This is a genomic window from uncultured Roseobacter sp. (genome assembly GCF_947501835.1).
GTDB lineage: Bacteria > Pseudomonadota > Alphaproteobacteria > Rhodobacterales > Rhodobacteraceae > Roseobacter.
On sequence record NZ_CANMXR010000008.1, the window covers coordinates 168,801 to 225,007 of the forward strand.

51 protein-coding genes and 1 tRNA gene (1 of these 52 only partly in view) are annotated in these 56,207 nt (G+C 57.8%); 28 read left to right on the forward strand and 24 right to left on the reverse strand.

All coding sequences use genetic code 11. The features are described from left to right. Positions 1-6, forward strand: the 3' end of a protein-coding gene (ptsP, locus tag Q1A20_RS17255; protein ID WP_299406147.1) for a phosphoenolpyruvate--protein phosphotransferase. 2,238 nt of this gene lie to the left of the window's left edge; only the last 6 of its 2,244 coding nucleotides appear in the window; the start codon falls outside the window, past its left edge; its stop codon occupies positions 4-6. Positions 7-254: 248 nt separating this feature from the next. On the opposite strand, the gene Q1A20_RS17260 is transcribed toward ptsP, so the two are convergent. Continuing rightward, complete coding sequence (locus Q1A20_RS17260) at positions 255-827, reverse strand: TetR/AcrR family transcriptional regulator (protein ID WP_299406145.1); 573 nt, start codon at positions 825-827, stop codon at positions 255-257. A gap of 76 nt (positions 828-903) precedes the next feature. On the opposite strand from Q1A20_RS17260, the gene Q1A20_RS17265 reads away from it, so the two are divergent. Continuing rightward, a complete protein-coding gene (locus tag Q1A20_RS17265) occupies positions 904-1,695 on the forward strand; it encodes a crotonase/enoyl-CoA hydratase family protein (RefSeq protein ID WP_299917820.1) in 792 nt (263 codons plus the stop codon). A 409-nt stretch (positions 1,696-2,104) separates the two neighbouring features. Next, positions 2,105-3,733 carry a glucan biosynthesis protein gene (locus Q1A20_RS17270; RefSeq protein ID WP_299917822.1) on the forward strand — a complete coding sequence of 543 codons (1,629 nt, stop codon included), beginning with the start codon at positions 2,105-2,107 and terminating at the stop codon, positions 3,731-3,733. A 39-nt stretch (positions 3,734-3,772) separates the two neighbouring features. Here Q1A20_RS17270 and Q1A20_RS17275 read toward each other — a convergent pair whose 3' ends face one another. Together Q1A20_RS17275 and Q1A20_RS17280 are read right to left on the reverse strand one after the other, a co-directional pair. Next, entirely contained in the window at positions 3,773-5,362 is a 1,590-nt protein-coding gene (locus Q1A20_RS17275) for a hypothetical protein (protein WP_299917823.1), read from the reverse strand. Between the two features lie 5 nt (positions 5,363-5,367). Further along, positions 5,368-5,823 carry a hypothetical protein gene (locus Q1A20_RS17280; protein ID WP_299917824.1) on the reverse strand — a complete coding sequence of 152 codons (456 nt, stop codon included), beginning with the start codon at positions 5,821-5,823 and terminating at the stop codon, positions 5,368-5,370. A 180-nt stretch (positions 5,824-6,003) separates the two neighbouring features. Between Q1A20_RS17280 and Q1A20_RS17285 the strand changes: the two genes are divergently transcribed. The 3 genes from Q1A20_RS17285 (at position 6,004) to Q1A20_RS17295 (ending at position 10,870) form a co-directional block, all read left to right on the forward strand. Continuing rightward, complete coding sequence (locus Q1A20_RS17285) at positions 6,004-7,851, forward strand: AsmA family protein (protein ID WP_299917827.1); 1,848 nt, start codon at positions 6,004-6,006, stop codon at positions 7,849-7,851. Between the two features lie 75 nt (positions 7,852-7,926). Further along, entirely contained in the window at positions 7,927-9,474 is a 1,548-nt protein-coding gene (locus Q1A20_RS17290; protein WP_299917829.1) for a DUF2723 domain-containing protein, read from the forward strand. A gap of 205 nt (positions 9,475-9,679) precedes the next feature. Continuing rightward, a complete protein-coding gene (locus Q1A20_RS17295) occupies positions 9,680-10,870 on the forward strand; it encodes a DUF4185 domain-containing protein (protein WP_299917831.1) in 1,191 nt (396 codons plus the stop codon). 761 nt (positions 10,871-11,631) lie between these two features. Here Q1A20_RS17295 and Q1A20_RS17300 read toward each other — a convergent pair. Next, positions 11,632-14,460, reverse strand: a complete 2,829-nt coding sequence (locus Q1A20_RS17300; RefSeq protein WP_299406122.1) for an SIR2 family protein — start codon at positions 14,458-14,460, stop codon at positions 11,632-11,634. 267 nt (positions 14,461-14,727) lie between these two features. On the opposite strand from Q1A20_RS17300, the gene Q1A20_RS17305 reads away from it, so the two are divergent. Further along, positions 14,728-15,291, forward strand: coding sequence for a recombinase family protein (locus Q1A20_RS17305; protein ID WP_299406120.1), 564 nt, complete (start codon positions 14,728-14,730; stop codon positions 15,289-15,291). 46 nt (positions 15,292-15,337) lie between these two features. Here Q1A20_RS17305 and Q1A20_RS17310 read toward each other — a convergent pair whose 3' ends face one another. Then, entirely contained in the window at positions 15,338-15,634 is a 297-nt protein-coding gene (locus tag Q1A20_RS17310) for a hypothetical protein (RefSeq protein WP_299406117.1), read from the reverse strand. Beyond that, positions 15,615-17,648 (reverse strand): hypothetical protein, encoded by a 2,034-nt coding sequence (locus Q1A20_RS17315; RefSeq protein ID WP_299406115.1) that lies wholly within the window; start codon positions 17,646-17,648, stop codon positions 15,615-15,617. The genes Q1A20_RS17310 and Q1A20_RS17315 overlap by 20 nt, the downstream gene beginning before the upstream one ends. 490 nt (positions 17,649-18,138) lie before the next feature. Between Q1A20_RS17315 and Q1A20_RS17320 the strand changes: the two genes are divergently transcribed. The 4 genes from Q1A20_RS17320 to Q1A20_RS17335 all read left to right on the forward strand — a co-directional run bounded on the left by Q1A20_RS17320 (position 18,139) and on the right by Q1A20_RS17335 (position 23,543). Next, a complete protein-coding gene (locus Q1A20_RS17320) occupies positions 18,139-18,981 on the forward strand; it encodes a hypothetical protein (protein ID WP_299917834.1) in 843 nt (280 codons plus the stop codon). Between the two features lie 131 nt (positions 18,982-19,112). Then, the gene (locus Q1A20_RS17325; RefSeq protein ID WP_299406110.1) at positions 19,113-20,606 is read left to right on the forward strand and encodes a hypothetical protein; all 1,494 of its coding nucleotides are present in this window, start codon (positions 19,113-19,115) and stop codon (positions 20,604-20,606) included. A 16-nt stretch (positions 20,607-20,622) separates the two neighbouring features. After that, the gene (locus tag Q1A20_RS17330; protein WP_299406107.1) at positions 20,623-22,173 is read left to right on the forward strand and encodes a primase-helicase family protein; all 1,551 of its coding nucleotides are present in this window, start codon (positions 20,623-20,625) and stop codon (positions 22,171-22,173) included. A gap of 299 nt (positions 22,174-22,472) precedes the next feature. Beyond that, on the forward strand, positions 22,473-23,543 hold the full coding sequence (locus Q1A20_RS17335) for a tyrosine-type recombinase/integrase (protein ID WP_299917837.1): 1,071 nt from the start codon (positions 22,473-22,475) through the stop codon (positions 23,541-23,543). An 86-nt stretch (positions 23,544-23,629) separates the two neighbouring features. On the opposite strand, the gene Q1A20_RS17340 is transcribed toward Q1A20_RS17335, so the two are convergent. Further along, positions 23,630-23,703: transfer RNA gene (locus Q1A20_RS17340), tRNA-Cys, on the reverse strand. 146 nt (positions 23,704-23,849) lie between these two features. On the opposite strand from Q1A20_RS17340, the gene Q1A20_RS17345 reads away from it, so the two are divergent. From Q1A20_RS17345 to Q1A20_RS17355, 3 genes are all read left to right on the forward strand, one after another. Further along, complete coding sequence (locus Q1A20_RS17345) at positions 23,850-24,503, forward strand: rRNA adenine N-6-methyltransferase family protein (protein ID WP_299406100.1); 654 nt, start codon at positions 23,850-23,852, stop codon at positions 24,501-24,503. A 49-nt stretch (positions 24,504-24,552) separates the two neighbouring features. Further along, positions 24,553-25,995, forward strand: a complete 1,443-nt coding sequence (locus Q1A20_RS17350) for a TolC family outer membrane protein (RefSeq protein ID WP_299406098.1) — start codon at positions 24,553-24,555, stop codon at positions 25,993-25,995. A gap of 70 nt (positions 25,996-26,065) precedes the next feature. Further along, positions 26,066-26,848, forward strand: a complete 783-nt coding sequence (locus Q1A20_RS17355) for a hypothetical protein (protein ID WP_299917841.1) — start codon at positions 26,066-26,068, stop codon at positions 26,846-26,848. A gap of 25 nt (positions 26,849-26,873) precedes the next feature. On the opposite strand, the gene Q1A20_RS17360 is transcribed toward Q1A20_RS17355, so the two are convergent. Beyond that, entirely contained in the window at positions 26,874-28,337 is a 1,464-nt protein-coding gene (locus tag Q1A20_RS17360) for a cobyric acid synthase (RefSeq protein ID WP_299406094.1), read from the reverse strand. Between the two features lie 64 nt (positions 28,338-28,401). Here Q1A20_RS17360 and Q1A20_RS17365 point away from each other — a divergent pair, with 64 nt between their 5' ends. Further along, entirely contained in the window at positions 28,402-28,980 is a 579-nt protein-coding gene (locus Q1A20_RS17365) for a cobalamin biosynthesis protein CobQ (protein ID WP_299917844.1), read from the forward strand. A 57-nt stretch (positions 28,981-29,037) separates the two neighbouring features. Here the strand turns inward: Q1A20_RS17365 and Q1A20_RS17370 are convergent, their stop codons facing one another. Further along, on the reverse strand, positions 29,038-29,358 hold the full coding sequence (locus Q1A20_RS17370) for a DUF6280 family protein (RefSeq protein ID WP_114885126.1): 321 nt from the start codon (positions 29,356-29,358) through the stop codon (positions 29,038-29,040). Positions 29,359-29,579: 221 nt separating this feature from the next. On the opposite strand from Q1A20_RS17370, the gene efp reads away from it, so the two are divergent. Then, positions 29,580-30,143: an elongation factor P gene (gene efp / locus Q1A20_RS17375; protein WP_299406089.1), complete on the forward strand. Its 564-nt coding sequence runs from the start codon at positions 29,580-29,582 to the stop codon at positions 30,141-30,143. A 53-nt stretch (positions 30,144-30,196) separates the two neighbouring features. Here the strand turns inward: efp and Q1A20_RS17380 are convergent, their stop codons facing one another. Further along, the gene (locus Q1A20_RS17380; protein ID WP_299406087.1) at positions 30,197-30,937 is read right to left on the reverse strand and encodes a folate-binding protein; all 741 of its coding nucleotides are present in this window, start codon (positions 30,935-30,937) and stop codon (positions 30,197-30,199) included. Positions 30,938-31,005: 68 nt separating this feature from the next. Between Q1A20_RS17380 and Q1A20_RS17385 the strand changes: the two genes are divergently transcribed. After that, positions 31,006-31,680: a TIGR04283 family arsenosugar biosynthesis glycosyltransferase gene (locus Q1A20_RS17385; RefSeq protein ID WP_299406085.1), complete on the forward strand. Its 675-nt coding sequence runs from the start codon at positions 31,006-31,008 to the stop codon at positions 31,678-31,680. A 131-nt stretch (positions 31,681-31,811) separates the two neighbouring features. Then, positions 31,812-33,020 (forward strand): aminotransferase class V-fold PLP-dependent enzyme, encoded by a 1,209-nt coding sequence (locus Q1A20_RS17390; protein WP_299917847.1) that lies wholly within the window; start codon positions 31,812-31,814, stop codon positions 33,018-33,020. Here Q1A20_RS17390 and Q1A20_RS17395 read toward each other — a convergent pair. Both Q1A20_RS17395 and Q1A20_RS17400 read right to left on the reverse strand, forming a co-directional pair. Continuing rightward, complete coding sequence (locus tag Q1A20_RS17395; protein ID WP_299406080.1) at positions 33,017-33,232, reverse strand: hypothetical protein; 216 nt, start codon at positions 33,230-33,232, stop codon at positions 33,017-33,019. The two genes, Q1A20_RS17390 and Q1A20_RS17395, sit on opposite strands and share 4 nt — an antisense overlap. 56 nt (positions 33,233-33,288) lie before the next feature. After that, positions 33,289-34,392: a pyridoxal phosphate-dependent aminotransferase gene (locus Q1A20_RS17400; RefSeq protein ID WP_299917849.1), complete on the reverse strand. Its 1,104-nt coding sequence runs from the start codon at positions 34,390-34,392 to the stop codon at positions 33,289-33,291. A 111-nt stretch (positions 34,393-34,503) separates the two neighbouring features. Here Q1A20_RS17400 and Q1A20_RS17405 point away from each other — a divergent pair, with 111 nt between their 5' ends. Beyond that, positions 34,504-35,292 (forward strand): crotonase/enoyl-CoA hydratase family protein, encoded by a 789-nt coding sequence (locus Q1A20_RS17405; RefSeq protein WP_299917851.1) that lies wholly within the window; start codon positions 34,504-34,506, stop codon positions 35,290-35,292. A gap of 16 nt (positions 35,293-35,308) precedes the next feature. Here the strand turns inward: Q1A20_RS17405 and Q1A20_RS17410 are convergent, their stop codons facing one another. Further along, entirely contained in the window at positions 35,309-35,638 is a 330-nt protein-coding gene (locus tag Q1A20_RS17410; RefSeq protein ID WP_299917853.1) for a DUF1992 domain-containing protein, read from the reverse strand. A gap of 9 nt (positions 35,639-35,647) precedes the next feature. After that, positions 35,648-38,731, reverse strand: a complete 3,084-nt coding sequence (locus tag Q1A20_RS17415) for a valine--tRNA ligase (RefSeq protein WP_299917855.1) — start codon at positions 38,729-38,731, stop codon at positions 35,648-35,650. Between the two features lie 212 nt (positions 38,732-38,943). Here Q1A20_RS17415 and Q1A20_RS17420 point away from each other — a divergent pair, with 212 nt between their 5' ends. Next, positions 38,944-39,561, forward strand: coding sequence for a VPLPA-CTERM sorting domain-containing protein (locus Q1A20_RS17420; protein ID WP_299406069.1), 618 nt, complete (start codon positions 38,944-38,946; stop codon positions 39,559-39,561). 9 nt (positions 39,562-39,570) lie between these two features. Here the strand turns inward: Q1A20_RS17420 and Q1A20_RS17425 are convergent, their stop codons facing one another. Together Q1A20_RS17425 and Q1A20_RS17430 are read right to left on the reverse strand one after the other, a co-directional pair. Next, complete coding sequence (locus Q1A20_RS17425) at positions 39,571-40,224, reverse strand: HD domain-containing protein (RefSeq protein WP_299406067.1); 654 nt, start codon at positions 40,222-40,224, stop codon at positions 39,571-39,573. Next, a complete protein-coding gene (locus tag Q1A20_RS17430) occupies positions 40,221-41,099 on the reverse strand; it encodes a phytanoyl-CoA dioxygenase family protein (protein WP_299406064.1) in 879 nt (292 codons plus the stop codon). Before Q1A20_RS17430 ends, Q1A20_RS17425 begins: the two co-directional genes overlap by 4 nt. Before the next feature lie 126 nt (positions 41,100-41,225). On the opposite strand from Q1A20_RS17430, the gene Q1A20_RS17435 reads away from it, so the two are divergent. From Q1A20_RS17435 to Q1A20_RS17455, 5 genes are all read left to right on the forward strand, one after another. Next, a complete protein-coding gene (locus tag Q1A20_RS17435; protein WP_298972379.1) occupies positions 41,226-41,543 on the forward strand; it encodes a helix-turn-helix transcriptional regulator in 318 nt (105 codons plus the stop codon). Then, positions 41,536-42,102 carry a flavodoxin family protein gene (locus Q1A20_RS17440; RefSeq protein WP_299406061.1) on the forward strand — a complete coding sequence of 189 codons (567 nt, stop codon included), beginning with the start codon at positions 41,536-41,538 and terminating at the stop codon, positions 42,100-42,102. Before Q1A20_RS17435 ends, Q1A20_RS17440 begins: the two co-directional genes overlap by 8 nt. A 137-nt stretch (positions 42,103-42,239) precedes the next feature. Beyond that, positions 42,240-44,537, forward strand: a complete 2,298-nt coding sequence (locus Q1A20_RS17445; protein ID WP_299917858.1) for a xanthine dehydrogenase family protein molybdopterin-binding subunit — start codon at positions 42,240-42,242, stop codon at positions 44,535-44,537. A 16-nt stretch (positions 44,538-44,553) separates the two neighbouring features. Next, the gene (locus Q1A20_RS17450) at positions 44,554-45,594 is read left to right on the forward strand and encodes a DUF2235 domain-containing protein (protein ID WP_299740406.1); all 1,041 of its coding nucleotides are present in this window, start codon (positions 44,554-44,556) and stop codon (positions 45,592-45,594) included. A gap of 83 nt (positions 45,595-45,677) precedes the next feature. Beyond that, positions 45,678-46,718 carry an alpha/beta fold hydrolase gene (locus Q1A20_RS17455; RefSeq protein ID WP_299917861.1) on the forward strand — a complete coding sequence of 347 codons (1,041 nt, stop codon included), beginning with the start codon at positions 45,678-45,680 and terminating at the stop codon, positions 46,716-46,718. 596 nt (positions 46,719-47,314) lie between these two features. Here Q1A20_RS17455 and Q1A20_RS17460 read toward each other — a convergent pair. Further along, the gene (locus Q1A20_RS17460) at positions 47,315-47,794 is read right to left on the reverse strand and encodes a PaaI family thioesterase (RefSeq protein WP_298972387.1); all 480 of its coding nucleotides are present in this window, start codon (positions 47,792-47,794) and stop codon (positions 47,315-47,317) included. Positions 47,795-47,855: 61 nt separating this feature from the next. Then, the gene (metF, locus tag Q1A20_RS17465; RefSeq protein WP_299917863.1) at positions 47,856-48,725 is read right to left on the reverse strand and encodes a methylenetetrahydrofolate reductase [NAD(P)H]; all 870 of its coding nucleotides are present in this window, start codon (positions 48,723-48,725) and stop codon (positions 47,856-47,858) included. Positions 48,726-48,814: 89 nt separating this feature from the next. On the opposite strand from metF, the gene Q1A20_RS17470 reads away from it, so the two are divergent. Both Q1A20_RS17470 and Q1A20_RS17475 read left to right on the forward strand, forming a co-directional pair. After that, on the forward strand, positions 48,815-49,720 hold the full coding sequence (locus Q1A20_RS17470; protein ID WP_299917865.1) for a LysR family transcriptional regulator: 906 nt from the start codon (positions 48,815-48,817) through the stop codon (positions 49,718-49,720). A 147-nt stretch (positions 49,721-49,867) separates the two neighbouring features. Continuing rightward, positions 49,868-51,034: a DUF3095 domain-containing protein gene (locus Q1A20_RS17475; RefSeq protein WP_299917867.1), complete on the forward strand. Its 1,167-nt coding sequence runs from the start codon at positions 49,868-49,870 to the stop codon at positions 51,032-51,034. A 31-nt stretch (positions 51,035-51,065) separates the two neighbouring features. Here the strand turns inward: Q1A20_RS17475 and Q1A20_RS17480 are convergent, their stop codons facing one another. The 4 genes from Q1A20_RS17480 to ccmI all read right to left on the reverse strand — a co-directional run bounded on the left by Q1A20_RS17480 (position 51,066) and on the right by ccmI (position 54,258). Then, positions 51,066-52,148: a hypothetical protein gene (locus tag Q1A20_RS17480; protein WP_299917869.1), complete on the reverse strand. Its 1,083-nt coding sequence runs from the start codon at positions 52,146-52,148 to the stop codon at positions 51,066-51,068. Between the two features lie 158 nt (positions 52,149-52,306). After that, a complete protein-coding gene (locus Q1A20_RS17485; protein WP_298972402.1) occupies positions 52,307-52,537 on the reverse strand; it encodes a DUF1289 domain-containing protein in 231 nt (76 codons plus the stop codon). A gap of 3 nt (positions 52,538-52,540) precedes the next feature. Beyond that, complete coding sequence (gene ruvX / locus Q1A20_RS17490; RefSeq protein ID WP_299406040.1) at positions 52,541-53,029, reverse strand: Holliday junction resolvase RuvX; 489 nt, start codon at positions 53,027-53,029, stop codon at positions 52,541-52,543. Continuing rightward, positions 53,026-54,258, reverse strand: a complete 1,233-nt coding sequence (gene ccmI / locus Q1A20_RS17495; RefSeq protein WP_299917872.1) for a c-type cytochrome biogenesis protein CcmI — start codon at positions 54,256-54,258, stop codon at positions 53,026-53,028. Before ccmI ends, ruvX begins: the two co-directional genes overlap by 4 nt. Before the next feature lie 221 nt (positions 54,259-54,479). Between ccmI and Q1A20_RS17500 the strand changes: the two genes are divergently transcribed. Beyond that, positions 54,480-55,724, forward strand: coding sequence for a sarcosine oxidase subunit beta family protein (locus tag Q1A20_RS17500; RefSeq protein ID WP_299917874.1), 1,245 nt, complete (start codon positions 54,480-54,482; stop codon positions 55,722-55,724). 2 nt (positions 55,725-55,726) lie between these two features. Here the strand turns inward: Q1A20_RS17500 and Q1A20_RS17505 are convergent, their stop codons facing one another. Continuing rightward, on the reverse strand, positions 55,727-55,867 hold the full coding sequence (locus tag Q1A20_RS17505) for a hypothetical protein (RefSeq protein ID WP_299917876.1): 141 nt from the start codon (positions 55,865-55,867) through the stop codon (positions 55,727-55,729). A 3-nt stretch (positions 55,868-55,870) separates the two neighbouring features. Further along, the gene (locus Q1A20_RS17510) at positions 55,871-56,071 is read right to left on the reverse strand and encodes a hypothetical protein (protein ID WP_299917877.1); all 201 of its coding nucleotides are present in this window, start codon (positions 56,069-56,071) and stop codon (positions 55,871-55,873) included. Positions 56,072-56,207 lie beyond the last annotated feature (136 nt).

Sequence of the window (56,207 nt, forward strand, 5' to 3'; positions counted from 1 at the left end):
GGGTAGGGCCTGCGACATTCGGGTAGCGATTATCCGGCTTTAGACTTGACCGGATCGGAGGAGACGCTTGGCTTCGCTCGTGGTTTTCAATCTGCGCCGCAACAACTGCCATGCGTAGGGAGCCCCGGCGTCCGACGCAGAGTCCTCAAAGCTGTCTCTCACCACGATCCGAGTGATTGATGAAAACCCGGGTTTGCTCTGCGAGAACTCGGATGATCGCTTCACGGTATTTTTGTTTTCGGGCCACGAGGCCATCATGAGGCATTCGCAACCATGGTTCTGGCCGCGCGCCCGGCAGAAACGATGTAATCGGGGTCGTGATGAACGAGTACAGTGGAAAACGCCCCGTCCATGAGCAGAACGACATGCCTGGACAGTTCGTGCGGGTTATCCGAGTTTCGAGCCCGCAATTCTTCGTAAAGCCAAGCTTCGAAGTTCTTTTTGTGCGCAGCCCCGACTTTCATGGCTGGGTGGCCCGGCATGTTTGCCAACTCGGCCGCCGTTCGCAAAAAGCCGCAGCCTTTCCATTTAGGATGATGGGCAGATTGCGCCAGGTTCAGGAAAATCGCCTCAACCTTGTCCGCAAGCTCCCCCTCTGCCTCGTCAAACCATTTTCTGAAGAGTGCCAGATTAGGCTGGTCGCGCGACGCCAGATAGGCCGCAATCAGATCGTCCTTGCTCTTGAAGTGATAGTAAAGCGTCTTCTTTGTGATGCCAGCTCTTGCGGCAATGGCATCCACGCTCACAGCACGAATGCCCTCGCTATAAAATAGCCGGTTCGCTGCATCCAGGATACGGTCTTTTGCGGAGGGGTTTTCTGAGGCCATACATATGTATACTACTCAGTGAGTATACGTCAAATTCAAATCTCGGTAGGATTCTCGAAATCGAACGGAGATCCTCATGCCTGACCTAATAACATATGACAAAAAAGGGGCGATTGCCCTTCTCACCCTGAACCGACCCGAGAAACTGAACGCGCTCAATTACGCGACAAACGACCAATTACTCGCGTTGCTTGAAACAATAGAAACCGACCCGTCCATACGCGCGGTCGTTCTTACCGGTGCAGGCGAGCGTGCGTTTTCGGCGGGTGGGGACATTTACGAGTTTACCGAGAGTGTCAAAGCGGGGGTCGACGTCGCCGTCAGGGATTTCTGCAAAAGGGGGCAGACCATGACGGCCCGACTGGAAACCTTTCCCAAACCCATTGTCGCCGCCGTCAACGGAATTGCTTTCGGAGGTGGATGCGAGATTACGGAGGCCGTTCATCTGGCCGTTGCAAGCGAAGAAGCCCTTTTTGCGAAGCCGGAGATAAACATCGGGATACCGCCAACATTTGGCGGAACGCAGCGGTTGCCGCGTTTGGCGGGGCGAAAGCGCGCGCTGGAGTTGCTTCTGACCGGAGACACCTTCTCCCCCCAAAGGGCATATGAGATGGGGCTGGTGAACAAAGTTGTCCAGCATGACAAGCTGCTGCCAACCGCGTTTGATCTGGCAGAACGCATTATCCATCACTCACCCCTCGCGGCATCGCGGATCATCACCGCCGTGACCAGAGGGATCAATACGACAATCGATGAAGGGTTGCTCATCGAGCGCGAACAGTTCGCCAGGATGGCTGCGACCGATGATGTTCATGAAGGTTTGAGTGCGTGGATCAACCGGCGGACACCGCAATACACGGGAGCCTAGCGGATACTCGCGCGACGTGAGGTCTGATGAAGAAAGGCAGCGACGCCAAGAAGCAAACAGTCCGAACCTTCGCGGACGGTGTCAGACAAACGTTTGCGGCGAAGGCGGCAGGAAGGCAGGCTCTCGCGACCGATCTTGGCGAGTTCATTGATCTGCTGGGCGCCGCAAACTGGTCAGTCGAAGAACGGACGACCCCATCACCCGCAACGATGGCATATGCAGGATGCACTTGCGGCAGCCTATGCTGATGGCCCGTGTCTCATCGTGGATGCCTTACGACTTTGCATCGGCGTCATATTGCAATTTCGGCAAAGTTGCGCCGGTCCCGGCAGGGGCAAATTGATCAAACCCCACAGCGGCCTATACATCCAATCAACAGCATTTCACCCCAGCCCGGTGAGGCCCTTACATGAAAATGACCGACCATACATCATCCAACGCCTTGGAAAACCATAACACAGGACGACAGACCGTGTTCCCGAAACCATCACGCCGCGCCGTCCTTGTCGGATCGGCGGCATTTCTGGCTTTGGGTCTTTGGGATTGCGCCAGGTCCCGCACGACACCTGCCGCGCCCATGACCTTTGAGGGGCTCATCGAAAAGGCTCGCAACGCGGCCACTCAACCATTTCAGCCAGCCACCATCCCCGCGCCCGACCTTATCGAGAAGCTGGACTACAGCGCGCACTGGCAGATCCAGTTTCGTGAAGATGCAACGCTCTATGTCGGGAGAAACAGAGCGCCTGTGCAGTTTTTCCACCCGGGCCGATTTTTCCCTGAACCTGTTAAGATCCTCATTCGTGACCAGGCAGGCACCGCGCATGAGGTGCCGTTTGGCCCCGAGTTTTTCTCGATGCCGGAGGACAACCCCGCGCGTGATCTGCCCGAAGGGTTCGGCTTTGCCGGTTTCAGGATCATGCGTCCGGGACTTGAGCCAGATTGGATATCGTTTCTGGGCGCCTCCTACTTCCGCACGGATGGGCCCGAGGCGCAGTACGGGCTGTCAACGCGCGGCATCGCCGTCAATACCGGGCTGGACATGCCGGAGGAGTTTCCCCGTTTCACCGCGTTCTGGCTCGGCCCGCCCGAAGCCGAGAACGAAGAGCTCTCGGTCTGGGCGGAACTGGATGGCCCCTCGATCACCGGCGCCTACCGGTTCGGTCTTGTCCGCAATGCGGCGTTTGGCGGGCATCTGACACGCATATCCGCCCATCTCTTCCTGCGGGAGGGGATCGAACGCCTGGGCGTGGCGCCGCTCACCAGCATGTATTGGTATTCGGAGCGCGATCGCGCCGGAGGCGACGATTGGCGCCCCGAGATCCACGACAGCGATGGCCTCGCCATGGCGACCGGAAACGGCGAGCGGATTTGGCGCCCGCTGAGCAATCCTGCAAGCGTGACGACCTCGAGTTTCATGGACGAAAACCCCGCCGGTTTCGGGCTGATCCAGCGCGACCGTACTTTCGAAAATTATCAGGACGACGGCGTCTTCTACAATCGCCGCCCCTCCGCCTGGATCAGACCGATCGGCGATTGGGGACCCGGGCAAGTACAGCTCGTTCTGATCCCGACAGGTGACGAAACCTTTGACAACGTCGTCGCATATTGGGTGCCGGACGGCACAACGGAAAAGGGCGCGGCTTTCCATTTCGACTACGAGATCGAGTGGCGCGAAACGGATCCACTGCCTGATGGGGTGGCCCGTGTCATCGCCACGCGTCAGGGCGAGGGCGGCGTGCCGGGTGATCCACTGCCAGAAGGCGTTGCGAAGATGGTCGTCGATTTTGAGGGGCCATCCCTGAACGGACTCAACCGCGACAGCGGCGTGGTTCCGGTCATCGATGCCGTGAATGGTCGTATCCTCGAACCGATTGACGCCTATCCTGTCGTTGGAACGGATCACTGGCGGCTGATGTTCGATTTCGAACAAACGGGGCCCGAGCCCGTCAGTCTGCGCGCCTACCTGCAACACAAGGAACGCGCATTGACCGAAACCTGGCTGACGGATGCCTGGGTGGAGCGGGGTGGAGAGGGCTAAGCCGCCTGTCCACCTTGTTGCTGCGGCACCGTACCTGAACTAGCTGCTGTTGAGACGGGTCAGACCCATATCTGCCCCTGGCGCCGCACGGCGCTGGTAGAGGGACCAGAATTTGCTGACCCTTGTAAGTCTGAAGTGGCGCTCAAGGTAGGGTCCGTAGATCTGCTCCATCTTTTTGGTCGTCCCATCCGCAATAGGTTGCGTTGGGATCATGACCACATCGACACCGCCCAGCATCTCTTCGGCGGGCAGATGGAACTCCAGATCAAAGTTGCGGTTGGAATGCATCCACGCGGGGCCGCCCTCCGGCGGTGGCAATCCTGCAAGCGACGTGAAGGGGCTGACGAAATCCATGACGAGAACCCGCGACGCCGATGAATTGAGCGAGGCAAGCAGCGCCGATCCGCTGGCAAGGGTCTCTACGTAGTCGCTGTAAAAGTCGAAGTGATACTCGTCGAGAAGGTTGACGATCCGCAAATCCTTGCCATTCGGTGTTTCAAGCGCGACGCCCGCTTTTGTTGTGGCAATTGCAGTATGAACGCCAATCGCGGCAGCCGAGGAAAGCGCGATGGGCAAAAGCAGAACCATAACGGCAAAGGGCACGCCCTGGATGACCGTCTGCATCTTCCGAGATGGCGCGGGGTGCTGATCGCGGAGAAGTATCTCTGCTGCGACAGCGGCGCCGACCAGCATACTGACGATCCCGATGATCTGGAAATTCTGGTTGAGCAGCGCAAAACCCGCCGCCCCGCAAAAGCCGTAGAACAGAAAGTCCGTAAAGCGTGGTCGACGCCAGAGTGCCAGACCCGCGATCAGCACAAAAACCGCATATTCACCGGAGGTGTCCAGAAAGGAGCGCAGGTAAATGCCAGGCTCGATGACACCGCTGACCTGTGTGGCGACCAGCAGATCGGTAATATACGCCCGCGTACCGCCCCAGAAAGCCTCAACCACCAACCCGATCAGGACGCATAAGCCGATTGCGCCAAAAGCCCAGTGGCGCTGCGCCGGTTGCAGCAGCACCAAGATCAGAAAGCTAAAGGCAACCACACCGTAGGTCATCTTGGTATAGGTCAGCATCATCGTCAGTATCGCCGCCGCTGCGGCATCGAGCCAACCTTGCCCCCGCACCGCGCGCTCAGGCCGCAGGTGCATGACAAGCAGAATGCCCAAGAGGACCCAGCCGATACGATTGTAGAACATCGCGAAAGAGATCTTCGAAGGGATCTCGCCGGTATTCATCGGTGTGGCGAGCAAGAGCACAAGGAAGATGGCAAGCGGGACACCAATCAGCGGGTGCATCCTTGATCGCAAGACATGGATCATGATCGGCGCTGTCGCCAGCATCAGCGCGGCCATACCGACCGGCATCGCCATACCGAGCCGTCCGGTCAGCCAGTAGCCAAGTCCAGGCATGTAGTAGTTGATTGGCCCCAAAGCGGTGTGAAAATCCTGGTTCGGCACCTGACCGTGAACCACCCGATATGCACCGTCGAGGAAAATCAGAATGTCGTTGAAATACATTGATGTTGCGGTCGTTCCCGGCAGAACCAACAGAACGCTGCACATCACCGTGGTCACCAGCGTGGCCAGCGCAATGGGTGAGAAAAGACCGCTTATTCTGGACACCTGTGTCACCTCAAACCTTCAGCTTCTTGAAAACCAGCTCCGATGCGGTTTTCAGAATACCGACAAAATCCATGCCCGCCCTGCGGCTGTTGTTGCTCAAAGCTGGGCATCCTATCGACTGTTGCTGGCTCGAAAATACGTGCATCTTTCTGATAGTTCCTGTCGCATGACGTAATCTCGGCGACCGACGCGCCGGTCGCACACTCAAGTTCCGGTTCCACATCTGCGGTGTTCCTGACCGCCCAACCCATCCAAAAGCCTTGCGCGGCGTTGCCACGACACGCGGTTGATGACACGGTTGCAAAACCATCCTCGCAAAACCAAAAAGGTTGCAAACCGGTTCCACGAGCAGGTTTCGCATCGGCAGGGATGTGCCCAATTGAGAGGGCGATCGGCGGCAGAAGGCCGGAAAACGGGCCCCAACGACACTCACCCGGCAGAACGGATTGCCTGTGGGGCATCCCAAACCCTATCTAAACCTCAGTGTATCTCGGGATTCATTTCTCAGGGTGGCGACGAGGTTTAGCTCGCCAAATCGATTGCGCGTCAGGACATGCTCCAGCGCTGGCTGCGCACCCATCTGCAGACGTGATCCAAATACATCAAGCACCGTGGCATCGCTAACGGCTGGGAGGATTGTGATGAAAATACGAAATCGGCAAAGGCCCGTTAGCCTAAGGCGCTGGGGCATCACAGCACTTGCCGTGCTGTCGATCTGTGCTGGTGCGATGCTCCTGATGATAAAGCTGGACTTCGAAAATGTCGCACGCAGCGGCATCAATCACGAGATCGGGCGTCTGGTCGGCGAGGATTTGAAATTGCGCGGTGATGCCAGGGTGTCGATACGTCCGGATTTTCGTGTTGTGGTGACAGACCCGATGTTTGCAAGCGTCGACGGTGGCGGATCTAAAGAGTTTCTGAATGCGTCGCGGATCGAGGCGGGGCTCAGGATAGCGCCGCTGTTACTGGGGCGGGAGGAAATCGCGAGCCTACACCTGCACGGGCCTCACATCTCAATGGATCACATTGATGCGCCGGTTTTCCTGGGGTCGGGAATGCCTGGAACAGACAAGACCGACACGGAGGGCCGGAAGACACCAGTGACCATCGGCATCACGGAGGGCACCCTTGAATTCGCCGGTGACGCCGTCATCTCCGATCTGAACCTTTCCATCCGCCCCCGGACAGCGTCGGCGGGGATCTCTGTGAAAGGTGATTTCGTCACAGGGGCGCGGCGAACCTTTGTGGAACTGCAGTTGGACGATCCGCAAACCCTTTTTTCAGAAGGCGGGAGCAAGGGCACATTGTCTTTCGGCTTTGACACAATGGCGGCATCCGTTGAAGCTGATCCATCGGGCGCCGCATCCGAAAGCCGCGTTTTCACCGAACTGCGGCGTGTCCTTGACTACCTGAACCTATTCGGATCGGGACCCTTTTTGGTCGACGGGCAATTTGCCGTAACGCCCGGGGCGATCAGCGTTTCGAATGCAACCTTCTCGAAAGGCGGCATCGCACTGCAGGGCGATCTGGCCCTGCGCACCACCGCAGACACACCGATCTTTCCGCAAGTGCAGATGCTTCAAGTTTCGGCCGACACGGTGCTTTCCGAGGCGGTGCACAAGATAAGTTCGGGCAACTGGTCAGCGACACCGATCACAATAAGCTGGCTCAACGGATTGGAAATCGATCTTGATTTGGCGGGCCAGAATATTGCAGTCGGCGGGGCCGCATTCGATGCCGTAGCTATTTCGCTCCATACGCGTGACCACAACCTGTCGCTCGATGTGGCAGCGCAAAGCGAAACACTTGGTCGGCTTGAGGCAAGAACCGCGATCAACCCCGCAGCAGAGGTCACGCTGTCGGCTAGCCTATCCGATGCATCGGTCAGCGAGATCATGCAACCGATATCCCGCAGGATGCAGGCCCGGTTGATTGGCACGCTGCCGATGCCCGAGGGCGCGCTCAACGCCGAACTCAAACTGGCGGGGCAGGGTGACACGGCCGGTGAGATCTTCGAAAGCCTTGCCGGTTGGGTAACCGCCTCGATGGTGAACGGCAGCCTGACGGGGGCCGATGTGACGGCGACACTTGAGACACTGGCGCAGGGCCGTCAGTTCATGACCAAGGAAAAGGGCCCGCTTATTCCCGCCGCTGGCCGGACCCAATTCGACCTTATCGAGGGTCAGGTTGGTATCGAGGCCGGAACCGTGCAGATTTCGCGGCTGAATATCGTGGGCGAACGGCTCGAGATCGACATGCTGGGCGAAGTCGGCCTGAAAAGCGGCGCGATGTATGTCATGGGCAACGCGCAGCTCTCTGCCACGCCAGAGCCCGAAACAGAGCAGGTCGCCAGAAACGTCGATCTGCCTTTCGGGATCGGAGGGACGGTCTTTTCTCCCATGCTCGCGGCGGGCGTGCCGCAGTTTGAAATCGCGAGGCGCAGCACCGTCGCGCCCTTAACACGACCAGGAAGCACCATCCGAAATTAGGCCCAGTGTTCCGATGCCGGATGGCAGTTGCCCAAGGGTGTGATTGCCGAACAGGTCATGTGAAGCGAGAACGAGATGTCCACCAGCGCCCCGACCTCCCATCGATCCGCCTACCAGAGCCCCTGGTTGGTCATCGCAATTTTTCTCTTCTGGCTGACCTACTATGCAAGCCTTCTCTTTCCCGGGCTCGGGGGAATGCTGAATGCGGGGGATTCCGCCAAGTTCCAGACCCTGGGTCATACCTCCATTCTCGTCCATGGGCCGGGATACCCGTTTGTCCTGATGATCGGGACGGTTGTGCGGGCGCTGGATCTACCGTTTGAGCCCTGGCGCGTCATGACCATTGCTCTGGCTTCGCTGCCCGGCGCGCTGGCGAATGCAATGGCGTTCCTAATCGTTGGACGGCTGACCCGTAGCGCTCTCTTTGGCGTTTCGGCCGCATTTCTGCTGGGCAGTGCCGGTCTGATGGCCGTGCAATCGACCGAGGCAGAGGTCTACCCCCTTGCACTCGCCTTCATCCTTTCCACCGTGTTTGCGCTGATCCTCTTCATCGAGACAAAGCGGCCCTCCTATTTCATCATTGCCTGCGCGATCTACGCGCTGTCTTTCGGCAATCACCTCATGATGGTCATGCTGGCCCCGATCGGCCTGCTGGTGATGGCCACCCACCACCGCATTCTGTTGCGCCCGCGTGTTCTGCTTGCGGTTCTGGCGTTGCTCCTCGCCGGGGCGAGCCAGTATCTCTATCTGGCCTGGGTCACGCAGGCCCCATCGACCGCATATTCTGAATACCTGCCGCTGCCGCCGACGACATCGGAGCTGATCGACTACATCGCGGGGACCTACTTCGGCGATCTCTACGGCTCTGGCTTGCAATCCTTGCAGACCGCCTCGGTCCTGATGGGCACGCTCAGCCAGGCCCATCCGATGATCTCGCTGCCCCTCATCGGCTTTGGCCTGTTGGCTTTCGTGGCTGGTTGGCGTGGCCGCAATGCGGGCTGGATGGGCATCGCGCTTGTTCTGGGCACCGCATTGGCCTTCCTGCCGTTCATGATCTGGTATGGCGCCTACGATATTCAGGCCTTCCATCTGCCGGTTCTCGGCCCGCTTCTCATCGGTGCAATCGCAGCAATGGGCTGGTGGCTCGCGCGCTGGCCGAGGCTGCGACCTTGGCTCGGCGCGCTGCTTCTGGCCTTTGGCGTTCTGCGCACAGGTGAAATGGCAGGCTATCTGAGCGCCCGCGAACCCGACTACGCGGAACTGGTGAAAACACTGGACGTGGTGATGGCTCAGTCACCTGTCGATAACCCTGTCGTCTCCATGTCCTACGGGCTTCGAATGGCCACGCTCTATCACGAGTTGCTGGGGGACATACCTGCGCCCGCGATCTACCGCGTCACCTGGCGCACCGAAGATGCGATATCGGACCGCGACCCGTTGGAGCCGGTGGGGGGCATCGTCATTCCGACCGATGGGGAACAGATGTTGCGATGGATCGAACACCGCAATCCGCATCTGTCCTGCTCGACGCTCCCGATTGAGCAACCGGATCCGGTAATATGGCCCGCCTACGGTTTTGTCTGCGACCCGGCGGATACGTCGGCCAAATTGCCAGGCAACTGAACGCCCCGGTATTAGGGCGAGGCATCGCTCATAGGCATATTTTAGCCGTCAATCAAGATTTCTTACACTGCGTCATATGAGCAAAAATCCGCTTGATTTGCCGGCGCGTTCGCATCAAACATGGTTAACGGCTGTCGTACCGATTGGGAAAGCACCCGAGAAGTCCCGAATTCACAAGTGTCCCTGTTAACGAAGGTGCGTTACATTGCGTGTATCCTCTGCCCTGGCTGGCGTTTTTCTCTCCGTTTTCCTCTTCTCCTGTACCGCGCCCTTGCCGATGGCAATCGCTGAAATTGAGAATATGGATAGTGTCGATGTCATGGCGTTGTCGGAGGTTCAACAGCCGGACGAACTGTTGCAAACATCTGTCCCGCTAGGGTTGCGCATCGTGGATACCGAGGTTGTAAATCAACTGACGGGATCAAATTCCGCGAATGCCACCGACACGCGCTGGAACGTGCACGGTACCGACCTGGGCCATATGTTCACCCACAAGGACCAACTGTACATGGTTTTCGGTGACACCTACGGACCAGACGGTGGCGATTGGCGCAGCAATACCATTGCCCGGATCGCGGACCCCGATCCCGCGAAGGGTTTTTCCATCGCCGCCATGGTCGAAGGCGCGACGGGCGCCGCAAAAGAAATCATCCGTTCGGCGAAGGTGCCGGGCTTTGAATGGACCGTCATCCCGACAAATGGCATCTCGCTTGGGGACCGGATGGTTCTTCACTACATGTCCGTGCGCATGTGGGGCGCTGACGACAAGTGGTATGTACGCCGCTCGGGCCTCGCCTATTCCGATGACGACGGTCAGAACTGGACGCGGTCCGAAACAGCAATCTGGCCTGCAGGCACGGGCTTTGAGCAGGTGGCCTATGTCGAGAACGACGCGATGATCTATGTGTTCGGCATTCCGCAAGGGCGTTTCGGTGGCGTGCGGCTTGGCCGCGTGACGCCTGAGGACGTTCTCGATCCTACCGCATACAGCTATTGGGACGGGCACGCTTGGTCGACCAATGTGCACGCGGCCAAAGCAGTGGTTCCAGCCCCCGCGGGCGAGCTATCGGTGGCGTGGAGCGATGCGCACCAGTCTTGGCTGATGATGTATCTGGATCCCGTTGAAAGAGCGGTTATTCTGCGAACTGCGCCAACCATGACCGGCCCCTGGAGCGCCCCTCAGATCGTTGCGCATGCCGATGACTATCCTGGCCTCTATGCGCCCTACATCGTCCCGGGTCTGGATATCGACGACGCTGTCTATTTCACGATGTCGCGTTGGAAGCCTATCTACAACGTCTTCTTAATGAAGGCTGAACTCGAAACTCAGGCCGTGGACCTCGCAGCCGTCGAGACGGCTGGGCCGGACTTTACGTTGAACCAGACTGAAGAGTAACAATTCCGCTAGGGTGACCCCTCCTCTTGCAGGGGAGCTGTTTAATTGACTTGGTAAAGACCACACATTTTGTGGCGGGTAGCTCTGCTGTGGGTAGGGCGAGGGCCAAGAGGAGGGCAGGGACCCAGGAAATCCGGAACCGGAACAAGAGCAGAACGAAGCATGAATGGGTAGGCAGGCGGGTAGAAACCATCTCTACCCAACCCCAGATGTGCGCTAAGTAATTGAAACTAAATGGAGGCGAGTACCGGAATCGAACCGGTGTACACGGATTTGCAATCCTATGTAGCGTGCTGTTTTTACGGTACTTCTATGTAAAATGAGCCATAAGGTACCCGATAAGCATCAATGGGTTGGTTGTATTCTGTACAACGGGTCTCCGGACAGGAGCACTGCCTCCGCGAAGGCGAAAAGGTAGTAATTGTGAGATCAGATTCCCCAGTTTTGCGGGGTTTGAGACCAATTGAGATCGCTACAAATCGATTGAATTGTTGCGGTATCGTTGCGACAGATCCGCCGCGGCCTCCTCGAGGATTGTAAGGTCAAGCCACCGTGATCGCCCGCTCACGCGGGGCGATCCTTACCGGGCCTCGCCACCGCCGCCCGCTGCCGGGAAACGCTTCCGGTGCGCCAATAAGAGGAAGAGACCTGCGCCTCCAAGCGTCAATCGACGCCGCATATGCGTGGTGCCTTCCCGGTCGCACCCAACATGTCGCGCGTCGTTCGCTTGGCGTCGATAATTGTTCGCCTCCAGCGAACAATCAGGAGCGGGGGTCTGACGGCAAAGAATCCCGGAGCAAATTGAAAGTCAGCGGCCCAGCTTGCGCGAACCTTTTTATTGTTGGGTCACCGATTTCATCGGACAATGCCGACGAAACTCGTGCCAACCAAGAAAGCGCCTCATCCGGACCAGCGGGTTCAGGCACGCCTAGTCGATCAAGCTCCTTCGCGAAGTACTCGAAATCTGACTTGCCCCCCGGATCGTTAACCGGGTCATATCCAAGTGTGGCAGCAGCCCTTCGACCCTTGGCAAAATCACCACCGGGTCCGCCTATGGCCAACGCGGCCAAGGCATCACACATGCCCGCAAGTGCTTTGTGACGATTATCTGCTGTAACAGTTGTCTTCGGGGTGTCGCAGAGCGAAAACGCGGCAAGCCATGCATTTTCGGCAAAGCCTTGTCGGGTTCGTAGATTGCCAGCACAGGCCGCCCATTCGAAGAAGAACCCTCGAATGTTTCGAGCACTGTCTACCTTTTTAGGGATTTCCGGTACCATGTCCTTCAAGAGATTAAAGGCTTCCTCTCTGTATCCAGCTTGCCTCAAAGCGGCTGCAAGATCACAGACAACATCCATACGCTCAGGCTGCGCTGCAACAGCCGCCTCGGCGGCCGAAAGGCTAATCTCGTCTCTGCGAGTTTTCGGAATCTCGCTTGGCAGCGTTCGTGTAAGTTTGGCCGAGCCGTTCATGACCCCTGTGTGGAATGCGGGTTCGAACCGATGGCTGTGTCCGACTTCAACGGTAGCTCTTATCAACCTAGCCCAATACTCGCCTATATCGGTCCCTAAGCGATTCTCCGCTGCGGTCAATACAGATTGAGCTACTCGCTTATGCCGCGACAGAATGTGTCCACGGCTTTGCCCGGCACCCATTTCTTGCCCCAGCATCGCAGTAACACCAGAACTCAATTGGCCAACATGCAAATCGCAAATCGCAGCCAAGACGTGTTTGTCTATGCCCGGCATACCGACGGCATGACAGTTCGCGATGTATAGCAACGCGTCGTAGAGGGTGCCCGATCCGCCATCTATTTCCCGATGGCGCAAGGGTTCAATCAGCGCAACGACATGGTCAACCAGCGCTGGTCCGGAGAACCGCGTTTCGAGCAAACCACCGAAGAAACTGCCGTCTCCGCCTTTGACATCTTGCGCCTTCGTCGCCGCAATGAGCTTCTTGATGCGCTCATCCCGAGAGTTCGCGGCCATCAGGCTCCGTAGTCCGGCATCCCCCTGTTCGCTCCAAGCATCGACGACAAGTTCTGCGTCGCCTTGCTCGATACCGCCAAGCACAAGGTCGCCGAGTCGGTTCAGCCGCCCACTCCATCCTTTTTGGTCGCCATTTTCTTTAAGCCAGTCGGTGTCACGCGCAGCCAGCAAGAAGGTAACATTGTGCCGTCCTGCTTCGTGCAGGCGCACAGCACATTGCCAGAGATCATCGATAAATCCCTCAGCCTCATCGGCGACAAGCAACCAATGATGAGCGGGATCAAGGGAAGCTACCACATCCGGGTTCAGTCCCGCATCGGGTGAAGGCCGATGCAGCACCACGCAGTCGCGTTCTCGTGCCGCCGCAACCGCTGCCTGCAACAACACGGTTGACTTGCCTTCGCCACCCGCCGAGCGAACCAGTTGCATGGTGCAGCCGGCTGTGTTGGAAAGCCCTTGGTCGACCCTGTCAACAAGTGTCGCAGAATGGCTTAGCCTTGGGATCAGGGGGCTGATTGCATGCCGCAACGTTGGGACGGCCCCGTCAAAAAACCGAACCGCTTCCTCGCCTGTCAGAGGATCAAAGGCATCAAGTCGTTCCTTCGACACTACTTCCCACCCAGCAAGTGGTGAAGTCTCAATTGCCGACCGCGTTGCGGAATCGAAACCGAGATCAGCGATCAGTTCATCAAAGAAAGTGTGGCAGTTGATGCCGTGGAAGAACGTGATCCGCTCTTGCTGAACTCCGCCTTTGAATTTCGCGAATAGCGCCGCGTTCTGTTCCCTGATTTCTGCCGGGCTGCCGTTGTAGAAGCACCACGTGACGGTTCCACTAAACGTGTCCGAACTGAGGCAGTTGGCGAGCGCGGACGTGAAGATATCGTCCCATCCGCTATATGCCATAACCACAAGGTTGGTTTGGTGCAGATGCTTTTCTAAGGACGCTTGGAGTTGTGCCCGCTTGGCTTCAAGCTGTTGGGGACTGTGCAGCGTTGGCGAGTCCCGCCAATAACCGTGAAGATGGAATATATTGACGTCATCTTGAGCCACGCTGATCGGTGCGTTTAACGAACCTTCTTGCGGTATGGTGTATGGCTGGTAGCGAATGCCTTGAGATTTAAGCGCAAGCCCCATCATTGGATCGAAATTTGTAGTGAAGACTGGTCCTGAGAACCTGTTCGAATCGAGCTTGATCAGATGAGCTAGCCCACGCTGCCCTTGTGTGATGCTCCATTCAGCAGGATCGCCGTCAGAACCGCTACGCGGATCGAGGTTAGGAGCGCCTGCCTTGCGTGCGGACAGAACGGCATTTTGTACGATCTCTGTGACGACGTCGGCATCAAGGACGCTGAAAACAAAGCTCATCGCCGCTTGGTATTGCTCCGCAGCATCCTCACCCGAAAGACGCGCTTCGAGTTCTTCTGAAAACTTCGGCCCTTCAATCGCAACGCGTTCGCGGATCAGCTCAATGAATCCATTCACGGGAGGTACGCCGAGACCGGCGTTCCAAGAAAACGGAGCACCGACTAAAAAACTCGCTGGCTTCCCATTGGTGCGGCCTAGCTTCAACTTCAAAGCTGAGATATCGTGGATATTTGGGCTCATAGCGGGACTTTGCCATGCGTCCTTGTATTGTTCGAGCCCTAAATGTGCGCGAGCTTCGGTATCGGCAGTGTTTTTTGACGAAACCCTGCCTTTCAAATCTGTAAGCCGCTGATGTCCATTTCAGCCACGCAGAAATGATCGTTTTTGAGAGTTGGTTGATCGCTGCTTCCTGACTGGCTAAGAAGGTGGCATATTTCTCTCAAAACGCTCTCTTGTAATATAGTCTCTCAATGCACATTTATGCGATGAGTTATGAGAGGAATTTGTATGTTGATTGGATACGCTCGGGTTTCGACCCAAGACCAAGACCCAGAACTTCAGGTTGATGCACTCAAACGGGCTGGTTGCGACAAGATATTTACAGAAAAGGCGAGCGGGGCGCAGCGTGACCGCCCAAAGCTGGCTGCAGCGCTTGAATATGCCCGCGATGGTGACACGATCGTTGTTTGGAAACTCGACCGTTTGGCCCGCTCCTTGAAACAGTTGATCGAGACAGTCGAGAACCTCGAAGAGCGTGGGGTCGGTTTCAAGTCAATCACCGAAACCATCGATACGACCTCATCCGGTGGGAAATTGGTGTTCACGATCTTCGCAGGGCTTGCAGAGTTCGAACGCTCAATCATTCAAGAACGAACGCGTGCCGGTTTGGCGGCGGCCCGCTCACGCGGGCGCATTGGTGGGCGACCAAGATCCGTAACTGACGAAGACATTGCCGCCGCCAAAGCACTCCTGAAAGACCCCGACATTACAGTGCGTAAAGTCGCTGAGCGGATTGGCTGTTCAGAAGCAACACTCTACCGCTACCTACCGAGCGCAAGAGCGAATGCCTGACAGCCCGCGTCAGCGGGCAAGCTATGAGTGCTTTTCCGAAACCTGTTTACGACGGCGCGTACTTTTTCAGTTCGTCAATATACAGGCGCTCGCTTTCATCTTTGAACGTGGGCTTGTTTTCTGCCAGCGCTGCCAGTTTCTCGAAGATGTTGGAATAAACTATCTTGTGCACCTCGTTTGAAAGCTCGTTCTCAGAAGGGTCGTCCATCTGAGCATCATTTTCGAGGTACATGTTCAGCAAGCTGAGCAGGGCGTGTTTGTCGATGCTGTCAATTTCAAACCAATCGCCGTCAGCAACCTTGCGGAAATAACCGCATCCGTTGTCAATTTTTAAGATTTTCATAGGTTATGCCCCGTTGCTCGTACGCTTCAACACCCGCATCTAAGCTGCCCAGCAGAACGTCGCGCGTCAGGAGTTCGTGGCCATCGGTGGAAGTCAATTTCTTACTTGTAGGATGCCCTGAGTACAGCCGAAATTTGATTTCGCCGTCTGAGAGTTCTTTTCTTGTGCAGATCAGATAGTCGGGCTGAATCGAAGCTCCCACAGTGTTGTTGTGTGTGACAATAACTACAGGCATTTTGTGAGACATTGCCTTTATGAGTTCGTTCACGTCCTCTTTGAGAAAGTTGTTGTCGAATGAAGACTCTGGTTCATCAATCAGAAGGACTTCTGCTCCTTCCGCACCTTCGATTTGATCCAACAAAAAGAATTCAGAACGTTCTCCGCCCGAGGCCTCAAGCCCATCTCGGTTAAGGATCTTGTAGTCAACTTTCACCAAGAACTTACTGAGTTCTGCCGCAGTTACCGGGTCTCCAATTTTCCTGAGCTCTTGGAGAAAGGCATAGGGTTCATCGTATTTTTGAAATGCCGCACTAAAGCTCCGATTAGATCTCGAGGCCTCTTTTAACTCACCAGCGCGTCTGAACGGACCAACTTGCGCTACAACCTCGAAACCCTGTTTTCTCTTCCTTAGTGGGGTTTTGGGTTGACGGGCCAATGTGACCACTTCTTCGAATTTTGACACCTTGCGCTTGTTTAACTCTACTTTGATTAGGTCAAGCTCCGCGATTTTTGGGGCCGAGGACTTCCTTTGCAGTTTTGACTTTACGTCTTGAACAAGAGCATTGACCCAGTTCTTCTTTGCGTTTGCTTCTTCCTGCGTGCAGTAGACACGCATCAGCTCAACATAGAGAGCTTCAAGCGCGTCGGTGTCGAGGTGTTTATCGATAACCTCTCGATACTCAACATTTCGCAACAGATGCTTAGTGGATGCAATGAGCTGGCGCAGCCCGTCCAAGTTCTTCTTTGTAAGCGCGTCTTCGTTGTATAGCTTTGCCTTGGAAAATGCGTCGTGCTTGCTGGTCTCCCGGGCATATTCCAGAAGGCTAGTCACGTAGTCTTCCACAGATGCTAGATCGGCAACAGTGTCGATATCTAGGACGTCCTCAACTACCTTCTGGAGGTCGGCTAGATAGTCTTTTGAAAATATGCTGGTTCTTTCGCTTAGGAAATCTTTGAATTTTTTTTCGTCTTCGGCTTCGTTTCGGGCAACCAAGTCGAATTGCCGCACGAATTTGCCGTTATCTTCGCCAAACCAGTCAGAAATCCTTTGAAGAGTGTGGGATTTTCCTGACGACCGATCCCCCAAGACAACATTGAGTCCTGTTGAAAGGCTCTGTCCATCTGGGAAAATTTGAAACAGCTTGTTGCCATCTGCTTCGGTCAAAGCGACTTTGTTCTTGTCTCGAAGTACCTCGCGTAGGGTTCCAAAAGACACTTCGCTGCAATCCAAGTATGTTTGACGTGTCGGCAGTGGGTTCAGATCAGCAGACATTCTGCAATCGCTGAAATAGACCGGGACAAGCTTGTCTGCATCCTTGATGCAAGAGACAAACTTTTTAGGGCTGCTGACTTCGCCCGCTGTTATGTAGCTCGCGAGCTTGGCGAGCAGGTCTTGACTGATTTTTGGATCTTTCAGGTAGTGCGGTATCAAGATGTACTGATTCAGATCTCCAAATATCCTCGTGAAATCATCATAGGGTAAGGTCGACTTCGTCGAATTCCATTTGAAGCTCACTTCAGCACATCGTTGGTCGAAATCATCTAAGTTGTGCCCGTCAGAAAGAACGAGGATTTGGCACTTTTCGACGTCTACTTCGATGCCGGGGAGGACAAGAACGTCTACACAACCTCTGATGTGTTCAAACTGGGGTTTGTCGAACAAATTGTGGTTGGTTACCGCTATACAGTCGAGACCGGCATTGGTGATGTACTCTTTCAGGCGATCTTCGCTGAACCCAAATGCTCGATCTTGATTGCTTGTCTTTGTGTGTATGTGAAGATCAACTTTTTGCATGCCAAAAAATTCTAAGAGTGAATATGCGTTTCCGATTTTGACGCGTTAGACGCGCAAGCATACCGTAGCGATCCGTTCCACTTCAACAACCGTGCTTTTCAACGGACACCATTGATGTCAAATTTAGTCCTGATTTCTGTTGAGGGATTTGCGTTAAATAACAGGAGGTTGCCATTGGGTGGCAAGAAATGTGAACTTTCTTCAAGTTAACATGGTGCCTGTCGGAGGCTACTGTGGCGACAAAACCAGCCCCCCTACCTCCCCCGATGGGACCCCGAGAAATTCAGATTTTATGCGATGATCCCCAGAATACTTCCGGATCCTGTTGATCCAAAGAATCCTAGGATGAACTTCAGAGCGCACGACGACACACACACCGGCTAACACACACCGTTCAAAGTTATGGGCCCACAGGATGGTGGATACATTGGACGTGATAGTCGATAGATAGGTTGAAACAATTCGTGGGAAGGGAGCCGAATAATAATCGATGGGACGAGAAACGTCATCCGGTCAACCTACCGACTACATCTCTCTCGCCTATGCGATGCACTGCATGTTGTCTGGAGAAAACTTCGATTCAGATGCAGCCAAGCCAACGATAAAGCATCAGTTTCCAGCTCAAGATCCAGCGTTTGAGAGACTGTTGCGGGATTTGATGGACGAAAAGCTCTGCGCCTTTGGTATATTGAGCGTAGTCGACGTCGATCTACCCGCTCTCGAGGGGCATATCGTTTCTGATGATGTTCGACTGGCCTGTCTGAACTGGCGGCAGAAGGGTGAAATCATCCTAGCTAGTGGAAACGAAGCCGAACCTACCAAAGTGCCGCCTGCGGCTTGGTGGAATGATGGGGTAATCTGGGAACAATCGATCTTGCGGGTGAACGACCCCGATCAGTTTGAAGACCGTGTCGGCAGCTTGGATGTTGAACGACATGTGCCGCAGTGGCCTAACCGCCCGTATGATTTTGAACGTGCAATCTGCTTCACAGAAATCAAGTTCAGATTGGCCGAAATCATTGCTTGGTCAAATTTGACTCACACGAGGACCGAGAAGGCGAAGAAAGCTAATTCCAGAGGTGCTGGAATGAAGCAGACGGAAGACTATCCAGCAATAGAAGCACGTCTTTGGGAGCTAATCGATCAAGGAAAGGAATGGGCGAACTGGTCGATGGTGTGGGCGGATGTCCGAGACCTATTCAGGGATCCGGATGCTCAAGAAGAAAGTGAACAACCATCCAAGAAACTCACAGAGCACCTCAAAGCAAATGCAACAAGACTTCACAGCGCGCTACGCGCGCGCATCGAAACAGTGAAGAGACGGCGAGGTTGAATTATCCATTGAGGTCAATCTCTTAATCTTCGTTAGAAGAGATTAATCCGCTCTTAGGAAAAGATTTCTTCAGCGAAAAACACTGTCTAGTTGGTTGCCCATGTTGAAAATCAAGACACGAGGCAATCAATATGAACCACTCTTCGACGACACCCAACACTGGCACTACGCCAGCAACCAAACTGCCGTCTGCGGCAACTCTACCCATCGCTTCGACGGTCATTAACGATGCTACCGTCTTTGGTGATCTGAACTCATCAGAGGCGCAATCGGTTCTCAAGAACGAACTGATCACAGGCTTCTCTCAACGCGCTCCAAAGGTCGCGGGCGACAAGTGGATCCAGCGCCGCTTCCCATTCAGCACCTACATGGAAGTCCTGACCAAGCATCCCGTCTCGAAGAAGAAAGAAGGTTCAGCATTCTTCTTCAATGAGACAGGACTCACGGGGCGCTCGGTTACTGAAAACGGCGACAAGCAGCTCTACATGTATCGCTCTAAGGCTAAGGCCCTGTCGGTAACTGCTTTCGTGATCGACATCGATGGTACTGACTCCATCGACCGCGTACGCGATCAACTGATCGAAATGGGGCTTTTCGGCGTGCTCTACACCACACATAGCCATGCTCGTAAGGCTTCGCCTGACGGCGATTACTTCCGTGTAGTCATCCCGCTGGAACGCCCGTTCACTGTAAGCGAGTTTGGCGGCTCAGTCCGCCAAGCGTCAGCAGAATGGCTGGCCCGCTACGCGGGCTTCGCAAAAGCGCTGGGCATCGAAGATCTGGACCTCAGCGCCGCAAAGTTTGTGCAGATGATGTATCTTCCACGCCGCGCAACGAAGGACGCGGAGTTCAAGCACTATGTGGTAGCTGGACGCGCGCTCTCAATCGAAGAAATGCCAGTCGATCCTGATGTCAAGCTAACGAGCCGCACTCCAAACCACGCAGGAACAACCGAACGTACGGTTTCCGGTACCTCTACGCCCGCAGTGCTTTCGGATGGGTTCGACGCGCGCGAATGGTTCTCTGACTGCGGAGCCTCCTTCGACCTAGAGCTGTTTCTGGAGTGCGTTGGGTGGGATATCCGCGATGCTGCTGCAGGTGATGGCATGACCATCATGTGCCCTAACCATGTAGAGCATTCTGACCCAGATGACGGATCGGACATGGGGTGCTGGTGCTGTCCGACGGATGGCGAAAAGCCGTTCCTCATCTACTGTCACCACGATCACTGCCGCGAACTGAATACGTGGGACTTCATCTGCAAGATCGAGGAGCGTATCGAAGACGGTGACGCAGCTCTGCCTGATGAATACAACTCGCTGTCTGAAATGCTCTGCGATGATCTCTTCTACCCGGAGATCGACGGCCAAACGATCTGTGTGCACCCGACCGACTACGGAGCTACGCCGAAAATCGATATCACGTTCCTCGGATCACCCAAAAAGGTGGAAGACGCCTTCCGATCGGTGAAGAGCAACGACCATGCGGGAGACGCTGACTTCGCTGCTCTCTTCGCTGGTGTGGCTAAAGCAGGAAACAAATCTGCGGCACTGAAGCGTCTGGAAAAACTGTTCTCAGAGGATGGCCGCTTCAACAAGAATGACGTCTCACGTCTCACGTCTTAAGTCTCTGGCGAAAAAGATGGCGGCGTCAGCCGCAGAAGCTGCTGCTTCCAAGACAAAGTCGGAGATTCGCGACGAAGCTATCGTAGGTCTCGAAAGCGAAGTGAACGACAAGGCACATCCGTCGTGGGATATCGCAGCTCCTCTCGGCGACAAGATGTCCGAGGCTATCGCAACCCTCAACAAGCGCTGGCGCGTCGTAAGCGTCGGAGGGAAGGTGCGCTTTCTTCGCGTGCCTGACCCCGCGAACCTGTCGGCCTATTCGCCAACTCTCGAAACTATGTCCAAAGGCGAATTCGAACTCTACCATGCCAATCGCTGTGTGATGGTTGGGGAGACTTCCAAAAACCCGGCATCTGTCTTCGTGGATCTCGCCCAGCGCTATTCCGCGATCGAGTTCTCACCTCCGCCAAAGAATACGTCGGAGAATGGATATAACCTCTATCGTGGTCGCCAAATGCAAGCGGTAAAAGGTAACGCAGAGCCGCTCAAGGAGTTCATCCGCGACGTGGTGTGCGGCGGTCGCGATGATGTGTTCGACTTCGTGTGGCTGCACATGGCGCACACTGTTCAACGTCCCGGAGAAAAGCCACAAACCGCCATCGTGCTGCGTGGCAAGGGTGGATGCGGCAAGAGCACCTTCGGCATCATCTTCGAACGTCTGGCAGCTCCATACAGCCTGACAATCTCAGAGGGTGAACATGTCACGGGGCGTTTCGCCGGTCAGCATCTCAGCACTGCAGTCGTGGCAGTATGCACGGAAGCACTGTTCGCCGGTGATCCGAAAGTGAACGGCAAGATCAAGAACCTCGTCACGGCGGAGCATATTCTGGTAGAACCGAAAGGCCTGCCACCAATCAACATGCCATCGTACACGCGTTTCATCTTCGACAGCAACGATGAGCGTGTGGTGCCAATCGATGGCAACGGGTCTGAGCGTCGCTATCTCGTGATGGAAATCGGCGATGTGCACAAAGACGACCACGAATACTTCGACAAGATCTACAAGGAGATCGAAGGTGATGGTCTCCCAGCGCTCCTCTGGGAACTGGAGAACTACAGCCCGGAAGTCCATGGCCAGAAGTGGAGTGATTTGCGCTCTGCACCGGACACGCCAGAACGTCGCAAGATGCACTGGCACACAACAAGCCGTGTGAAACGCGCCATGGTTCGCATGATCGAAGATGGTGGCGTTACGATGAAGACAGAGAGCGGCCAAACTTTCCGCTACAACTTCGAGACCAGTGAGTCGTTTCGTCTCCCTCAATCTGAACTGCGTCGCTTCCTTCGCAGCTCAATGAATGAGTATGACGCGAAGGATGGGGACATTCTCGACTTAGTGTCGGAACTCTTCGGTGAAACCGTCATCGACGACCTCGGACAGGAGTATGCCACTTGCTCGACGCATCGCGGCTCCATCGAATGCGAGGAGTATTCGCCAGAACTCGAGGGTGATGACTGGAAGAAGATTAAGCGCACCGGCGTGCGCTACTTCGAATTCCCGCCAATCGAGCTGCTGCGCGAAGCCATCAAGGGTCGCTTCGACCGTGGTGACCAAGATGATGCATGATCCAGCAACCGTGGAACAAACGTCAGCAGATCAAGGGATGGCACGCTTCGGCGTGTCCCCTTTGGCACACTCTATCCAACTGATCACCGCTAACGAGCTGGCGCGTGAGCTACGCTTTGACGGTCCAACGTCGGCATTTCGAAAGTTCTGCAAGTCTGCAGGCATCGAGCCAGTACCCGGCAGACGCGACTGCTATGATCCTGTCGCGGTAAGACATAAGCTCAACGAGATTCAGGGCCTTGGGACATCAAGTAAGCCCGGCCCACAAGGAGCGCTGACGCGCAGCATGATGAGAAGAAATGGCTAGAAGTTCGAAATTGCCAGAGGGTGTGCACCGCACGCAAGCCAAGCTCGCCGACGGCTCGAAGAAGTATTACTTCTCCCTGCGAGGCTACAAAGGTTCTGGATTCTGTTCAGGTCAGGAGCGATTCCCAAGATCTGCAGAATTTTTGGCCGCTTACCTAAAGGCTGTCGAAGACTGCAAGCCAAAGGTCGTTCTTCAGTCCAATGCTGACATCGTGGCAGAGTACCTCGCTAGTGCGAATTTTCGAAAGAAAAAGCCTCGCACCCAAGCAGACTACCGTCGATGGCTGACCCGTTTTTTGGACGAGTTTGGCCCGGATGACATCTCAATGTGGGAAATCGCCGCTTCCAAGCGCGAATTCAACAAGTGGCGGCAAAAGTGGATTCATAGCGCTAAGCAATATGATTACTGCGGTACCGTCGTCACACTGTTTCTAAACTGGGCCGAGACCGAGGGTTTTATTGCGACAAACGCGATTCAGGGGCTTGAGAAGCTCTACGAGGTTGACCGATCGGAGATTGTTTGGTCACCAAGTGATATAGCTAAGGTTACCGCGAAATGTCCCGATTGGGTTCGTCGAATTCTAATTGCAGCTACCGAAACTGGCTTGCGCCCCGGAGACTTGATCCGTTTGAGCCGCAACCAAATCGAGCAAACACCAGCAGGACGTCGTATTCGCATCCGCACCAACAAGCGAGGTGTACCAGCCTACATTCCTGTCACCCAAGCTATGGCCAACATCATCGATGAGACGCCAGAAGATCGCCTGTTGATCCTAACAAACGCGCGTGGCGGTCCCCTTACCGAGCACAGAGCCTCAGAGGGACTCAGACAATGGCGTGACAAGGCTGGCTTGCTGCCAGAAGTGATCGGATACGATTTGCGCCTCAATGATGCGAGAGGAACTGCTGCAACTCGTCTCCTTCGCGTTGGGCTATCACTTGCCCAAATCGCAGCCTGTATGGGGTGGTCGATCCGCACAGCAGCGCTGATGATTGAGCGTTATGCGAAGGTCTCACCGGAAGAAACTGACGATGTTCTGGCTGCATTGGCGGCGGCGAAGTGAACGCAAAAAGAACATCATTTGTAAAATGACATGTAAAATGCAGTGACCGCGTAGCGGGATGTTCTACCTAAGTTATTGATTTTAAATGGAGGCGAGTACCGGAATCGAACCGGTGTACACGGATTTGCAATCCGCTGCGTCACCACTCCGCCAACTCGCCTCGGATGGTGTGCCGAAACTGCTATCCGATTAGGCTGGGTGCTGCAAGTGCCACAGATTGGCAAAATGCCACGTATCGGCGTTGCCGCAGGTCCGTGAATGTGGCACATCTAAAAAGAAGACAACTGAACGGATGAGTTTAGCCGCATGATCGATTTTGCCACACGCCGCACGATGATGGTTGATACACAGGTCAGACCGTCTGACGTGACCAAGTTTCCCATTATCGATGCAATGCTGACCGTGCAGCGAGAGAATTTTGTACCAGCCGCGCAGCGTGAGGCCGCCTATATGGGTGAAAACCTCAATCTGGGGGATGGCCGCGTGGTGCTGGAACCGCGTACTCTGGCCAAAATGCTCGATGTGCTCGATATTTCGAATGATGAGCTGGTGATCGATGTCGGCTCTGCAATGGGGTATTCCTCTGCGGTCATTGCGCATATGGCGGAAGCGGTTGTGGCTGTCGAAGAAGATGGCAGCATGGCGGCGGAAGCGCAGGAGGCTTTGGCGGAAGCAGGCATCGACAATGTGATCCAGCATGTCGCCCCGCTGCACGAAGGGGCCAGCCAGCATGGACCCTATGATGTCATGATCGTGCAGGGCGGCGTGCAGCAACTGCCCGCAAGCCTTCAGGATCAGATTAAGGATGGCGGCCGGGTTGCCTGTCTCTTCATGGAGGGTGCGTTGGGCGAGGTGCGCATCGGCTACAAGCGCGGCGACAGCATCTCCTGGCGCATGGCCTTCAACGCAGGCGCGCCGGTGCTCCCCGGATTTGCAAAAGCAGCGGTTTTTGAGTTTTAAAAATAGACAGAGCCCATATTCGGGTCAGAGCAGAAAGAGGCATGCCAGAATGGTCCAATTGAGAAAAGAGGGTGGTTTCAAAGCGCTGTGTCGCGGTGCCTTGATCTCGGCGGGTGTGATCGTGGGTATCATGGGGCAGAGTGCGCAGGCTGAAACGCTCGCTGATGCCCTGGTTGGCGCTTATGAAACAAGCGGGTTGCTGGATCAGAACCGCGCGCTTCTGCGTGCTGCAGATGAAGATGTTGCCACAGCGATTGCCGCGCTACGCCCGATCCTGACCTACAGTGCCAGTCTTGAACGCGATTTCGGCGACCGACAGACGCGGCAACTGAGTGGATTGCGGACCACCACGAGCCTGGAAAGCACAACCGCAGCGATCGGGATTTCAGCGTCGCTGCTGCTCTACGACAGCGGTGCGACGAAACTTGGCGCTGAGGCTGCAAAGGAAACCGTGCTGGCCACACGCCAACAGCTGATCAGCATTGAGCAGACCGTGCTGCTGCGGGCGGTTCAGGCCTATCTCAACGTGGTGGCGTTCAGAGAATTTGTAGAGTTGCGGCAAAACAACCTGCGCCTGCTGACCCAGGAATTGCGTGCCGCACAGGACCGTTTCGAAGTGGGTGAAGTCACCCGCACAGACGTGGCCCAGGCGGAATCAAGCCTTGCCGAAGCACGCAGCGGATTGGCAACGGCACAAGGCGATCTGGTCGAAGCCGTTGAAGAATATCGCAGCGTGGTCGGGCGCACACCGGGCCAATTGTCGCCGCCGCCCTCCTTGCCTCAACTGGACAGTAATGTCGAAAATGCGCGCGCGCTGGCCGTACAAAACCACCCTGATTTGCGCAACGCACAGCATCTGGTTGCGGTGGCAGAGCTGAATATCATGCGGGCCAAGGCCGCACTTAGCCCCACGCTGTCTGCGACAGGGTCGCTCGATGCGAGCGAAGATCTGGGAACGATCAATGACACCCGATCGGGCACCGTTGGTATTACGCTGAGTGGCCCGATTTACCGAGGCGGCGCTTTGTCCGCAGCCATCCGCTCCGCCATGGCGTCGCGTGACGCACAACGTGGCAATCTGTTGGACGTGCGCAAGACCGTTTCGCAGAACGTGGGATCGGCCTATGCAGCCCTGTCGGCGCAACGCGCCAGCCTGCAAGCGAGCGAAGAGCGTATCCGGGCCGCCCGGATCGCCTTTGAGGGGGTGCGCGAAGAGGCAACCCTGGGCGCACGGACCACATTGGATGTGCTTGATGCAGAGCAGGAATTGCTGGATGCGGAAACCTCGCGCATCTCTGCCCAAGCCAGCCTTTACGTCGCGGCCTATGCGGTTTTGCAATCCACCGGGCGGCTGACGGCCAAGGATTTGTCGCTGAATGTGCAGCTTTATGACCCCAGTGCCTATTACGATTTGGTCAAGGACGCCCCCGTGCCATCCTCGGCCCAGGGGCAGAAGCTGGATCGGGTTTTGAGAGCGCTGCAAAAAAACTGACATCTTTCACGACCCATTGTGAAAATTTCACCGGACGGGTAAGATTGTTGCGGGCAAGAGTGGTGTGAAGATGTCAAAACCGGTTTCAAATTCTGATGTAGAAGATGTCCTGTCGTCCATCCGGCGATTGGTGAGCGATAACAAGGCACAAGGTGGTACAGAAGCGGGTTTGGACCGAACGGATCGGCTTGTTTTGTCGCCGCAGCATCGCGTTGAGGACCTTGGTGTTTTGCGGTTACGCCCCGAGGATGCGGTGGACGCAAAGCATGGCCTGCAAGACGATTCTACTCTTGAAACACCGCCGGTAGACGACGCCACAGCTGAGGATGAAACGACCGCTCAGCGGGATACTGAAGCTACAGATGATGTAACAACCAAAGATCCCTTTGTGTCTCTGAATGACGAAGCTTTCGAAGCGCCGGAAGGCGATGAGGCACCACATGATGCAGCGCAGGTGTTCGGGGTGAACGAGTTGACAGCCAAGATCGCTGCGCTGGAAACAGCTATTGCCAAGACCTCGGACCAATGGGAGCCCGATGGCGCGGGCCGTGACGCCTATGCGGGCACGCAATCCAAGACCATGACCTGGCAGGATAGCGTTGACTTGGATGCCAAAGGCACGCCGCTGCCGCCGGAGACCGGCGAGAGTGACAAAACCGCCGATGCAGCAAAGCCTCTGTCTGACGTGCCGGTCGAGGAACAACTGCTGGACGAAGATGCGCTGCGGGACCTTGTGGCCGAGATCGTGCGTTCTGAGCTTCAGGGCGCCTTGGGGGAGCGGATTACCCGCAATGTGCGCAAATTGGTGCGCCGAGAAATCCACCGCGCGTTAGCAGCGCAGGATCTGCAATAGTCGCCCGCTTAGACCCAATTTGAGGTCAGAAACGGGGCGTTTCGGCCAGATCTAAAAGCAGATCAAGATCGAGATGCGTTTCAAGATGGTCCGCCAAGCTGTCGAGAGTGTCTTCGACCGTGTGGTCGTAGGCCACTTGTGCCGTCTGATCATAGTGTGCCAGCCAGGCCGCGCGGAAAGCGTCCGAGCTGAATAGCCCGTGCAAATAGCATCCCTGAACCAGACCGTTGGGTGAAACCGCCCCTTGCGGACCATTGTTCAGATCCAGCCAGGCGCGGTCACAATCCGGCCCTGTGGTGTGACCCATGTGAATTTCATATCCTGACAAAGGTGCGCCGCTGGCAAGATGTGTTCCCTGGCTGAGGCTGAGCGTCTTGCGGGGGTGCAGAACGGTATCGACATCCAGATGCCCCAAGCCCTGCGCCAGACCCGGCGTTCCCTCCAACCCATCGGGATCCGAGATGGTATTCCCCAATATCTGATACCCGCCGCAAAGCCCCAGCACATGGCCGCCGCGCCTGATGTGCGCGGCGATATCGACGTCCCACCCTTCATGGCGCAGCGCTGCGAGGTCGGCCAGCGTCGCCTTGCTCCCGATCAACAGGACAATATCGGCATCGGCGGGCAGGGGGGTGCCCGCAGGTATGATTGTCAGGTCCACATTCGGTTCTGCCGCCAGCGGGTCCAGATCATCGAAGTTGGAAATGCGCGGCAGGTGCGGCACCACGATCCTGAGACCGTCACCCTTTGCGCGGGCGCGCGCAGGCAGATCGGCGACGTCTTCGGCGGGCAACTTATGGGCCTGCGCAAACCATGGGATCACGCCGAGGCAAGGCCAACCGGTGCGCCTGCAAGTATCGTCACGCCCCTCATCGAAAAGGCGCACGTCGCCTCTGAATTTGTTGATTACAAAGGCTTTTATCAAATCCTTGTCGGCATCATCCAACACGGCTTGGGTTCCCACGATCTGTGCAATCACGCCGCCACGGTCGATGTCCCCCATCAGGACAACCGGGACATCTGTGGCTCGTGCAAAGCCCATATTGGCAATATCACGCGCGCGCAGGTTCGTCTCCGCCGGGCTGCCCGCGCCCTCAATTAGCACCAGGTCACAGCCTTCAGCGAGCCGCGCAAAGCTCTCGAGCACGAAGGGCATCAGCTTGTCCTTGGCGGCGCCAAAATCGCGCGCCTCCTGTTCGCCAAAGACCTGACCCTGCACGATGATCTGCGCACCCGTGTTGGTTTGTGGTTTGAGCAGGACCGGGTTCATGTCGGTATGGGGGGCGACACCTGCTGCGCGCGCTTGCAGGGCCTGCGCCCGCCCAATCTCGCCACCGTCCACGGTCACGGCGGCGTTGTTGGACATGTTTTGTGGCTTGAACGGACGCACCGTCAGGCCGCGCCGCGTATAGGCCCGCGCGAGGCCAGCCACGATCATGGATTTGCCGACATTGCTGCCCGTGCCCTGGATCATAATTGCGCGCGTCATGGGCTCAGCCTCTTTCCGTTTGTCGCAACGTGACGCATGATCGCGCGGAGGAAAAGGAGCAAAGATGAATACGCCTGCGCATTTGTTGATCGGTGCAGCGCTCTTCGGGCGAAACGGGCAAAAGAGCGTTGTCTGGGCCGCGTTTGCGGGGGCGCTCTTGCCTGATCTGTCACTTTATCTGCTGGCGGGGACGGCGCTCTATGTGGTCGGAAAGCCGCCGTATATCGTCTTCAATGAGCTGTATTTCTCCGATACCTGGCAAACAATATTTGCGATCGACAATTCATTTGTCATCTGGGGCCTGCTTTTTGGGATCGCCTGTTGGCGCCGAACACCTTGGGCCATTGCGCTCACAGGCGCCGCTCTGTTGCATCTGTGTTTCGACTTTCCACTGCACCACGATGATGGGCGTGCCCATTTCTGGCCGTTCACCAATTGGGTGTTTGAAAGCCCGATCAGCTACTGGGACCGGGATCATGGTGCGATGTGGTTTGCCCCTCTGGGGGCTTTTTGCGCCTGTGTTGCGGCCATCTCGATGTGGCGGCGCAGGCTCGGTTGGGCAATGACCGGCATCGTCGCGATCTTGCTGGGCGCAGAGCTTTGGGTGGTCAGCCAGTGGATGTTCTTTTTCACGGACAGCTGAAAACACAAAAGCGCGCCCAACTTCGGGCGCACTTTTGTGATAGATTTCAGGAGTTTATTAAGCCGCTTCGGCTTGCTGCGCCGCGTTGCGCCGCTCGGATTCTTCGCGCGACAGTGCAACAGAGGTCCGTACCCCTTTGCCCACGAAGTCCATCAAACCAGACACAACCCGCTCATTGGGGTCAATGCCTGCACAGCTCAACACTTCACGCCCGTCGCGCGACCGCGCCCAGCGTGCTATTTGTTCTGGACCATTGCCATATTTCTTGTCGTCCGCGATGGCGTCGTCCAATGCAGCCAGTACCACGGCTGCAAAAAGTTTACGTGCACGATTGCCTTGCTCGTTATTGAAGGCTGTGCCGTCAACGAAATCTTTCATCTCGTCGTCCTTTCCATTATTCTTGCTCTTGTCTTTCCGGCGTGACGCTCCTTATGGCGCGTTTCATGCGATTCGGATACCCCGTAATTGCATGGCATGTATGCATTTGGCGCATAGCATTCTGCAGCTGCAGCACGATATATCGTTGTCTTGTCACCACCCATCCTCCCAGATATAGGGTGCGTCAACATTTCATCAACCTTTTGCCATGGTCTGGTCATATGCCTAAAATTAACGGAAACGAGATCCGCCCCGGGAATGTACTGGAGCATAATGGTGGCCTTTGGGCAGCTGTAAAAGTCGATCATGTGAAACCCGGCAAGGGCGGTGCGTTTGCTCAGGTGGAACTGCGCAACCTGCGCAATGGTTCCAAATTGAATGAACGGTTCCGCAGTGCCGATAAGGTGGAGCGGGTGCGTCTGGAGCAGAAAGACCAGCAGTTCCTTTATGAAGACGCGGGCATGCTGGTCGTCATGGATACGCAGACCTACGAACAGGTGCAGCTGCCTGCCGAGCTTTTGGGAGAGCGCCGCCCGTTTTTGCAGGACGGCATGACCATCGTGGTCGAATTCTATGAAGACGAAGCGCTGAACGCGACCCTGCCGCAAAAAGTGACGTGCAAGATCGTCGAGACCGAACCTGTTGTGAAGGGTCAGACGGCGGCAAATTCCTTCAAGCCCGCGGTTCTGGACAATGGCGTCAAGGTTATGGTGCCCCCCTTCGTCGGACAGGACGAGGATATCATCGTCAACACCGAAACGATGGAATACTCAGAACGCGCCTGAGCGCGAAAACCTGAGATGAGGCAAGCTCCGCGGTACCAACCGGCGGGGCTTTTTCATAGATCGGCGCGTGTGACCGTGGCATCCCCGGCCTGCATCTCTCCCTTTGCGCGGTCAAACCGCAAATAGGCGATGCCGCTGTCTTTGGTATGGCTGAGCAGGGTGCCCGCGACCTTGCCCGCGGAGAGGATATCGCTCCCGGTTTCGGCCTCGCCGGAAATCGAGACCTTTGCCAGACCTTTGCGCAATTCGGTTTTGTGCTTCATGCGGGCGGTCACCTCCTGACCGACATAACATCCCTTGCGGAAATCGACCCCGGACAGCCGCTCAAACCCCACTTCTAGAATGAAGGTATCGGGTGTCAGCTCAACCCCGGTTTCGGGGATCAGATGCGCGACCCTGAGTGCTGTCCAATCCGTCGTGTCATCGGTCTGCGCGATTGTGCGGTAGGCCCGCCATCCCAAGGCATCATGGCGCGGATCGGCAAATCCATCTTCCGGTGTCGACCCCAACCCACGGTGCAGGTGCAGGTCAGCCTGGGTAATCGTCACATCGGCACGCAGTTTGTACATGTTCAGACGCTGGGTCACTGCATCGCCCAGGCTGTCATCCATATCCAGCAGGATGCCATCTGGCGCGGGCGCCAGGAAAAAGTCGGCAATGTATTTCCCCTGCGGTGTCAGAATCGCCGCGTAGACGAGGCCGTCATCGATGCGATTGATGTCATTGGTGATAAGCCCTTGCAGGAATTCGCGAACATCTGAGCCCGACAGGTGCAAAATGCGACGTTTGGTCATGGGGGGGTCCTCTTTTGGCCTTACATGACATATAGAAGTTTCGCCGCGAAGAAGAAGAGGCATAACCTATGCGTGCACCGATATCGGTGATCATTCCAACACTCAACGCCGAGGCGCATCTCGGCGACTGTCTGACCGCGCTGATGCCGGGGGTCGAAGCCGGTTTGATCCGCGAGTTGATTGTGTCAGATGGCGCGTCCGAAGACGCAACCGTGGCGATTGCCAAGGCCTGGGGCGCAGAGGTCGTGACAGGTGCGCCGTCGCGCGGCGGGCAATTATCCCGCGGGTGCGCAAAGGCCAAGGGCGCGTGGCTACTGGTATTGCATGCGGATACGGTTTTGCGCCCGGGATGGGTTGGCCCCGCGATCCTGCATTTGGACACGCATAATGCCGGTTGGTTCCGTTTGGCCTTTGCCAAGGGTGGGTGCGCGGGCGCTCTGGTGGCGGCCTGGGCTAATCTGCGCAGTCGCTTTGGGTTGCCCTACGGGGATCAGGGGCTGTTGATCCCGCGCGCGCTTTATGCGGATGTGGGTGGATATCCGGACCAGCCCCTGATGGAAGATGTGGCAATCGCCCGCGCGCTCAAGGGGCGTTTGGCACCCATTGATGGTGTGGCGGAGACATGTGCGGCCCGCTATCGCAGTCAGGGATGGGTGCGGCGTGGCGCACGCAACCTATGGACCCTTTTACGTTATTTTGCCGGGGCATCCCCGCAGCACCTGGCCGAAAGCTATCGCCGCTGATCTCTCAGATCTATTAGCCTTCATTTCCTCAGACGTCGGTTCCCGGCTTTCACCTCCGTGGTGTCGGAACGCTGCGATTGACCGCACCGTAAAGCAGGCTAGTGTTGCGCCATATCAAAAGGACAGCCTCTATGCCCCATTCTCCGAAAACGCCCGCAGGACGCAGCTACCTCGCCATTCCGGGCCCTTCGGTGATGCCCGAGGCGGTGTTGAACGCGATGCACCGTCCGGCGCCAAACATATACGCGGGTGAATTGCCCGACATGATGCCGGCGCTGGTGGCGGATTTGCGGCGTGTGGCGCGGACCGAGGCGCATGTTGCGATCTATATCGCCAACGGGCATGGCGTTTGGGAGGCGGCCTTGTCGAACGTGATTGCACCGGGTGAAAAGGTTCTGGTGCTGGCGACAGGTTTCTTCGGGCATGGCTGGGCCGGCATGGCGGAGGGGCTGGGGGCCGAAGCTCAGGTGCTTGATTTCGGCAAGTCGGCCACCGTCGATCCGGCGCGCGTCGCCGAAACGCTGAAGGCGGATCGCGCGCATGAGATCAAGGCGGTGCTGGCGGTGCACGTCGATACCTCCAGTTCCGTGCGCAATGATATTGCGGCGGTACGCGCAGCCATGGATGCGGCGGGCCACCCTGCTTTGCTGATGGCCGATTGCATTGCGTCGCTGGGCTGCGATGTCTTTGAAATGGACGCTTGGGGCGTTGATGTGATGGTGACAGGGTCCCAAAAGGGGCTGATGGTGCCGCCCGGCATGGGGTTTGTGTTCTTCAACGACAAGGCGGCGGCGGTGCGTCGGGCCATGCCACGGGTCAGCAATTACTGGGATTGGACGCCCCGGGCGGAGGCGCAGCAGTTTTCCCACTATTGGAATGGAACCGCACCGACGCACCACGTCTACGGCCTGCGCGCAGCGCTTGACATGATCCATGCGGAGGGCATCGAGGCCATCTGGGCGCGCCACGCGATGCTCGCCCGTGCAATTTGGGCCGCCTGCGAGACCTGGGCGGCGGGCGACGCATTACAGCTGAACATTCAGGATCCCGCGCACCGCAGCCATGCTGTGACCTCCTTGCATCTGCCAGCGCCGCAAGCCACGGCCCTGCGCGAATGGACAGAACGTGAGCTGGGTCTCACGCTGGGCATCGGTTTGGGTATGGTCGACGCGAATGATCCCGCCTGGCATGGGTTTTTTCGTCTGGGTCATATGGGGCATGTCAACGGCCACATGATCCTCGGGCTCCTGGGTGGTATCGAAGCGGGCTTGAAAGCGCTGGACATTCCACACGGTGCGGGGGGCTTAAGTGCCGCATCAGCGGTGATCGCACAGGGCTAGCGGCGCGGTGGGCTTTCCCATCTTTGTGCTTCCGCCCGGCGTCTGAAATCCAGCCAGTTGAGCCAATGATTGACCGCCAGCGCGACAAAGACGGCGACGACCAACCCCCAAAGCGCAAAGAGAAACAGCAGCACCCAGGTCAGGTTGACGCCAAACATGACGATACAGGCACTTGTATAATTCGGCGCACGTCCGATTTTCCGGTTTTCCATGACACGCGTCTCGCTTGCGGATGGTTCGCGCAAGTATAAACCGGAAGTTCCCGGCGTCAGCCTTTTTCTACATAACGCAGCGCTTCCGGGAGCACTTCTGCGAGAATATCGAGGTCTGCCGGGGTGCCGCAGCTGATGCGGATACATCGGTTTTGCGGCGCAACCAGTGGCATCCGGATGAAAACACCGCGATCCACCATCTCCCGTAGAACATTTTGCGCGAATTCAGCACCGTGCCTGCAGTCGATGGCGACAAAATTCGCGGCTGACTTAAGAGGCCGCAGCCCGTTTTTCAGCGCAATGCTTGTGATCCTGTTGCGCGAGGTGGTGATGCGCGCCTGCACGGAGCGCAACCAGGTCTGATCGTCCAGGGCCGCAAGTGCGCCGGCCTGTGCGGCCCGGTTCATGCCAAAGTGGTTGCGCACCTTGTTGAAGGCCGCAATCAGATCCGGGGCGCCCATGGCATAGCCGACGCGCGCGCCAGCAAGCCCGTACGCCTTTGAAAAAGTGCGCAGACGGATCACACGGGAATCGCTCATTGGTAGGGGCAATGCGGTGCCCTCGGGTGCGCATTCGATGTAGGCCTCGTCCAGCACCAGCAAGGTGCCTTTGGGCAGCTTTTCCATCGCCGCAACGATATCGGTGCCGTCATGCGCGGTGCCCATCGGGTTGTCGGGGTTGGCCACATAGACCATTTTCGCGTTCACTTCCGCGGCCTTGGCAAAAAGCGCCTCGATGTCCTCGTGATCATCGGCATAGGGCACTTTGTGCAGCACACCGCCGTAGCCCGCGACGTGGTAGTTGAAGGTGGGGTAGGCGCCGTCGGAGGTTACCACCGCATCTCCCGGGGCCACCATCAGACGCGCAAGATATCCCAGCAGACCGTCGATGCCTTCGCCCACGACGATCATTTCCGGCAGAATGCCGTGATAATCCGCTAGCGCCTCGCGCAGCTCATAGCTCTCGGGGTCGCCGTATTTCCACAACTGGGTCTCCGCCATCGCGCGTGTGGCCATGGGCGAGGGGCCAAAGACGTTTTCATTAGCCCCCAATCGGGCGTCAAAGAGCTGCGCGCGCGCGCGTTCCTGGGTTTCCGGCCCTACAAAGGGTACTGTGTCGGGAAGGGAGTCGGCCAGGGGTGTCAAGCGATAGTGAGTCATGGCGTCTCATAAAACGGCTTGGCTGGTTTGGGCAAGTATCAGATTGCCCCAACGTTCTTCTGGTCAAAAACGCGCTCCTTTGGTCACATCAGACCAAAGAAGGAGAACCCGATGTCCAACGTCACCGTAGAGATTTCCGATCATATCGCCCGTGTGCAATTGAACCGACCCGACAAACGCAATGCGGTGGATCAGCAGATGTTCGATGATCTGATCGCGGCCGGGGCGCAGGTGGCCGCGTCAAAGGCACGGGTCGCCATTCTGTCGGGTGCTGGAGAGAGTTTCTGCGCCGGGATCGATATCGGCAGCCTCGGGGCGATGATCGGGCAGGACATCGAGGCGATGATCATGGCCCGCACCCATGGTGAGGGTACGACGAACAAGTGGCAGGAAGCGGCCCTTGTTTGGCACCGTCTTGATATTCCGGTGATCGCGGCGCTGCAGGGGGCAGTATACGGGGCTGGCCTGCAGATTGCGCTGGGGGCCGACATCCGGATTGCCGCACCAGATACCAAACTGGCGGTGATGGAGATGAAATGGGGGATCATCCCGGACATGGGCGGCATGGTCCTGTTGCCGCGGTTGGTGCGCTCCGATGTGATGCGCCGGCTGATTTATACCGCAACGCCGGTAGATGCCGCGCAGGGGGAGCGTTGGGGGCTGGTCACGGAAATTGCCGAGGATCCGATGGCGGCGGCGGAAAAGCTGGCCAGTGAAATCGCAGGTAAAAGCCCCAAAGCCATTCGCGCCGCCAAAGCCCTGGTTGGGATCGCCGAACGGGAACCGCCCGATGCCGTGCTTTTGGCCGAATCGCGGTTGCAGGCCGAGCTATTGGGCAAGCCGGAGCAAATGGAGGTGGTCGCCGCCCAATTCGGCAAGCGCGCGCCGGTTTTCGACTGACCGTTGGTTTTCAGGTTCAGGACATGAACTTGCGTCGCGCTTCGCGGGCAATTTCATAGCGCAATTCCAGATCGGCGAGCTTGGCCATCGCCGTTTTACGATCTGCTTCGCTTTGGCAGGTGGCATAGGCTTTGCGCGCAGCGTCCAGCTCTTTTTTGAGAGCAAACTCTTCGGGGACCACGCCAGCTTCGGCCATGATCCGCATGCCCGCAGACATCGAGGCCGCGTCGCTGGTTTCAACGGGACGGTCGGGCAGCGGCGCGCCTTCGCCTTTCAACCCGGTCAGAGCGCCTGAGGCCTGTGCCTTGGCGATCTGCCGTTCGATGAGGGAGCGAAAACTGCGCATGGCGGCATTTTACCCCAATTCGGCCAACCGTGCGAGCGCCTCTTCGAGTTTGCCGTCTTCCTCTTCGCGCAGGGCCAGGTTGGCGCGCGTTTCTTCGACCACCTCCGGCGGGGCGGAGGCTGCAAACTTGGGATTATTGAGCCGCCCTCTGAGGCCGCCCAATTCCTTTGCAAGTTTGTCGCGTGTCTTTTGCAAACGCGCTTTTTCTTCGGCGACGTCAATGACGTCCGCCAGCGGCAGGCCAAAGCTGCCGCCCGTAACCGCCAGGGTGACCGATCCCTTGGGGAAGTTCTCCACTTCGGTCATGCTTTCCACGCGTGCGAGGCGTTTGATCATGGCTCCGTTGGCGGTGAAGGCCGCGCGGGCCTGATCTTCGAACCCGACGACAACCAGCGGCACATAGGCCCCGGCAGGGACGTGCATCTGCGCGCGCGCGGACCGGATCGCGTTGATCAGGCCAATCGTCCAGTTCAATTCACTGTCGGCCTCCGCATCCACCAGGTCAGCCGCCGTGTAGCTCGGCCAATCCGCGTGGATCAACATGCTCGGGCGTTGTTTGAGCCCCCAGATCTCTTCGGTGATGAAAGGCATGATCGGGTGCAACAGGATCAGGCATTGATCCAACGCCCAAGCATAGACCGCGCGCGTTTCCTGCACCGCCTCTGCGTCCGAACCTTCGAACACCGGCTTGCTGAGTTCCAGATACCAGTCGCAAAAGACGCCCCAGACAAACCCGTATAGGGCGTTGGCGGCATCGTTGAACCGATAGGCGGCGAGGCTGGCGTCCACCTCTTCGCGCACCTTGGCCACTTCGCCGATGATCCATTTGTTCAGGGCCAGCGTTGCGGTGGGGGGCATGTCGGTATGCGGGATATCCGTGACGCCGTGACGCTCACCAAAAGAGGCGGCATTCCAGAGTTTGGTGCCGAAATTCCGATAGCCTGCAACACGTTGTGTGCTGAGTTTCAAATCGCGCCCCATGGCGGCCATCGCCGTCAGGGTGAAACGCACGGCATCCGCACCGTATTCATCGATCAGGTCTAGCGGGTCGAGCACGTTGCCCAGCGACTTGGACATCTTCTTGCCCTTCTCGTCGCGCACCAGCGCGTGCACATAGACCGTGTCGAAGGGTTTCTGCCCGACCACGGCGTATTGCATCATCATCATCCGCGCGACCCAGAAGAAGATGATGTCGAAGCCGGTGATCAGGATCGAGGTCGGGAAGTATTTTTGCAGCGCCTCGTTGGCCGCGTCCTGTTCCGCGTCGCCTGTCCAGCCCAGCGTGCCGATGGGCCAGAGTCCGGAGGAGAACCAGGTGTCGAGGACGTCGGGGTCGCGCCAGACAAAAACTTGTAATGGATTATTGTCCGCATCCCGCTTTGCTTCGCCGTTCTTCAGGATGGCATCATATTGATCCGCTGCCTCCAGAATCTCCAAATCGCCATAGATTTCTTCCATCTTAGCCTTAGCAGTCTGGTAGTCAGCTGCGCAAAAAGGTTGTTCGTCTAAGTACCCTAACCAAGTTGCTTGGTCGGTTCCGACAACGTAAGGCTGTTTCTGCAAATTTTGGACGATTGCCGGTCCATACCACACCGGAATCTGATGCCCCCACCAGAGCTGCCGTGAGATGCACCAGGGCTCGATGTTTTCCAGCCAGTTGAAATAGACCTTTTTGTCCTGCTCCGGATGGATCGCGACATCGCCGTTGCGCACCGCGTCAATCGCGGGCTGCACGATTTTCGAGGTCTCGACAAACCACTGGTCGGTGAGCATCGGCTCGATGACCACTTTGGAGCGGTCGCCGAAGGGCTGCATGATCTTTTTTGCTTCGACCAGCGGGACGGTTGTCTCAACCTCCTCACCGTCGTCGTTTTTGACCATCGCAGGGATCATCACGGCGAGACCTTCCTCGCTGATCTGCTGCACCACCCGCTTGCGGGCCTCGAAGCGGTCGAGCCCGCGCAGATCGTCCGGCACCAGGTTCACCGCATCAGCCGCCGCCTCGCTCAGCTCCCGCGTGCCCTGCGCCACAGCCATGGCCACCGCCGCCGCTTCGGCATAAGCCGCGCCATCCTCCCGCATCGCTCCCTTCGTATCCATCAGGCGGTAGAGCGGAATGCCACCGCGCTTGGCGACCGCGTAGTCGTTGAAGTCATGTGCGCCGGTGATCTTCACAGCACCAGAGCCGAAATCGGGATCCGGGTATTCATCGGTGATGATCGGGATCAGGCGGCGATGCTCCTTGGGGCCAACGGGAATTTCGCAGAGTTTCCCGATGATTGGTGCATAGCGTTCATCTGACGGATGCACCGCAACGGCGCCATCCCCCAGCATGGTTTCCGGACGTGTTGTGGCGATGGAGATATAGTCGCGCGTTTCGCGCAGGGTCTCGTTCCCGTCTTCGTCCTTTTCGATGTATTCATAGGTGGCCCCGCCCGCGAGCGGATACTTGAAGTGCCACATGTGTCCGTCGACCTCGATGTTCTCGACCTCAAGGTCGGAGATCGCGGTCTCGAAATGTGGGTCCCAGTTCACCAGCCGCTTGCCGCGGTAGATGAGACCCTTGTTGTACATATCGACAAAGACCTTGATCACCGCGTCGTGGAAATTCGGGCCCTGACCCGCTTCCGGGTCACCCGGCGCGCCGCCCATGGTGAAGGCCTCGCGCGACCAGTCGCAAGACGCGCCCAGACGTTTCAACTGACCAATGATCGTGCCACGCGAGGCGACCTTCTGCTGCCAGACCCGCTCGACGAACTTCTCCCGGCCCATGTCGCGGCGATTTGGCTCCTGGTTCAGCATCATCTCACGTTCGGTGACCATCTGGGTGGCGATGCCCGCATGATCCGTGCCCGGTTGCCAGAGCGTATCGAACCCGCGCATGCGGTGCCAGCGGACCAGAATATCCTGCAATGTATTGTTGAAGGCATGCCCCATGTGCAGCGATCCCGTCACATTGGGCGGCGGGATCATGATGGAGAAAGTGTCTTCCCGAGTAGCGTTCGCACCGGCTTTGAAGGCGCCCGCCTGTTCCCAGGCGGCGTATAGGCGCGCTTCTGCCTCATTGGCATCAAACTTTTTTTCCATCGTCATGAGAGCGTCATCCATCAAATCTATGAGGTGATTGTGCTCTACCCAATGTCGGGGGCGAGTAAAAGACCGGTTTGTTGCCTATTCACTGTGCAGGTTCTAGCAAATGTTCGCTCAGAAGGAAGTTTTTCGTGTTACTCATGGTTTCTAAGAAATATGACTATCCATGAGATTCGCGTTACAGTTGTCACTTACGATGTGAAGGAAGTTGTCTAATGAAGAAGTTACTAGCGATAGGTGTGTTTGCGGTCGTTGCCGCCACGCATTCCGTTTCCGCTGCGGTCGTTGATGGTCTTGTAACCTCCGGCGCAGGGTCGTTCGAAGAGATCGTGGATACGACAGGTCTGACCGTGGGTCAGAACAACCAGCAGTCGGATAATCTCTTTGCGTTCAACGAGGCGCAGAACGTCAAGCTGACCTCGGACCTGAGCACCGATATGGGCGGCAGCATCTCCGCCGGTACCGTAGTTTCCAGCCACTATGTTTTCTTTGACCCCGTGCGTGGGTTCCAGGAAGGCTTCGTCGATTTCGACAGCCCGATCCTTGCCGTGATCACATCGCTGGGCGCGCTGACGCTGAGTGATTTTCTCGGGGATCCAGAAGTAACCTACCTCAGCCCTGCGCTGCGCGGCCTTGAGAGCGGCGACTCGGTTGGGATTGATCCGGGCATCGGGACACGTCTCTTGGTGGACTGGTTTGCTTCGTCTCCGGGTGACTACGTCCGCGTGATCACCGAGGGTGAATTGGCGGTTGTGCCGGTTCCTGCAAGCGGCCTGCTGCTGCTGGGCGGCCTTGGCATGATTGTTGTGGCACGCCGACGCCGCAAAGTCTGACCCCAAGCCCTAGACATTTCCAGGCCTCGGTGCATCAGCGCCGGGGTTTTTCGTTTCTGAGTGAAGCGGTTCCCGGTGACCGGGGCGGATGACATCCGGATCATAGGGCGCGCGCGCAAATACCTCTTCGACCATGGGTGCGAAGTGAGCGAGCGGCAGGGTTTCATAATCGGGGTCAAAGCTGGCCTGATCCCAGCGTTCGCAGAATGCTGCACAGTCATCAAAATAGATATGTCCTGCAAACCGGTCGCGTTTGTGGGGGTCGGCACCGACATGGTGGCCGTAATAGATCATCTGAAAATCGCCATGTGTCTGCACGCACCAGCTGCATTGTTCGCGCACAAAAGGGCGCAGGATGGTCGCTGCGTATTCGTCGTGATTGTAGGGTGCATAGATGTCGCCGATGTCATGCAAAAGCGCGGACACAACCCAATCGATGTCGGCGCCGTCGCGAAAGGCCCGCGTGGCCGATTGCAGTGAGTGGCCGAGCCGCGTGACCTGATAGCCAGACAGGCTCTCGTCAAGCTCGACCAGCGCTCTTAGCAACCGCCCGGCAGTGCCTTTGGTATATGCGATCTCATGGTTTGTGAGAAATGCGTAATCTTCGGCCGTGCCGTCCTTCATCGCGGTGAAACTTACGTGTTTCCGGTCCTGATTGGTCATGCGTAGAGCCCCTTTTTCGCTTTTGTGCCGGCCATCATCACCTTTGCCTGCGCGGTCCGCATGTCCTCATAGAGCGCCAGCGCCTCGGGGGCAAAAAGTGTCGAGGGCGGATCGAAATGCGTGAAGTTGCCAGCCGCATCCTCACCCCGCGCCACCATCGCATAGTCGATGTCACCGATAAGCTGTTTCACATCCGGCGTGCAGTACCGGATCACGGCTGCGATGCGGCGGTCATCCGTTGTGTTGGGGCCGGAGCCATGGATCGTCAACCCGTGGTGCAGGGAGATCTGGCCAGGATGGATTTCAATGGGAACCTTATCCGCGTCGGCCACATCTACTTTGATCTCCTGTCCGCGGCTGAGCAGGTTGTCTTCTGCGAAGGTATCTTCATGTGGCAGGATCGGGTTTTTGTGCGATCCTTTGACAAAATCCATGCAGCCAGACGCGGGCGTGGCCGGGGAAAGCGACAGCCACGCGGTGACCAGCCCGTCGACAGCACCCAGGCCCCAATAGGTCAGGTCCTGATGCATCGAGACCTTGTGCCGTGTGTTGGGTTCCTTGATGAAGAATTCCACCGCATAGATCATGATGTCTGGGCCCAGGATGCCCTCGACCACGTCCAGAATGCGCGGGTCGGCGCCGATCCTGTAGGCCATCGGCATGACGCAATGCGCATTGACGCGCTTGTAGGTGTTGAGCGGCAAGGGCAGGTCCGCATCCTGCCAATGGTCTTCGATCTCTTCGAGCTCTGCGCGCAACTTCTGCGCGTCTTCGCCGGGCATGATACGGATCGGGAAAAGATACCCATCCTTCCAATAGGATTTTATCTGCGCATCGCTCAGGCGACCGTTGGTGAGGGGTAGGGGCGTTGGCATGATCACCTCCGTTTTGGGAACGATGATTCCGCATCGATGCTGTGGCTGCTGTCTTGTTTGCGACCCAAAACCGGGTCGCACTTAGGGTTCATTGACATTAATAGATATATTGATAATTATCAATTTATGAATGATGAAACCTATACTGCCCTGGCCAATGCCCACCGCCGTCAGCTCTTGTATTGGCTGAAGGAGCCCAGAAAGCACTTTCCGCCCTGCCTGCCGGAGCACCGCGATCTGCCCGGTGTTTGCGCCAGCTATATATTTGCCAAATCCGAGCTTTCGCAGCCAACGGTCTCGCAATACCTGCATATGTTGGAGCGGGTTGGATTGGTCAAACGCGCGCGTCATGGTCGCTGGACGTTTTTCTCGCGACACGAAGAGGGCATTGCGCAGGCGCAGGCAGGCATCATCGCGATGCTGGAGGGGCGGGCGGATGGCTAACATTCTGGTGCTCTATGAGAGCAACAACCGTGGATACACCGCCGAGATGGCGGAGCTTGTCCGCGTCGGCGCCGAGACTGTCGCGGGTGTCGAGGTGCGATGTCTGAGCATCCTGCAGGCCAGCAAGGCTGATCTGCTCTGGGCGGATGGGATCGCCGTTGGATCGCCAACCAATCTTGGCGGAATTTCCTGGCGCATGAAGCAATGGTGGGATGAGCTGAGCTTTGATGTGTGGGGCGCGCTGGATGGCAAGATCGGCTGCGCTTTTTCGTCGTCCGGCGCCTGGGGCGGTGGGGGCGAGCACACCTGTCAGGCCCTGACCACGCTGCTGATGAACTTCGGGGTGCTGGTGTTTGGCGTTACGGATTACGTCGGGCCCAAAATGGCACCACATTACGGGGCGGTGGTCGCGGGCAGCCCGCGCAGCGCAGCGGAACAGGAAATGTGCCGCAGGTTGGGCCGCCGTCTTGCTGAGTGGTGTGCGGTCTTTGTCGATCGGCGCGCGGAGTTGCACCCCGCCGAAGCAAGCTATGCGCGCGGTATCCAGCACGCGCCATAACATGCAACAGGGCCTGCAAATTGCGCCATCTGCGCAATCGGATGCCCTTGTTCAGAAACAACAATAGCGGCGACTGGACAAGCGCCCAAGGACCGCTAGTGTCCGCAGTATCGCGCAGCGCTTGAAGGAGCCTCCCCATGGAAAAATTTGGTAAGTCACAACCGGTCAAACGGGTTGAAGATCTTCGGTTTCTGACCGGCCATGGGCGCTATGTGGACGATATCGCGCCGCAAAATGCGCTGCGGGCGTTTGTTTTTCGCGCCCCGGTTGCCCATGCCGAGATCACCGAGCTTGATGTTTCGGACGCGCGTGGTGCGCCCGGTGTCCATGCTGTGCTGACGGTCGAGGATCTCGAAGCGGCTGGGATGAACCTCAACATGTATGCGGCGACGGTGAAAAATCGCGACGGGTCGCCGGGCGCCAACCCGGACCGTCCGCTTCTGGCCAAGCGCAAGATGCGGTTTGTGGGCGAGCCGGTCGCGTTCATCGTGGCTGATACGCTGGATCAGGCGCGTGATGCCGCTGAACTGATCGTGCTGGAATACGAGGACCTGCCCGCGAAAATGGATCTCGCCATCGGGGGCGCACCGGTGCATGACGATGTGCCAGACAACCGCGGTTTCGACTGGGGCATGGGCGATGAGGCCGCAACCGACGCCGCCTTCAAAGCGGCGGCGCGCACGGTCAGCTTGGAGGTCGGTGACAACCGTATCCTCGTCAGCTCGCTTGAGCCACGCGGCTGTTATGCGGAATGGGACGGTGAGCGGGTGCATGTGTCGTTGGGCGGGCAGGGCGTCTGGGCGCACAAAGACGCCATTGCAACCGCGCTGGGGCTCGACAAGGAAAACGTGCGCGTCACCAATCCGGATGTTGGCGGCGGGTTCGGGATGAAGGGGTTTCCCTACCCCGAGTATTCGCTGGCAGCCCATGCTGCACGTGTCACAGGGCACCCGGTGCGCTGGATGTCGGACCGCACGGAGGCGATGCTCACCGACAACGCGGGCCGGGACCTGACGTCCCTGGCCGAGCTTGCCTTTGATGACACCAACAAGATCACGGCCTACCGGGTGCACACGCGCTGCAACCTCGGCGCCTACAACAGCCATTTCGGGCAGTTTATCCAAAGCCAGCTTTTCAGCCGCGTCCTGATGGGCGTCTACGATGTGCAGAACACCTATCTGCGGGTCGAAGGCTTCTATACCAACACCACCTATGTGGATGCCTACCGTGGCGCCGGACGGCCCGAGGCCATCTATGTGCTGGAGCGCCTGATGGACCGGGCTGCGCGCGAATTGGGTGTTGACCCGACCGAATTGCGCCGACGGAACTTTATCAAGGCTGATCAGTTTCCCTATAAGACCTCGACCGGGGAAACCTATGACGTTGGTGACTTCGACAAACTGTTGAGCAGAACGCTACAAGAGGCTGATTTTGCAGGATTTGAACACCGTAAACAGTCTGATGCCAACAAAGGCCTGCTCCGCGGCGTCGGGTTGTGTTACTATATCGAAAGTATTTTGGGTGATCCTTCGGAAGGCGCGAAGGTGACGTTTAATGAGGATGGTACGGTGACGATCTACGTGGGCACGCAATCCACAGGACAAGGGCACGAGACGGTGTTTGCCACCTTCCTGTCCGATCAAACCGGTATTCCCGCAGATAAAATCACCGTTGTACAAGGGGACAGCGACCTCATCGCGCAGGGGGGCGGCACCGGCGGATCGCGCTCTGTGACGGTTCAGAACAACGCAACCCTGGCAACCGTTTCGCAGATGACTGAGAGCTTTAGCGCTTTTCTGGCGGATGAAATGGACGTGCCCGCTTCCGAGATCAGCTTTGATGACGAACGGTTTCGCGCGGATGGATCTAACCTCACGCCGACGATGCTGGAGGTTGCGGAGATGGCCCGCGCCAAGGGGCGCGACGACCTTATGGTTCATGAGGCGCGCGTCACCCTGCCTGCCCGCAGCTTTCCAAACGGGTGTCATGTTTCAGAAGTTGTGGTGGACCCCGATACCGGCGTCGTGACCGTCGAACGCTACACTGTCGTTGATGATTTTGGAAATCTTATCAATCCGATGCTGGCCGAAGGTCAGGTGCATGGCGGGGTGGCGCAGGGCATAGGTCAGGCGCTGACAGAGCATGTGGTCTTCGATGAAGACGGCCAATTGCTCACGGCATCGTTCATGGACTACGCCTTGCCGCGTGCCGACGATGTGCCCACTATTAGTTTTACATCGGAGCCGGTGCCTTCCACCGCCAACATCATGGGGATGAAGGGCTGTGGCGAGGCTGGCACGGTGGGCGCACTGGCCGCTGTGGCAAACGCGGTTCAGGATGCGCTTTGGGAGCGGGGGGTGCGTCAGGCCGATATGCCATTCACCCCGCATAAAGTTTGGGAGCTGTTGAACAGTGAGGTCCTCGCGGCGGAATAACAGATGGCTCGGCTGGCTGCGCAGCAGGTTCTGGCGTCGGCCCGATAGTGATTTTGGCCCAAGACGGGGCCCTGTTGTTCACGTGGTGATCCTTGATGGCACCATGTCGTCGCTGGAGCCGGGGTGCGAAACAAATGCCGGGCGCGCCTATCATATCTGCCGCGAAATGGGCAGCCCGCTCTCGATCTACTATGAGCCGGGGCTGCAATGGAACAACTGGCGCTCGGCCATGGATGTGATGCTGGGGCGCGGCATCAACCGGCAAATCCGGCGCGCCTATGGCTATCTGGCATCGCGGTATCGGCCGGGTGACAAGATTTTCCTGATGGGATATTCGCGCGGCGCCTATGCTGTGCGCAGCCTTGCAGGCGTGATTGATCAAATGGGGTTGCTGCGCGCCGAAGACGCGACCGAGCGTAACATCCGCGACGTCTACCGTCATTACGAGTGCAATCCAGAAAGCGAATGCGCCCGGCAGTTTGCCACGGCGCATTGTCTGCCGGATGTGGAAATTGAAATGATCGGTGTGTGGGACACCGTGAAATCGCTTGGCTTTAACGCGCCGATCCTGTGGCGGTTGAGCGAAAAGAAACACGCGTTCCACACCACGCACCTCAGCCACAATGTCAAAGCCGGGTTTCAGGCTTTGGCGCTGGATGAAACACGGGTTGCCTATGCACCCGTGCTTTGGAGCTCGCCCGAGGGGTTCCAGGGCCGGGTGGAGCAGGTGTGGTTTGCAGGTACCCATGGCGATGTCGGTGGGCAGCTGGGTGGGTTTGAGGCTGCACGCCACCTGTCCAACATACCGCTGGTCTGGATGCTGGAACGGGCGCAGATGAACGGGCTGCCCCTGCCCGACGGATGGGCGGGTCGTCTGCGGCAGGACGCGACCGCACCGATGCTCGGTACCTTCAGGGGCAATGGCAAGTGGTTCATCACCCGGCGGGCGCGTAAAATCATGCAGGATCCCTCCGAGCGCATCCATGACAGCGTCGCTCTGCGAGAAGCCGCCAAGCCAGCTCCCAAAAGCTGGATAAGTTTCGGAAAAACAGTGTAATTCCGATTTCTCTCCCCATCTCTCTTCAAGAACCAATGGCGTGCCTGAGCGGTATCGCAGGCACGCTCTGAAAAGCGAGATGGATGGGGCGTGACAATGAAAGCCGCAAGCGCGTGAAGAAATCGATATGGTGGGGCACAATAGCTGCCGCGGTACTTTTATCAGCGATGGTTGTCCAAGGTCTGGATGCGATGCGGTCCTTTGAACTGCCAAAGACTGCACGTTTGTCCGACCACGAAATTCTTGTGCAAGGCGGTCGTTTGGCGGGCACATTGGCATTGCCCGCGGATCAGGAGAACCCGGCCGTTGTCGTGATCGTGCACGGCGATGGCCCCCAAGATCGATGGTCTGATGCCACCTACCTGCCGTTGATCAACGTCCTGCTCGACGCAGGCATCGGAGTGTTTTCCTGGGATAAACCGGGCGTGGGGGAGAGCACCGGGGATTGGCTGACCCACTCTATGGCGGATCGTACGCGAGAAGCGGTGGCGGTCTATGATTACCTGCGGGAGACAGCCGGCATTTCCGGAAACAAGCTGGGGTTTCTCGGGTTCTCGCAAGCGGGCTGGGTTGTGCCGCAGGCGACACTCGACACCGAGGCCGCATATGCTGTGCTGATTGGCCCCGCGATCAACTGGCGCAGTCAAGGCGCCTATTACACATCCAGACGCCTGGAACAGAAGGGCATCGCGCCGGATGAAATCGCGCAAGCGGTTGCGCGCAACCTGTCTGAGAACGATGTATTGTTCGGAGCCGGCGGCGATTGTGCCAGGCGCGAGGACATGACCGCGGCCCGCTGCGGGTTTGTGAAACGGAATTACCGCGCGGACGCGACGGTGCCGGTCCTGGCCATGACCACGCCTGCACTGGTTTTGATGGGCGCGGAAGATTTGAATGTTGATCCGGCGGAAACGGCCACGACCTATGCTGAGAACGCCTTACATGACGTTCGGATCATACCTGAGGCCACGCACAGCTTGCTGCGCGTGGAGCATTATAACTTCCAGACACCCGCGGCTTGGACAGCGGTGGCCGGGTTTCGGTTCATGATGTCGGGGGCAGGCGCGTATGCGCCCGGGGTGTTGGATCAGGTCACCCAGTGGATTGATGAAAAGACGCGCTGAACCGACTGGGTCCGGCGGGACGCAACCCAATCACGGCGGTGCAATTTGGAGCACGTCAACGCCCGCGCCATCCCCCGCCAATCAGAACCATGACCCGAAAAGACCCGGGCAGGGATGCCCGGGCCAGGCCCCGTTAGAACGGGAACCGATGTAATATAGGAGGCGGGTGCTCCGGCTCGGGCAGGAGCCCCACGTCCTTACGAAGATGGGCCGGTAGTTGCGCCCGACCGCGCGGTATTGAAGCCCGACGCTTGGTCGATATCAGGACCGCCACCAGTCGCAACAAGAGCCCGCGCGAGCGGTTAAACGGGATGTATATTGATAAGTTTGGCATTTTTACTCTCCATGGATGATGGAAAGCCGCCACATGAGGGGGAACAAATAAAAAAAGGCCGTATCATGAGGCGGCCTTCGGATTGGAAACCTGTCAGACCGCTCTAGCTGGCTACAACGCCCGCTACAGATAGCATTTGGATCCAACGATTCTTCATGACTGACCTTTCTGGTGTCAGGGTTTCCCTCCGCGCTCGATAGCAGGGGCGCGCGCGTTTTTCAACTCCCTGTATCCGTATCGGTACAAATTTGCCGCTCTTGCGCTAGGCGATTTTCATGATGATGCAGGTGGTGGACCCGGTTGCGTATAATTTGCCGTCTTCAAGCCCGCGGATTTCACCATGTGCGACACCTGTGGAGCGGCCTGAATGATCAACTTCGCCAATGCAATCGATGGTCGTGCCGAGAGGGATGTTGCGCAGAATGTTGATCTTGAATTCTAGCGTTGTGTAGATCGATCCGCGTGGCACCCGGGTCATCACCGCGCAGGCCATCGCGGAATCCAACAACGTACCGTACCAGCCCCCATGCACGGTGCCCATGGGGTTGGTTACATTGAATTCTGGCGTGCCGCGAAAGACAGCGCGCCCGTCGCTGACATCTTGCAGCGTATATCCCATGGTTTCGCCGATGGGCGGGCCCGGGTTGCGGCCCTCAAGGATGCCTTGCATGAACTCCAGGCCAGACATCGAAAGGATGTCGGATTGGGACAGCAAATCGGCGGGTGATTTGGCGATGGGCATGGGGCACTCCGAGGGATTAGTCCCCTCAAAGGTATGCAGTTTCGCGTTTCGCTCTCAAGGGTTACGCAACGTCTCTTACGCCGGTAATGGCCTGTGTGACGCCCAGGGCGTGGCAGATCTGGCGCGTCATCTCAGGCCGGTTGAGCGTGTAGAAATGCAGTGCGTCAACACCTTCGTCCACCAGGGTTGAGCAAAGCTCGGTACAGATAGCGGTCGACAGCAGATCATGCCGATCATCGCGGATCGCTGTGTCGAAAGCCTGATCCAGCCAGGCCGGCACTGACGCCCCACAGCGCAGCGCAAATTTCCGGGCACTTGTCCAATTGATGATGGGCAGGATACCGGGTGTGATCGGGGCAGTGATACCCGCCTTGGCGCAGTCATCGCGGAAGCGCAGGAAGGTCTCCGCCTCAAAGAAGAACTGCGTAATGGCTTCATCCGCACCTGCGTCGATCTTGGCCTTCAGCCAGTCGATATTGGCTTTTTGGCTGGCAGCTTCGGGGTGTTGTTCGGGGTAGGCCCCGACGCGCAGCGTGAACTGCCCCGACTGCGCCAGAGCATCGATCAATTCACAGGAATTGCCAAAGCCGTCAGGGTGCGGCGTGAAGCTATCCTGATCTTCGGGCGCATCGCCGCGCAGCGCGACAATATCGGTGACGCCCGCCTTGGCAAAGCGCTGCGCTATCGCGAGCGTTTCTGTTTTGGACGCGCCGACGCAGGTCAGATGTGCGGCAACCGGAAGCCCAGAGGATTTGTGCAGCGTATAGGCCGCATCATGGGTCAGATCACGTGTGCTGCCGCCTGCGCCATAGGTCACCGAAAAAAACCGTGGCTCCAGCGGCGCCAGTGCCTGTGCGGTCTCCCAAAGCTTGAACGAGGCATCAATCGAGCGGGGGGGAAAGACTTCGAACGAAACGGATGGCGTGGGCATCGGGCGCGGTTCCTCATGATTTGACACCTTGTGCCATATCTGGCTTCGTGAGACAAATTCATAACTCTCATCTTTAATATGAGGACAATATGCATATTGAGTTTCGTCACCTGCGGACCATTCAGGCCATTCACGAGGCGGGTGGCCTGGCGCGTGCCGCGGATCAGCTGCATATTACGCAGTCCGCTTTAAGCCATCAAATCAAAGGGTTGGAAGATCAGGCGGGGGTTGAGCTATTTGTGCGCCGGTCCAAACCTCTCAAACTCTCACCCGCGGGCCTGCGCCTGTTGAAGCTGGCGCATCAGGTGCTGCCGCAAATTCAGGCCTTGCAGGAAGAATTCACCGGGTTGCGTGAAGGCAGCACCGGGCGGATGCATATCGCCATCGAATGCCACGCCTGTTTCGAGTGGCTGTTCCCGGTACTTGAGCAGTTTCGCAAGAGCTGGGGCGATGTTGATGTGGACATCCGGCCCGGGCTGGCCTTTGACGCGCTGCCAGCTTTGCTCAAGGAAGAGGTCGATCTGGTGGTTTCCTCTGATCCCGAAGATCTGCCGGGTGTGAAATTCGTGGAGCTCTTTGATTATGCACCGGTTTTCGTTGCCGCAAGTACCCACCCGCTTGCGGATAAGCCCTTTGTCGAGGCTGCTGATTTTCGGGATGAAACACTGATCACCTATCCGGTGGAACGCACCCGTCTTGATGTCTTCAGCCAGTTGCTGATCCCGGCAAAAGTGGAACCTGCGGCCATTCGGCAGGTGGAACTTACAGCGGTGATCCTGCTTTTGGTGGCGTCGAACCGGGGGGTGTCGGTTTTGCCGGATTGGGTGGTGCGCGAGGTGAAGTATTCATCTGACTATGTCACCCGTCCGCTGACCAAGGATGGTATCACCCGCAGGCTTTACGCCGCTGTGCGGACCGACGACCTGGAAAAACCGTTCATGCAGCAGCTTTTGCATCTTGCGGGTGAAGAGGCACGCAAACTGCAGGCGCAATAGCATCGCATATCGCGTTCAAGTGGCCTCGCAGGATAGGGGCCCAGTCTCTGATCCGCGACACTTTGGCCTGCGACCGTTTTGTGGTAAATCACCCCCATAGGTGCTTGCAGGGTACCGGAAATCTCCCCGTGTGGGAAATGTGGGTGCATGGGTAAAGCGGGCGCAACAGACAGTTTCTACACCGATCTTCCCAAGATTTCGGCCTTCGACAGCCTGTGTGATGCGGGTTGCTTTACGCCGCTGCCTGATGACTGGTTGATCGGCGTTTCCGATGTGGTCAATTCAACGGTCGAAGTAGCCAACGGGCGGTACAAGACCGTCAATATGGTCGGAGCGGCGGTGATTTCGGCACAAATCAATGCCTCTGACAAGACAGCCTTCCCATTTGTTTTTGGCGGCGATGGCGCCACCTTCGCGATTTGGCCGGAACAGGCGGAAGCCGCGGAAAAAGCGCTGCGTGCAGTACAATGTTGGGCGCAGGAAGAGTTCCAGATCGGGCTGCGCGCGGGTCTGGTGCCAGTGCGCGACATCGTGGCGGCGGGATTGCAGATCGGGGTTGCACGCTACCGGGCGTCCGAAGGTGCCGATTACGCAATGTTCAATGGGGGTGGCGTGTCCTGGGCAGAAAACGCCTTGAAATCAGGGGTATACGGCTTTGACCCTGCGCCTGCCGGGACAGTCCCCGATTTGACCGGGCTTTCTTGCCGCTGGACGCCGACCTCGTCCAAAAACGGCACGATCCTCTCACTTGTTCTGCAACCGGTTGGCGGTGTGGATGACGCGCAATTCACCAAGGTGGCGGGCGACGTCATTCAGCTTGCGAAAGGGCTGGAGCGTGGCGGGCATCCGGTCCCGGTGGAGGGGCCCGAAACGCAATGGCCGCCCCCCGGCGTCCTGCTGGAGGCGCATGCCAGCAAAGGCACAGGATCGCTGGGCGCGACCCGGCGCAAGATCCTGTTTGAGACGCTGATCGCCTGGTTTCTCTTTCGCACCGGGTGGACAATCGGCGGCTTCAACGCGCGGCACTACGCGCGCATTACCGGTCGCAATTCGGATTTCCGAAAATACGACGACGGTTTGAAAATGACCCTTGATTGTGACGCAGCTACGCTCGCGCAGATCAGATCCCTGCTTGCAGATGCCCAGGCGAAAGGTGCGGTGGAATACGGTCTTTTTGAGCAGGATCAGGCGATGATGACCTGCATCGTGCCCTCAATCCTGACCGATGATCACATTCACTTCATTGATGGCGCGTCGGGTGGCTACACGCAGGCCGCCACGATGATCAAGGCGCGTAAGAAGCAGGCTGTTTGACGGGGTGCGCATCCCGCGACAGGCCCAGGGGTCACTGCAGGCTGCGGATGAACCGGTTGCCGAGGCGGATCAGTTCATCCACGGGATTTTGCGAGCTGCGTCGGCTGGTTCTTCTGTCGGAGGTGCCATCAAGCCAGACTTCGATGCGTCCCGGCGCGCCATGCCCGCTCTGACTGAAATCGCGCGCCTCAATCTGCAGATCATCCGCCAGCGTTGATGCAATGGCAGCGTCGGTCACATCGTAAAACCGGACATGGGGTGCCGAAATCGTCAGCCTGACGCGCTGAACATCGGCGATTTGAAACCCGCCGGTGTTCAATTGCGATTTGTTCTGATCGAGCGCTGCGGTTGTCACGCTGTCGGGCGCGTAGACATGAATTTTGGGCAAAGATGCGTCGAGTGTTGTTGGTTGCGTGAAAGGTCGCTCAACCGGTCTTTTTTCAGGGTCGATGGCGAGGATCGGTGCGGATGCCTCTTTCGGTTTTACTGCATCATCAGGTGACGAACTTACGTCGAGCGCGGCTTGTTGATCCCCGGACACATCAGCTTCAAGGTCAGAGGCCGTAGTGGGCTGTGCTTGCTCTTGGATCACGCTCTGTGCGGTATTGGCTGCCTCCGTGCGGGAAAGACCGTCCAACCCGATGGCTGTGCTAAATCCGAAAGACAGGCCAAATCCCAGGGCCGCGCAACATGCCACGGCGATCAGGGCATTGCGACTCAAAGCCTGCTTGGCCTGCTTCGCCGCACTCGTGAACAGGGCTGAAAAATCTTGTTTGGGTGCTGTCTCCGATGGCGGTCGAATGGCCCGCAAGACGGGAGGCTTCGAAGAGCGCTTGGGCGTTTCAGGTTTCTGTACGGCGGCGAGGTCGGCGCGGACCGCGCGCGCGGATGCTTTGTTCAGAGGGTTTGGTTTTGGCGCGGCTTTTGCCGTGTCACTTGCTCCGGTGGCGGGCGTCTTGGCCTGCTTGTTTTTCTCCGCCAGGATTTTTTCGCGCTTTGCCCGTGCGGCCAGCACACGCTGCTCCCAGTCTGCCGAGTGCAACTGTTCCGCTGCGTGCGAGACCCTGGTCGCCTGCGACGCCCCTATTTCCTCACTCGTTTTTTTGCCCGGCATCCGTGAAAGCCTCGGTTTTTGCGTCCGCATCAAATTTCATGACAGACATTATCACAATTCTACCCTGACGGGACCAAACGTCAAAAATGGGTCTCCTTTTGCGCTGGTCTTTGAGCAGCTTATTGCTGGTGGCGGCGTGTTACCACAGCACCTCGCGATCAGCGGGCGAGACGCGCGGCGCGGCCACCGCGACGCTTGGTGATCTGGCCGCTGCGCAGGGGCAGGGCTTCCATCACGGTGCGTCGTGCTTCGGGGGTCATGCGGGACCATTGCGTAATTTCGTCGATCGACCGCAGGCAGCCGGTGCACAGCCGCGCCTCGGGATGGATCACACAGACCTTGATGCAGGGGCTTTCCACCTCGTCGCGGCGCCAGATGTCGTCTGTCATGCTTTACCCTTCTGATGCCGCGCGAATGACCCGAATGCGGTCCAGCGCTCCCTGCAAGATATATCCTGCCGCCACGTGATCAATAACCTCGGCGCGACGTTTTCGCGACGTATCCGCCTCCAGCAAGGCACGTTCGGCGGCGACGGTCGACAGGCGCTCGTCCCAGAACGTGATCGGAATGTCCAAACCGTCGACCTTTTCCAGGTTGCGCGCAAAGGCGCGTGTGGATTGGCAGCGTGGTCCTTCGGAGCCATCCATATTGCGCGGCAGACCCAGCACAAGCCCCCCGATCCGCCGCTCGACCACGATCTCGGCCAGACGGGCAGCGTCGAGGGTAAATTTGCGGCGTTTGATTGTTTCCAGCGGCGTTGCGACAGACAAAAACGTGTCTGACACGGCGACGCCAAGGGTCACGGTGCCCAGATCAAGACCTGCGATGCTTTGCAAGGGGGGCAGTGCTTGAGCAAACGCGCCGACCTCGTCGAAGATCATTCAGCCACCTGGGCGCGTTGACCGGCGCGCAACAGCAAATCCAGCGCGCGGGTGTCATCGGCAAAGACCTCAACGGCGTTTTCATAGACGGCGCGGGCCTGCGCGGTGCGTCCCAGCACGCCAAGCGCGCCGATCAGCTGCGCCCATTCGTCCACGGTGCCGCCCTCGCCGGCCAGCCGTTCGGACAGACCACCCACCATGCTCTGGATCATCTCCATCCGTTCCGCCGGGGTCAGGTCACCCGCGGCTTCGATATCTGCCGAACTGGGGCCACGGCCGGTGCCGATCTGGGGGATCTGGTAGGTGACGCCCGCGCGAAAGGCCATGTCTTCGATCTGCGCGAGAATGGGGGTGATCCAGGGCGCGGTTTCGGGGCCTTCGCGCAGCAAGGCATCCCACATGCGAAAGGCTGTGTCGGGGCGACCGGTCTGGGCCATCATCAGCCCCATGTAATAGCGCGCGGTGCCATTGGTCTGGTCAAAGCTGAGCGCTGTGCGCAGGGCGGCTTCAGCCTCGGGCGACACGTATCCTCCGGCTGCCAGCACCAGCATATCCGCATAATCGATGAAATCAGTGGCGTCCGCCGTGTCACCCTTGAGCCGCAGAACCTGGCTTTGCGCCCGAGCTGCAGCGCGGAAATTGCCCAGATTGGCTTCGTTCTGGGCCAGCAGGATATTGCCCTGCAGATCATCGGGGCGTCGGGCGACGGTGTCGCGTAGTTGCTCAACAAGGGCCACATAGTCGGGGCTGGCGTTTTCAGGTGTGCCCACCTCGGGCAGGCTGGCCTCTGCGGCCTCCTGGCTAGGGCGTTCGGTCCGTGCACTCTCTGCCATCTCGATACGGTCAGCCAGCGCCAGATCACCATAGCCCGGCGCGCCCAATTGCAGATAAAGCGCAAAGCTGCCGCCGATCAGAACCAGAGCCAGCATGCCAGCCACCAGCTTTGGTGCGCCCTTACCCGCATCTGCTGTGATCTGATCTGACTGCATGGCGGCGTCTGCAGCAAGGATCCGGCGCGATACTTCCGCACGGATGCGTTCGGCATCTGCGGCGCTGACTACACCGCGTGCCAGATCCTTATCCACCTCGCGCAGCTGATCGCGATAGACCCGCAGGTCGTAGGCCGCGGCGGGTTCTGTCGCCCCTTGCCGTGGCGCGCGCAGGCCCAAAGCGAGCAGTGCCGCAACGGTAAGTGCCAACACACCAGCGACAATCCAGAAAAAGGTCATGTTCAAACGCTCCTTGAACGCCTGATGTAGCGATCAATGTGCCCGCGCAAAAGGGACAAATGATCACGGGTGCGCGTGTTGCCGTCAGAATTGCGCGCGGTGTCGCAAACTTGTTAGAAAGCGCCGCGCTCGGTATCCTCTTTTTCGCCAAGTCGCGCAGAACTGATGCAGTCCGGGTGCCTGCGCGAATCCGGTGTCTTTCGTCTTGGGGTGGTCTTGCCATGAAACGTTATTCTGTCTTTGCCGTGGCACGTGAGGCTGCCCGCTATCACACAGGATGGGAACGGGCGTGGCGCAAGGCGGAGCCGAAGAAGAAATACGACGTCATCATCATCGGGGCAGGCGGTCACGGTCTGGCCACGGCCTACTATCTGGGCAAGCGTTTCGGCATCAAGAATGTCGCCATTCTGGAAAAAGGCTGGCTGGGTGGCGGCAATACCGGGCGCAACACCACGATCATTCGCAGCAACTACCTGCAGGATCCGTCGGCGGCGCTCTATGAAAAATCCCGGTCGCTCTATGAGACGATGAGCCAGGATCTCAACTACAACGTGATGTTCTCCCCGCGCGGGGTGATCATGCTGGCGCAGACGCACCATGAGGTGCGGGGGTATCAGCGCACGGCCCATGCCAATGCGTTGCAGGGGGTGAAGACGGAATTCATCAATCCGACACGGGTGAAGGAGCTGGTGCCGATCATCGATATCGACGGGCCACGTTACCCGGTGCTGGGCGGCCTGTGGCAGGCGCGCGGCGGCACTGCGCGGCACGATGCGGTGGCCTGGGGCTATGCGCGGGCCTGTTCGGACATGGGCATGGACGTGATCCAGCAGTGCGAGGTGACCGCCATTCGCCGTCAGGGTGGCAAGGTCGTCGGCGTCGATACCTCAAAGGGGGCGATTGATTGCGACAAGCTGGGGATCGTCGTGGCGGGCAATTCCGGTCACGTGGCGGGGCTTGCGGGCTTCCGGCTGCCGATTGAATCCGTGGCGTTGCAGGCGCTGGTCAGTGAGCCGATCAAACCCTGCATGGACGTGGTGGTCATGGCCAACACCGTGCACGGCTACATGAGCCAGTCCGACAAGGGCGAGATGGTCATCGGCGGCGGCACCGACGGCTATAACAACTACACTCAGCGCGGGTCATTCCACCACATCGAGGAAACGGTGCGTGCGCTGGTCGAGACCTTCCCGATGATCAGCCGCCTGAAAATGCTGCGGCAATGGGGCGGGATCGTGGACATCACCGGGGACCGCTCGCCGATCCTGTCGAAGACACCGGTGGAGAACGTCTTCATCAACTGCGGCTGGGGCACGGGTGGGTTCAAGGCAACGCCGGGCTCCGGCTGGGCCATGGCGGAACTGATGGCCAAAGGGCACGGCCCGCTCACGGATGCATTCGGCATGGAGCGGTTCCGCGAAGGGCGATTCGTCGATGAAAGCGTCGCCGCCGGGGTGGCACACTGATGTCAGGGCTCGGAACCGGGGCCACCCCCGATATCGCTTTTGTTGTTGATCCCATCGGGTTTGCGTCGCAGGCCGCGCAAAACGATCAGCACAACGCAGAATATCATCAGGCCCAGGGCGACCAGATAAAAGGTATCGGTCATCTGCTACCCGTCTTCGTCGTCCGTTTTTTTGCGATTGCCTTCGCCCGCCGCCGATCCGAAGGCGATCAGGCTGCTCACATCGACTTCGCGCCCGCCTCTGGCCGCCTTGCGTGCCGCAATCCCGCGGCGCTCCATGACCAACATGACAATCGCCACCGCAGCAAGGGCGCCAAAGACCATAACGGCGATCATTTCGTGGCTCATCAGATGCTCCTTAGACCTAGAGATACCGGAATACTAAACCGAAAAATGTGCCCTGGCCATTCCGCGCTGCAGCAAAGGCTATGGAACCTTTTTGCGGTCCGGCTTGTTTCTTCTCCAATCGCAACGCGAAAAGGAG

Bases quoted from the DNA above. Each gene is read 5' to 3' on its own strand.
- Q1A20_RS17310 (WP_299406117.1), bottom strand. From the start codon at position 15,634: ATGAAAATCTTAAAAATTGACAACGGATGCGGTTATTTCCGCAAGGTT.
- Q1A20_RS17265 (WP_299917820.1), top strand. From the start codon at position 904: ATGCCTGACCTAATAACATATGACAAAAAAGGGGCGATTGCCCTTCTC.
- Q1A20_RS17320 (WP_299917834.1), top strand. From the start codon at position 18,139: ATGGGACGAGAAACGTCATCCGGTCAACCTACCGACTACATCTCTCTC.
- Q1A20_RS17455 (WP_299917861.1), top strand. From the start codon at position 45,678: ATGGGGCGTGACAATGAAAGCCGCAAGCGCGTGAAGAAATCGATATGG.
- Q1A20_RS17400 (WP_299917849.1), bottom strand. From the start codon at position 34,392: ATGACTCACTATCGCTTGACACCCCTGGCCGACTCCCTTCCCGACACA.
- Q1A20_RS17345 (WP_299406100.1), top strand. From the start codon at position 23,850: ATGATCGATTTTGCCACACGCCGCACGATGATGGTTGATACACAGGTC.
- Q1A20_RS17390 (WP_299917847.1), top strand. From the start codon at position 31,812: ATGCCCCATTCTCCGAAAACGCCCGCAGGACGCAGCTACCTCGCCATT.
- Q1A20_RS17395 (WP_299406080.1), bottom strand. From the start codon at position 33,232: ATGGAAAACCGGAAAATCGGACGTGCGCCGAATTATACAAGTGCCTGT.
- Q1A20_RS17305 (WP_299406120.1), top strand. From the start codon at position 14,728: ATGTTGATTGGATACGCTCGGGTTTCGACCCAAGACCAAGACCCAGAA.
- Q1A20_RS17430 (WP_299406064.1), bottom strand. From the start codon at position 41,099: ATGCCAACGCCCCTACCCCTCACCAACGGTCGCCTGAGCGATGCGCAG.
- Q1A20_RS17505 (WP_299917876.1), bottom strand. From the start codon at position 55,867: ATGACCGATACCTTTTATCTGGTCGCCCTGGGCCTGATGATATTCTGC.
- Q1A20_RS17360 (WP_299406094.1), bottom strand. From the start codon at position 28,337: ATGACGCGCGCAATTATGATCCAGGGCACGGGCAGCAATGTCGGCAAA.
- Q1A20_RS17410 (WP_299917853.1), bottom strand. From the start codon at position 35,638: ATGCGCAGTTTTCGCTCCCTCATCGAACGGCAGATCGCCAAGGCACAG.
- ruvX (WP_299406040.1), bottom strand. From the start codon at position 53,029: ATGATCTTCGACGAGGTCGGCGCGTTTGCTCAAGCACTGCCCCCCTTG.
- Q1A20_RS17300 (WP_299406122.1), bottom strand. From the start codon at position 14,460: ATGAGCCCAAATATCCACGATATCTCAGCTTTGAAGTTGAAGCTAGGC.
- Q1A20_RS17480 (WP_299917869.1), bottom strand. From the start codon at position 52,148: ATGCCGGGCAAAAAAACGAGTGAGGAAATAGGGGCGTCGCAGGCGACC.
- Q1A20_RS17260 (WP_299406145.1), bottom strand. From the start codon at position 827: ATGGCCTCAGAAAACCCCTCCGCAAAAGACCGTATCCTGGATGCAGCG.
- Q1A20_RS17350 (WP_299406098.1), top strand. From the start codon at position 24,553: ATGGTCCAATTGAGAAAAGAGGGTGGTTTCAAAGCGCTGTGTCGCGGT.
- Q1A20_RS17405 (WP_299917851.1), top strand. From the start codon at position 34,504: ATGTCCAACGTCACCGTAGAGATTTCCGATCATATCGCCCGTGTGCAA.
- Q1A20_RS17270 (WP_299917822.1), top strand. From the start codon at position 2,105: ATGAAAATGACCGACCATACATCATCCAACGCCTTGGAAAACCATAAC.
- ccmI (WP_299917872.1), bottom strand. From the start codon at position 54,258: ATGACCTTTTTCTGGATTGTCGCTGGTGTGTTGGCACTTACCGTTGCG.
- Q1A20_RS17435 (WP_298972379.1), top strand. From the start codon at position 41,226: ATGAATGATGAAACCTATACTGCCCTGGCCAATGCCCACCGCCGTCAG.
- Q1A20_RS17460 (WP_298972387.1), bottom strand. From the start codon at position 47,794: ATGCCCATCGCCAAATCACCCGCCGATTTGCTGTCCCAATCCGACATC.
- Q1A20_RS17445 (WP_299917858.1), top strand. From the start codon at position 42,240: ATGGAAAAATTTGGTAAGTCACAACCGGTCAAACGGGTTGAAGATCTT.
- Q1A20_RS17330 (WP_299406107.1), top strand. From the start codon at position 20,623: ATGGCGGCGTCAGCCGCAGAAGCTGCTGCTTCCAAGACAAAGTCGGAG.
- Q1A20_RS17280 (WP_299917824.1), bottom strand. From the start codon at position 5,823: ATGCCCCACAGGCAATCCGTTCTGCCGGGTGAGTGTCGTTGGGGCCCG.
- Q1A20_RS17475 (WP_299917867.1), top strand. From the start codon at position 49,868: ATGGGTAAAGCGGGCGCAACAGACAGTTTCTACACCGATCTTCCCAAG.
- Q1A20_RS17355 (WP_299917841.1), top strand. From the start codon at position 26,066: ATGTCAAAACCGGTTTCAAATTCTGATGTAGAAGATGTCCTGTCGTCC.
- Q1A20_RS17290 (WP_299917829.1), top strand. From the start codon at position 7,927: ATGTCCACCAGCGCCCCGACCTCCCATCGATCCGCCTACCAGAGCCCC.
- efp (WP_299406089.1), top strand. From the start codon at position 29,580: ATGCCTAAAATTAACGGAAACGAGATCCGCCCCGGGAATGTACTGGAG.
- Q1A20_RS17285 (WP_299917827.1), top strand. From the start codon at position 6,004: ATGAAAATACGAAATCGGCAAAGGCCCGTTAGCCTAAGGCGCTGGGGC.
- Q1A20_RS17325 (WP_299406110.1), top strand. From the start codon at position 19,113: ATGAACCACTCTTCGACGACACCCAACACTGGCACTACGCCAGCAACC.
- metF (WP_299917863.1), bottom strand. From the start codon at position 48,725: ATGCCCACGCCATCCGTTTCGTTCGAAGTCTTTCCCCCCCGCTCGATT.
- Q1A20_RS17425 (WP_299406067.1), bottom strand. From the start codon at position 40,224: ATGACCAATCAGGACCGGAAACACGTAAGTTTCACCGCGATGAAGGAC.
- Q1A20_RS17470 (WP_299917865.1), top strand. From the start codon at position 48,815: ATGCATATTGAGTTTCGTCACCTGCGGACCATTCAGGCCATTCACGAG.
- Q1A20_RS17415 (WP_299917855.1), bottom strand. From the start codon at position 38,731: ATGACGATGGAAAAAAAGTTTGATGCCAATGAGGCAGAAGCGCGCCTA.
- Q1A20_RS17440 (WP_299406061.1), top strand. From the start codon at position 41,536: ATGGCTAACATTCTGGTGCTCTATGAGAGCAACAACCGTGGATACACC.
- Q1A20_RS17380 (WP_299406087.1), bottom strand. From the start codon at position 30,937: ATGACCAAACGTCGCATTTTGCACCTGTCGGGCTCAGATGTTCGCGAA.
- Q1A20_RS17365 (WP_299917844.1), top strand. From the start codon at position 28,402: ATGAATACGCCTGCGCATTTGTTGATCGGTGCAGCGCTCTTCGGGCGA.
- Q1A20_RS17315 (WP_299406115.1), bottom strand. From the start codon at position 17,648: ATGCAAAAAGTTGATCTTCACATACACACAAAGACAAGCAATCAAGAT.
- Q1A20_RS17370 (WP_114885126.1), bottom strand. From the start codon at position 29,358: ATGAAAGATTTCGTTGACGGCACAGCCTTCAATAACGAGCAAGGCAAT.
- Q1A20_RS17500 (WP_299917874.1), top strand. From the start codon at position 54,480: ATGAAACGTTATTCTGTCTTTGCCGTGGCACGTGAGGCTGCCCGCTAT.
- Q1A20_RS17420 (WP_299406069.1), top strand. From the start codon at position 38,944: ATGAAGAAGTTACTAGCGATAGGTGTGTTTGCGGTCGTTGCCGCCACG.
- Q1A20_RS17385 (WP_299406085.1), top strand. From the start codon at position 31,006: ATGCGTGCACCGATATCGGTGATCATTCCAACACTCAACGCCGAGGCG.
- Q1A20_RS17510 (WP_299917877.1), bottom strand. From the start codon at position 56,071: ATGAGCCACGAAATGATCGCCGTTATGGTCTTTGGCGCCCTTGCTGCG.
- Q1A20_RS17335 (WP_299917837.1), top strand. From the start codon at position 22,473: ATGGCTAGAAGTTCGAAATTGCCAGAGGGTGTGCACCGCACGCAAGCC.
- Q1A20_RS17485 (WP_298972402.1), bottom strand. From the start codon at position 52,537: ATGACAGACGACATCTGGCGCCGCGACGAGGTGGAAAGCCCCTGCATC.